Raw genomic sequence first — 57,671 nt, 5'->3', positions numbered from 1 at the left:
CTAAACTTTACGAGAAAGGTTTAGTTTACAAAAAGACTTCTTCTGTTAACTGGTGTCCTAACGACCAAACTGTTCTTGCAAACGAGCAGGTTGAAGACGGTTGTTGCTGGCGTTGTGATACGCCTGTAGAGCAAAAAGAAATCCCTCAATGGTTCATCAAAATCACTGAGTACGCTCAAGAGCTACTAGACGACTTAGACAAGCTTGAAGGTTGGCCTGAAATGGTGAAGACCATGCAGCGCAACTGGATTGGTCGTTCTGAAGGTGTTGAACTGAAGTTTGAAGTTAAGGGTCAACAAGACCTAGAAGTTTACACAACACGTCCAGATACGCTAATGGGTGTGACTTACGTGGGTATCGCAGCCGGCCACCCTCTTGCAGCTCTTGCAGCAGAGAACAATCCAGAGCTTGCAGCGTTTATCGACGAATGTAAGAACAACAAGGTTGCAGAAGCTGAGCTAGCGACAATGGAGAAGAAAGGTATGGCAACTGGCCTTACTGCGATTCATCCATTGAACGGCCGCGAAGTACCAGTATACGTAGCAAACTTTGTACTGATGGACTACGGTACAGGCGCGGTAATGGCAGTACCTGCACACGACCAACGTGACTACGAGTTCGCAACGAAGTACGGTCTAGACATCGTGCCTGTTATCAAGCCTGCTGATGGCAGCGAGCTAGACATTTCTGAAGCGGCATACACAGAGAAAGGCGTACTGTTCGATTCTGGTGAATTCGACGGCCTAGAATTCCAAGCGGCGTTCGATGCAATTGCAGCGAAGCTAGAAGCAGAAGGCAAAGGCACTAAGACTGTAAACTTCCGTCTACGCGACTGGGGTGTATCTCGTCAACGTTACTGGGGCGCACCAATCCCAATGGTAACGACTGAAGACGGTGAAGTTCACCCAGTACCTGCTGACCAACTACCAGTGATTCTTCCAGAAGACGTGGTAATGGACGGCGTAACCAGCCCAATCAAAGCAGACAAAGAGTGGGCGAAGACAACCTTTAACGGCGAACCTGCTCTACGTGAGACAGATACGTTCGATACGTTCATGGAATCTTCTTGGTACTACGCGCGTTACTGTTCACCACAAGCGGACGACATCCTAGACCCAGAAAAAGCAAACTACTGGCTACCAGTAGATCAGTACATCGGTGGTATCGAGCACGCTTGTATGCACCTACTGTACTCACGCTTCTTCCACAAACTACTGCGCGATGCGGGTTACGTAACTTCTGACGAACCGTTCAAGCAACTACTGTGTCAAGGCATGGTACTGGCTGATGCGTTCTACTTCGAGAACGAGAAAGGCGGCAAAGAGTGGGTAGCTCCAACAGACGTAGCCGTTGAACGTGATGGTAAAGGCCGCATTACTTCTGCTAAAGACACTGAAGGTCGTGATGTAACGCACTCAGGCATGATCAAGATGTCTAAGTCTAAGAACAACGGTATCGACCCTCAAGAAATGGTAGACAAGTACGGCGCTGACACAGTACGTCTATTCATGATGTTCGCGTCTCCAGCGGACATGACACTTGAATGGCAAGAGTCTGGCGTAGAAGGTGCGAACCGCTTCCTAAAACGTGTTTGGAAACTAGTTAAAGAGCACACAGCGAAAGGCGCAGCAGAAGCAGTAGATACCTCAGCGCTTTCTGGTGATCAAAAAGCACTTCGCCGCGACGTTCACAAAACTATCGCGAAAGTGACGGACGATATCGCTCGTCGTCAAACATTCAACACCGCGATCGCAGCGATCATGGAGCTGATGAACAAACTAGCGAAAGCGCCTCAAGAATCTGCGCAAGATCGTGCAATCCTTGACGAAGCACTGAAAGCTATTGTTGTCATGCTTTACCCTATCACTCCGCATATCTCATACGAGCTATGGGCAGCACTAGGTGAAACAGACATTGATAACGCGGCATGGCCGACGTTTGACGAAAAAGCGCTAGTTGAAGACGAAAAAACTATCGTTGTTCAAGTTAACGGTAAGCTACGTGCGAAGCTAACAGTCCCAGCGGATATCTCTAAAGACGATATCGAACAGCTTGGTCTAAACGACGAAAACGTGGTTAAGTTCACTGATGGCCTGACTATTCGTAAAGTTATTTACGTTCCAGGTAAACTGCTGAACATCGTTGCAAACTAATCACAGCTTGCAATTTGTCTCTGTTTAGCGAACTTATTTGTTAACCAAGAGTCATTAAACAGGGTAGTTCGCTACCCTGTTTATTTACCTCAAACCATTCACATGAGTGGTTTAAGGTAAATAACCCCTTCAATTTAGGATGAATACAATCAATGCGCTTTTTCTCTTTGATTAAACTACCAGTGGTATTGGTATTAGCGGGGCTTCTTTCTGCCTGTGGTTTTCACCTTCGCGGCGAGTATTCCGTACCGGAAGAGCTGCACACTATGTCTTTCTCCAGCTACGATGAATACAGTGAATTAACTCGCTATGTTCGCTCTCAACTCGAACTGAACAAAGTTGAACTTGTTCAACCCTCATCGACGGTACCCAACCTTCATTTGACGGAAGCGACAATCGATGAGCGTACACTATCGCTTTATCAAAATAGCCGTGCAGCAGAAAAAGAGCTGACATACGTAGTAAAATACCGTGTGACAATTCCTGGCTATGGTTCTAAAAACTTTACGACAACAGTAAACCGCAACTACCTAGACAACCCGTTGACCGCACTTGCAAAATCTGTTGAGCGTGACGTAATTGAAGACGAGATGCGCTTGCAAGCTGCAAAACAGATGATGCGCCAGTTGGGCCGTATTCGTGCCGAATATGAAGCAGGACAAATCTCTGAGCCAGCGAACAAAAACTCTTAGTCACTATGCGAATTTATGCCGATAAGCTAACGGATCATTTAACTAAACAAGTTAAACAGGTTTACTTAATCTTTGGTAATGAGCCGTTACTGATTCAAGAAAGCCGCCAAGCAATCCAAAAGGCAGCGTTTCAGCAAGGTTTTGAGGAAAAACACCGTTTTGCGGTGGATGCTAGCATAGACTGGAACCAAGTTTACGACTGTTTCCAAGCGATGAGCCTGTTTTCAAACCGTCAATTGATTGAGCTTGAAATTCCTGAAAGTGGCGTAACAACCGCCGTCAGCAAAGAGCTGCAAACACTGTGTGATATGCTTCATGATGACATCATGCTCGTCATTGTTGGTAGCAAACTGACCAAAGCCCAAGAAAATGCGAAATGGTTCAAAGCATTAAGCTCAAAAGGCGATTGGGTAAGCTGCTTGTCGCCAGACCTTCAACGCCTACCTATGTTCATTCAGACACGTTGCCGCACGTTGGGACTAAAACCCGATCAGCAATCACTGCAAATGTTGGCTCAATGGCATGAAGGTAACCTATTTGCATTGACACAAAGCTTAGAGAAATTGGCCCTACTCTATCCGGATGGTGAGCTGACCATCATACGTTTAGAGGAAGCCCTAAGTCGCCATAATCACTTCACTACCTTTAACTGGATCGACGCCTTACTGGCAGGTAAAGCAAACCGTGCACAACGCATTCTTCGCCAACTTGAGGCGGAAGGGGTTGAGACCGTGATCTTGATTCGAAGTGTACAAAAAGAGTTGAGCCAACTTTTAAATATGCATCAAGACTTAACTCAAATGGGAATGAACCAGGTATTTGAGAAATATCGAGTTTGGCAAAACAAGCGTCCACTCTATAACGCAGCACTGACCCGCTTATCGGCGAGTCGTATTTGTGCATTGCTCTCCTTGTTGGCTCAAGCAGAGATAAAAGCCAAAACTCAATATGACGAGTCTGTATGGCCAACTATTCATCAGTTGAGCTTAGAAACCTGCTCTCCTGATATTAAGCTGGCAATTTAAAAATCAAAGCGTGATATAGTGCGCGACCTGTTTTGCAAGCAAGAATGTAAAACACTGTAGAGATAAGAGACAAACCGAGGAAAACCGAGTGCTTCGCGAAGAACTGAAAGACTTTTTAGCTGATAAAGCCGACGACATGAAAGCGGAAGACATTATCGTCCTAAATGTGGAAGATAAATCAAGCGTGACAGATTACATGATCATCTGTACTGGTACATCCAAACGCCACGTTTCATCCATCGCTGACCATGTTGCAACAGAAGTGAAAAAAGCCGGTCTTGAGCCACTAGGAATGGAAGGTGAAAACGAAGGTGAATGGGTAGTCCTTGATATGGGCGACGCCATGCTTCACGTGATGCAAGAAGAGCACCGCGAACTCTACCAGCTAGAAAAACTCTGGGGTTAATCTTTTGAAAATTCAACTAATTGCTGTTGGCACAAAAATGCCAAAATGGGTTGAGGAAGGCTTTCAAGAATATCGTCGCCGTTTCCCGCATGATATGCCGTTGGAGTTGATTGAAATCTCTGCTGGCAAGCGTGGTAAGAATGCCGATATCGCTCGCATCCTGCAAAAAGAAGGAGAAGCGATGCTCGCGGCGGTACCAAAAGGCAACCGTATCGTCACGTTAGATATCCCAGGTAAAAAATGGGACACTCCTCAACTCGCTGAGCAGTTAGAAGCTTGGAAATTAGATGGCCGTGATGTATCAATATTAATCGGCGGTCCCGAAGGACTCGCTCCTGCATGCAAAGCTGCAGCAGACCAAAGCTGGTCATTGTCTGCCTTAACGCTACCCCACCCTCTAGTGCGTATCGTAATGGCAGAAAGCTTATACCGAGCGTGGAGCATCACCGCTAACCACCCTTATCATCGCGAATAATCGTTGTTTAACTTTAGAGCCAAGCGTTAATGATTCGTAAACGCCGCAGTCAAATCCGAGATTATCAAGCCGAAGCGCGTCTGTTTGCCAGCCGCGCTATTGTCGCTTTTATCGGCATTGTTGTCTTGATGGGAGCTCTGGTTGCCAACATGTACAACATTCAGGTGAACCAGTTTCAAGACTATCAAACCCGCTCGAACGATAACCGCATCAAAGTAGTGCCTATCGCGCCTAACCGAGGTCTAATTTATGACCGAAATGGCGTTTTACTGGCAGAGAACCGTCCCGTCTTTAACTTAGAACTGACCCCAGAAAAAATTAAAGACATTGATGCAACCATCCAAGAATTACAAACTATTCTGGAAATTACACCAGACCAGATTGAACGCTTCCACCACGAGCGTAAACGGACTCGTCGATTTAAATCGGTCCCACTGCTTACCCAACTGAACGAAAAACAAGTAGCGGTATTCTCCGTCAATCAGTACCGCTTTCCAGGTGTGGAAATAAGTGCGACCTTAAAGCGCTACTACCCTTTCAGCGAAGTCTTAACCCACGTGATTGGGTATGTTTCTCGAATTAATGATCGCGACATGCAACGCCTGATCCGAGAAGAAAAAGACGCAAACTATCAAGCCACTCGCGACATTGGTAAGCTGGGTATTGAAAAATACTACGAAGACCTCTTACACGGTACAGCCGGATATCAAGAAGTCGAGGTAAACAGCCGCGGCCGAGTAATTCGTACCTTAAAGTACGTTCCACCTGTACCCGGAAAAGACATCGTTTTAAACCTTGATATCAACTTGCAGTTGTACGTACACCAATTATTGGACGGCCGCCGAGGCAGTGCTGTAGTAATCGATCCTAGAGACAATGGTGTACTGGCTATGGTTTCGAGCCCTAGCTACGATCCTAACTCGTTCGTGCACGGAATCTCAGGTAAAGACTATCGCGCCCTTTTGAACGATAAAAACCGTCCTTTGGTCAACCGCACTACACTTGGCATTTACCCTCCTGCCTCTACCATCAAACCATTTATGGCGGTAGCCGCGCTGCAAGAAGGTGTCGTCACACCTAACACCACACGAAATGATCCTGGTTATTGGCGCATACCAAACTCTAACACACGTCCGTTCCGGGACTGGTTGCGTTGGGGACACGGACGCGTCGATATCATTAAGTCGATCGAAGAGTCTGTTGATACCTTCTACTATCAAATCGCTTATGACATGGGTATTGACCGTATTTCGAATTGGATGATGATGTTCGGTTTTGGTGATTACACTGGCATTGATATCTACGAAGAAAGTAAGGCGAATATGCCGACTCGTGACTGGAAAATGTCTCGCCATAAAACCCCATGGTATAAAGGTGATACGATCCCTGTGGGTATCGGCCAAGGATATTGGACAGCAACACCAATGCAAATCGCCAAAGCAACCTCCGTATTAGTAAACGAGGGAGAAGTGATCGCACCTCACTTGCTCAAAGCGACGATAGAAAATGGTAACGACTTCGAAGAGCAGCAAACAACAGAATACGTGACTTACCCACCAATCAAGAATGTGCCTAAAAAGTACTGGGATATGGCGAAAGAAGGCATGCGTCGGGTAAACCATGGCACGCGCGGAACAGCTCGACGCTCATTCTACAAAATGAATTATGAAACAGCGGGTAAATCAGGTACTGCACAGGTCTTCGGTCTGGGTGAAAACGAAGAGTACAACGCCGATGAGATCGCCGAGCACTTACGTGACCATGCGTTATTTACTGGCTTTGCACCATTTGATGATCCTAAAGTGGTCGTCACTGTAGTACTAGAAAATGCCGGTGGTGGTTCTAGTAACGGTGCCCCAGTAGTAAGGAAAATTTTTGACCGAGTCGTTCTTGGTCCAGAAGAAATTGAGCCTGAAAACAATGCGAAGAAAGAGGTAAAACAGTAATGAAGATGGATCCCTCTACAGGTAAAAATCGCGCCCTGTTTGAACGCTTCCATATCGACTTACCACTCCTACTTGGCATACTGGCCCTGATGGGGTTTGGCCTGGTGATCATGTACAGCGCCAGTGGCCAAAGTTTACTGATGATGGATCGCCAAGCCATGCGAATGGTGCTTTCACTCGTTGTGATGCTCGTCCTTGCGCAGCTTTCTCCACGAACTTACGAAAGCTTGGCACCTTTGATGTTCGTTGGTGGCGTTATACTGCTTTTCGGCGTGCTGTTTTTCGGTGAAGCATCGAAAGGCGCGCAGCGTTGGCTTAACCTCGGTTTTGTGCGCTTTCAACCGTCAGAGCTATTGAAGCTCGCGGTGCCATTAATGGTGGCTCGCTATGTTGGTAGACAGCCCCTCCCACCAACGCTAAGAACACTCATTGTTGCACTGATTATGGTCTGCTTACCAACCATTCTCATTGCAAAACAGCCTGACTTAGGTACCTCGATCCTGATCGCGGCTTCCGGTATTTTTGTTATCTTCCTCGCCGGCATTAGCTGGAAAATAATTGCTGGTGCTGCGATTGCATTAGGTGGTTTCATTCCAATTCTGTGGTTTTTCTTGATGCGAGAGTATCAAAAAGTGCGAGTTCGTACTCTATTTAACCCGGAATCTGATCCGCTAGGAGCGGGCTACCACATTATTCAGAGTAAAATTGCGATTGGCTCCGGCGGTATTTCCGGCAAAGGTTGGTTGCAAGGTACGCAGTCACAACTAGAATTTCTTCCTGAACGACACACTGACTTTATCTTTGCAGTAATTGCTGAAGAATGGGGTATGATTGGCTTCCTTTGCCTTTTAGCCATCTATCTATTTATTATTGGACGAGGTTTATATCTCGCCAGCCAAGCGCAAACCGCATTTGGACGAATGATGGCAGGCAGTATTGTACTCAGCTTCTTCGTGTATATTTTTGTAAATATTGGCATGGTAAGTGGCATCCTACCTGTAGTAGGTGTACCGTTGCCACTCATCAGTTATGGCGGCACATCAATGGTAACCTTGATGGCTGGTTTTGGTATTCTGATGTCGATTCATACGCACCGAAAAGCATTCTCTAAGGCGACCTAGACATGCAAAAACGCGCTTTATATTCCTTGGTTTTCTCTGCTCTTATTTTGGCAGGCTGTTCATCAACTAGCCAAAAAGAACAAGAAGGCCGTTACGAACTCGAATCCGATGTTGCACCGGATACACCGCTTTCAGTCGAACACATCGAGGATGCGCATCCTAAATATGAACCGTACAGCCTAGGTGGGAACAAAGATTACCACTTGCGTGGCAAAGACTACAAAATAGTTCGCAATGCGAAAGGCTTTAAAGAAAAAGGCCGCGCATCTTGGTATGGGAAAAAATTCCAAGGTCATTTGACTTCTAATGGCGAAATCTATGACATGTATTCAATGACGGCAGCGCATAAAACGCTACCGTTACCAAGTTACGTAAAAGTTACCAATACTGACAACGGAAAAACCACCATAGTACGAGTTAATGACCGAGGTCCTTTTCACGATGGCCGTATCATTGATTTAAGCTATGCCGCCGCGCACAAGTTAGATGTCATAAAAACAGGCACCGCGAACGTGGAAATTGAAGTGATCAGTATCAATCAGCCCACGGACAAAAAGTCATTAGAAGCGCACCCTAGGTACGTTATTCAAGTGGCATCATCAAAAAATGAAGAACGCGCGCGAACTTTAGGTACCGAGCTTGGTCAAAAATTGGATACAGAAACTTTCCTAGAGAGTGCGAAAGAGTCTTATCGCTTGTTGTTAGGGCCATTTACTGACTATTCCCTGACGCAAGCCACATTAGATAAAGTAAAGTTGCTCGGCTATTCGTCTGCATTTATTAAAAAACACAACACTGCCAAATGACCTCGTGTCATGAATTTCTCTTTGATCCCCCTCTTACATAACTAGGGATTCTGATAAGATGTCTGCAGTTAACCCAAAAATTTGAATTACCATGAATAAAAATAAGTTTGTGAAATCTATTCTCGTTTCTTCGGTTGCCCTTTCTGCAACTTTCGCTCAATCTGCTCTTGCATCACCTATCGTTGTTCCAGATGCCCCTCAAATCGCGGCGAAGGGCTACGTGCTGATGGATTACCATTCAGGTAAAGTACTGGCAGAGAAAGAGATGAACACAAAATTGTCTCCAGCTAGTCTGACTAAGATGATGACCAGCTATGTAATCGGCCAAGAGCTAGCCCGTGGTAATATCTCAGAAGATGATGATGTCACCATCAGTAAAAATGCGTGGGCGAAAAACTTCCCTGATTCATCAAAGATGTTCATTGAAGTAGGCACAACAGTTAAAGTACGTGACCTGAACCGAGGTATCATCGTCCAGTCAGGTAACGATGCCTGTGTTGCGATGGCAGAACATATTGCAGGTTCAGAAGATGCATTTGTTGACCTAATGAACGCTTGGGCCAACACATTGGGTATGACTAACTCGCACTTTGCCAACGTTCATGGCTTAGATAACGCAGAATTGTACTCAACACCATACGACATGGCACTGCTAGGTAAAGCACTTATCCGTGACGTACCAAATGAGTACCGAGTGTACTCAGAGAAGAAATTTACTTACAACGGCATCACCCAATACAACCGTAACGGTCTACTTTGGGATAAGAGCATGAACGTTGACGGCATCAAAACGGGTCACACAAGTAATGCGGGTTACAGCCTAGTAAGTTCAGCAACTGAAGGTCAAATGCGCTTGGTTGCGGTCGTTATGGGTACTAAAGATGCCAATGCTCGCAAGTCAGAAAGCAAAAAGCTGCTAAGCTACGGCTTCCGTTTCTTCGAAACAGTGGCACCGCACAAAGCAGGTGAAACGTTCGTAGAAGAAAAAGTGTGGATGGGTAACAAAGATACCGTAGCACTGGGTCTTGACCAAGATACTTACGTAACACTACCGCGTGGTGAAGCGAAAAACCTAAAAGCAAGCTTCGTCCTTGAAAAAGAGCTAGAAGCCCCAATTAATAAAGGTGATGTAGTTGGTAAGCTATACTATCAGATCGATGGTGAAGATATTGCCGAGTACCCACTAATGGCACTAGAAACCGTAGAGCAAGGTAGTCTATTTAGCCGCATGTGGGATTACATCGTATTGTTATTCAAGAGCTTCTTCTAAAAAGAACGTTAGAGTAGCAAACTTATTCGCAAAGCCGCCTGAATGGGCGGCTTTTTAAGTTTGAGCTCCTCGTCTTGAGTTCCCCCTAATTTGACTGTACTATTTCGCACCGCAACGAATATCTACTGGAGTTATCGATATGCTAACCATCAACTCTGATGCAAAATTAAAAGACCTGCTTGAGTTCCCTTGTTCATTTACTTACAAGGTAATGGGTCATGCAAAGCCTGAACTTCCAGAGCTTGTTCTTGAAGTTATTCAGCGCCATGCTCCAGGTGACTACAGCCCGACCGTTAAACCAAGTGCTAAGGGCAACTACCACTCTGTGTCAATCAACATTACTGCAACCTCTATCGAGCAGGTTGAGACACTGTACAAAGAGTTAGGTGAAATTGACATCGTACGCATGGTTCTATAATTTTTTGATATATTAAATTTTTTTTGAAAGCAGCCTTGGCTGCTTTCTTTTTATTTATCAAAGAGATAACGAGGCTTTACATCGCTTTCAGTTAAAAATCTGTTACGCAGCGGTAGAGCATCAGGGTTATCCGGTTTATAATCCAAAAACTTTATATATTAGCAACAGGAATTCCCATGCAACACCAACTTGTTGTAAAACGACTTGGCCGCCAAGACTATGAGCCTGTATGGAAGGCGATGCATGAGTTCACCGACCAACGCACAGAAGAAACCCGTGATGAAGTCTGGTTGGTAGAACATAACCCAGTATTTACGCAAGGACAGGCAGGTAAAGCTGAGCACTTGATTAACACTGGCGATATTCCTGTTGTACAAAGTGATCGCGGAGGCCAGGTTACGTATCATGGCCCTGGTCAGTTGGTCGCCTACTTCTTGATCAACCTACGCCGTAAAAAATTAGGTGTACGAGATCTCGTTACCACAATCGAGAACCTCGTGATCAACACGCTAAAAGCATACAATATTGACTCAGCCGCGCGACCTGACGCACCAGGTGTCTACGTTGCCGGTAAGAAAATATGCTCTCTCGGTTTACGCATTCGTAAAGGATGCTCGTTTCATGGTTTAGCCTTGAACGTAAATATGGATTTAACACCGTTTCTGCGTATTAACCCTTGTGGTTATGAAGGTATGGAAATGGTTCAGGTCAGCCAATTTGGCGGCCCAGACAATGTAGAAGCCGTAGAAAAACAATTAATAGAAGAACTCGTTACTTTGCTCGATTATGAGCAAGTAGAATTCAGCACAGAAGCACCTTCTCAAGGTAATAAAGCATGAGCAAACCAATCCAGATGGAAAAAGGCGTTAAATATCGTGACGCCGATAAAATGGCATTGATTCCCGTAAAGAACATGCCTACAGAGCAGAAAGAAGTGCTACGTAAGCCTGATTGGATGAAGATCAAGCTACCAGCCGACAGCCAACGAATTCAAGACATCAAAGCGGCGATGCGTAAGAATAAACTTCACTCCGTATGTGAAGAAGCATCTTGCCCGAACCTAGCGGAATGTTTTAACCACGGTACAGCAACCTTCATGATCTTAGGTGCTATTTGTACTCGTCGTTGTCCTTTCTGTGACGTTGCTCATGGCCGCCCATTACCACCGGAAGCAGAAGAGCCTCAAAAACTGGCGAAAACCATTGCCGATATGAAGCTGAAATACGTAGTAATCACTTCTGTTGACCGTGACGATCTGCGTGACGGCGGTGCACAACACTTTGCCGATTGTAACCGCGAGATCCGTGCGTTAAACCCGCATATTAAGATTGAAACACTGGTTCCTGACTTCCGTGGTCGCATGGATGTAGCGCTTGATCTAATGAAAGACAATCCGCCAGATGTCTTCAACCACAACTTAGAAACAGCGCCACGTCTTTACCGTAAAGCTCGCCCAGGTGCGAACTATAAATGGTCACTTGAGCTTCTTAAGAAGTTCAAAGAGCAGCATCCCGATGTACCGACCAAGTCTGGTTTGATGATGGGTCTTGGTGAAACCAAAGAAGAAATCATCGAAGTACTGAAAGATCTACGCGCACACGGCGTAACGATGCTGACTCTAGGCCAGTACCTAGCGCCAAGCCGTCACCACTTGCCAGTAGAACGTTACGTTCCACCATCAGAGTTTGACGAGCTAAAAGAAGTTGCACTAGAACTTGGCTTCACGCATGCAGCGTGTGGTCCATTTGTTCGCTCTTCTTACCATGCCGATATGCAAGCTCAAGGTATCGAGATTAAATAAGCTCTCGCTTGTTTTGAAAAGTTTGTTTTGAAGAGAAAAGGTTGGCTCAGTGCCAACCTTTTTTGTATCTGGCAAATGATGATAAAAAGCCATTCTACCACCGTCATTCTGAACAGCGAGGAACGAGCGTGATTCAGAATCTGTTTTCAGAATACTGATGATTTTTAGGGAAACTCTGAGTAAAAGAGTGTGCCTCAACAAGATTCCTGATCTCGCCTAGGCTCGTCGGAATGACGTGGTTTGGATATATTGAAAAGGGACAGTGTTGGTAGCCATCCCCTTATCACACACTCTCGCTATATCTCATTCCAAACGCCAGACAAACAAAAAGGCCCTCAAATGAGGGCCTTTAGTATATCAATGTTCAAAATAGATGAGTCGAGTTCTAGAAGAACACACGGAGTTTGCGCGAGCAAATGAGTATGTTCGACACCGAAATCGACTCACTCTATGAAAAGCAGTTAGGCGTAAACTGGTAGACGCTTACAAATTTCTAGCACTTTCTGTTTTGTCGCTTCGATAACTTCTTCGTTGCCGATGTTATCTAGAACGTCACACATCCAGTTTGCTAGCTCTTTTGCATCTTCTTCAGTGAAGCCACGGCGAGTGATCGCTGGCGTACCTACACGGATACCAGACGTTACGAATGGGCTGCGTGGGTCATTTGGTACTGAGTTCTTGTTTACAGTGATATTTGCTGCACCTAGTGCCGCGTCTGCGTCTTTACCAGTGATATCTTTGTCGATTAGGTCAACAAGGAACAAGTGGTTTTCTGTACCGTTAGATACGATTTTGTAGCCACGCTCTTGGAACTGACCAACCATTGCTTTTGCGTTTTTCACTACGCGAGCTTGATAAGCTTTGAACTCTGGCTCCATCGCTTCTTTGAACGCTACTGCTTTACCAGCGATAACGTGCATTAGAGGGCCACCTTGACCACCAGGGAACACTGCTGAGTTCAATTTCTTGTACATATCTTCGCCAGCATTTGACAAGATAAGACCACCGCGAGGACCTGCTAGTGTTTTGTGCGTCGTTGTTGTTACCACGTGAGCATGCGGTACTGGTGTTGGGTATTCACCGGCAGCGATAAGACCAGCTACGTGCGCCATATCAACAAATAAGTAAGCACCTGCTTTGTCAGCGATTTCACGCATGCGTTTCCAATCAACGATTTGCGAGTAAGCAGAGAAACCACCGATGATCATCTTAGGTTTGTGTTCAAGTGCTAGCTGTTCCATCTCGTCGTAGTTGATTTGACCAGCTTCATCGATACCGTAAGGGATAACGTTGTAGTGCTTACCCGAGAAGTTTACTGGTGAACCGTGAGTTAGGTGACCACCGTGCGCTAGGCTCATGCCTAAAACTGTATCGCCAGGGTTAAGAAGCGCCATGTAAACTGCGCTGTTTGCTTGAGAACCTGAGTGAGGCTGTACGTTAGCGTACTCACAACCAAATAGTTGGCATGCACGCTCAATTGCTAGTGCTTCAGCTTTATCTACGTACTCACAACCGCCGTAGTAACGCTTACCTGGGTAGCCTTCAGCGTATTTGTTCGTTAGCTGAGAACCTTGCGCTTCCATTACACGTGGGCTTGTGTAGTTTTCAGAAGCGATAAGTTCAATGTGTTCTTCCTGGCGAAGAGTTTCTTCCTGGATAGCTGCGAACAGTTCCGCATCGTAATCTGCGATGTTCATATCACGCTTAAGCATCTGTATCTCCTGACTCAGATTAGTACTGAAAGTTGCAAAAAAACTGTTGAATGACCCGAAGCAAACGTTTTCGTCACCCTAATGGCGCGCATTCTACATAATTTGATTTAGGTCATAAAGAGAAATTTACAATTTTTCTCATGCAGTTTTTTCATGATGACAAGCAATGTTTATCATGCCAGCATTGCAATCGCATAACGACAATCTATTGCCTGTCAAATTTGTGCTTTACACCCTGTAAAACAGCAATTACATAGGTTTACCGTAAATTTTACCCTCTAGCTACCGAAAAGATCATCTTTTTACTACTATGCACGCCTTATTTATCACTAATGACTGCAACATTGATGGAAAAACACTCATTAAAAGAAGACTGGATAGCGATTCTCACGGGTACCTTTTTAGTAGCTCAAGGCGTTTTCTTTCTCCAATCCGCGAACCTTCTAACGGGAGGCACGACTGGATTGGCTCTGCTTATTAGCCAATTTACACCTTTTACCTTTGGTGTGCTGTACTTTTTAGCAAACAGTCCTTTTTACTTACTAGCATGGAAACGCTTTGGCCGTCATTTCGCCATTAATAGTGCCATTTCTGGCGCGTTGGTTTCTATCTTTGCCGATCATCTTTATTTGCTAATCTCGCTCGAATCGGTAAATGAAGTTTATTGCGCCGTCGCAGGCGGACTTTTAATGGGGCTCGGTATGCTGATCCTATTCCGACATCGCTCCAGCTTGGGTGGCTTTAACGTGCTGTGTTTGTTTATCCAAGACAAATTTGGCATTTCAGTTGGCAAAAGCCAAATGGCAATCGATGCATGTATCCTGTTTGCTTCATTCTTCTTTGTCACACCAGAAGTGATTGGCCTTTCAATTTTGGGGGCGTTTGCACTCAATCTCGTGTTAGCGATGAACCACAAACCGCACCGCTATTCCGTGACCTACGGTTCATAAATTTTTGATAATGATTGAAGCGCGATTTATAAGATTTCGCGCTCCAATCGCTATATAATACTTCGCGATTTCCAAATAGATCGGTACGGTATGCGCGACTTTCTGCAACAAGCTAAACAGACTCACAGTTGTATTGCGATTGGAGAGCTGATCTATTACCCGAAGACACAGACCCTTCATCAAGATGCTATCGCGATTGATCTTGAACCTCGCACCATTGAATTATTAGAACTGCTGTTAACAAGCGTTGGCCACCCACTCTCTGCTGACACCATTATTGAAACCATTTGGCAGAGCAAGTTCATCTCTAAGAATGTGCTCACGAACCGCATTAGCACCTTACGTGCACTGCTACAGCAGTACTTACCCGAATACGATGCCGCTAAGCTTTTAGTCACTTACCCCCGCAAAGGCTACTTTCTTAACCCTGCCAATATTCGTTTAGTGCCACCAGCGAAAAACCATCGACGCGTTATCCCAACCCAGGTGGCGAGTAATAAGAACTTCAAGCTGATTTTTGCTTACAGCTTATGTGCCATACTTGCGGTATGTAGCATGACACTCGCAAGCTTGTTATGGCAACGCCAAGAAATCTCAACACAACAAACACGTCATCAACTACTGATTCCCAAAGTCGAGCTACTACTCAACCGTGTCGATTCAATCGGCTCCCAGGCGCGAAAATACCGCATACTGGTCAAAGCCATCTTGCTGCAACAACAGGTCGAATATCCATACACCGACATCGCCAACCAAGATGCTCCCAGTTACTTTCTTGATCCTATCGGTCATACGCCATATTTCCCTGGCGCACGAAACATGCAGACCAGCGACTACGAGCTCAATATCGAGTTAAAAGACGGCACAAAACAGGGCATCTTGAAAGCGCAGATGAACCTTATTTATCCTGCGACGGGCAAGCTGGCGTTTCGCAATGAGTACACACTGCGTTTATCTGCCTTACAATCGGATATTTTCCAAATGCACTCGGATGTCGCGCAATACTTCAATCTGCCTGCACCTTCGGCAAGTTCGTGGCAGCTTTCGAATATTCACAAAAAAATGTTATTCGAGAATGCCTTTTCTAGCCAACCTCTCAGACAATCTGATGAGTTTGCGGCTATAACAACGGCAAGACATCTCGCCTTATACGAGCACGAACATCAAAAGCTGGAAGCATATTTAACTCAAGTACAATCGTCGTTTGATGTTTTGCCAGATGAGCTGAGCCTCTGGTTAGGTCTATTGCATTTCAAATTAGGTAACTTAGACAGGGCAAAAGCCCTGTTAACGACACCAGATGGCGACTCACGTATCCAAAACGCACTGATTTATACCTTTGTGTCTCACATTGCTTACAAGCAGAACAAACTTGAACAGTTCCGTCTCAACTACATGGAATCACTGGTGGCGCTGCTGCGCGTTTTACCTTCCGAAACCTTGTTTGAGCGTCTTTCTCAATCTGAATCAAAAGAGACTTGCCTCCAACCGTGGAAAACGTTGCATGTTAGTGTGACCGATCAAGAAATCATAAGCCGATGGAAAGCGCTCATTAACGAGTATTGCACTAATGTGGCCAACGAAATAACCACCAATAAAACAAAGACCTAAATATAAAATTAAGCTTTCGTTAACCCCTGTTAGCTTTTGTTTTTTGCCCTTTTTCTCTCGCTGAACTTAGCATGCTCGCATTCAAGCAACGGCCCAACATGAAGCGGCCTTATCAATCAGGAATGTAAACCATGCTAAACAAAATGACGCTTATCGCGGCAGCAACTCTGGCTCTTTACGGCTGTGGCGGAGGTTCGTCTTCTGGCAGTGCGAATCCAAACAAAGTGCCTCAAGAAAGTTTCGACGTCTCGATTCACAACTCAATCTTCGCTCCCACGCCAAGCACACAGCTAAACTACGCATTTAGCTTGGATGGCCAACCAGAGGGCGACATGAAACTGAGCTTCCAAGCGATGGATAGCGAGCAAATATTGGCAGCATTGGCACAAATCCCAAACAGCGAGGCAATGGTCCAGTTGGTTAATGACTTGATGAACTACGGCGCCGAACAGTTCTACTATTCAGACGAGCAGTACAACGACGACGAAGAGAGCAATACGCTTTACTTTGCAGGATCAGATGGTGCACTCCATGAAATCACTGACGCTTATTTCATTGGTCATCAGTTTATTGCCATGCTTATGCACAGCGGTCCGATTTTCCGCCTAAACGGTGACGACGTAAAAGAGAAAAGCCCGAATATTGACATCGGTGAAGAAACTATGTCTCTGCAAACCACTCTTACAGGCTACTCAGTTCACAACCTACTAGACCGTTTTGAAGAGCATGAGTGGGTACAAAACCTTCCTATGACAGCATCTTGCCAAGTGGTTTGGCAACAGCAAATCCGAGAAACTGGCGTGCGTAAAGCGTTCTCGATCTCAGGCAAGAAAATTGAAGCGGCATACCTGATGGAAGAGAACATCTACAACCTAAACTGTGATGATATGGACTCAATGGAGTTCGCCACTTCGGCAGAACGTTGGTTTAATCCGAGCTTAGGTCTGATAGAACAAATTGAACTGCTGAAAGTACAACAAGTACAAATCAACGAAGAGAAAGTGCAGCTAACAGCGATTGAAACAAAATAAGCTTGCATTTTTTATAGATATCTCAATAAAAGAAGGCTTTGGGGAGCACACCAAAGCCTTCATCTCGAACATCAATCTTAGGGGTGATGACACCCGAGTTTATTCTTCTATCAATAAAATACGAGTTTCGTAAGGTCGTAACACTTGATGGTTTGACGCGACTGCGCTCGCTGAGTTTTGATAGTTAGATAGCAAGTTTTTCGCTTTACTCATATCAAAACGTTCTGGCAGAACGCATTCCACCTCTTCAGCATAGTAGTTATTGATACACAGCAGCGTTTGCTTATCGTTCTGACGAGCGTAAGCGAAAATACGTTTGTGCTCTGGCAGTAAATCTTCATAACGGCCATCGGTGATGACTGGAACCTGTTTACGCAGTTCAATCAGACGCTTGTAAAAGTAGAACACCGAGTTCAAATCGGCAACCGCAGCTTCAGCATTGATTTCAGAGTAATTCTGCGCCACTTCAAGCCACGGCGTTCCCTCAGTAAAGCCCGCGTGTTTTGCACTGTTCCATTGCATTGGTGTACGTGAATTATCACGCGACTTCTGTGCCAAGATCGCCATCATATCGTCATGAGATACACCATCACGGTTGACCATGATGTCGTACATGTTAGTACTTTCAACATCACGATATTGGCTGATTTCGGTATAACCCGGGTTGGTCATGCCGATCTCTTCCCCCTGGTAAACATAAGGTGTGCCTTGCATCATGTGCGCTGATGCCGCAAGCATCTTGGCAGATTCAACACGGTATTGCTCGTCGTTACCTAATCGGCTCACAACGCGTGGCTGGTCGTGGTTACACCAGAACAGCGCCCCCCACCCTTTGCCATTTAAGCCCGTTTGCCAATGATTGAAGATCTGTTTTAACTGAATGAAATCAAACGGCGCTTTGGTCCATTTTTCACCATTTGGATAATCGACTTTCAGATGATGGAAGTTGAACACCATGGATAGCTCTTTGCCGTCTAGCGAAGAATATTGCTGGCAGTGCTCTAGTGTGGTGGAAGACATTTCACCCACCGTCACGCTGCCGTATTTTTGAAACACAGATTCGCTAATCTCTTGAAGGTATTCGTGCACACGTGGACCATCCGTGTAGAAACGACGACCATCACCAATATCGTCACTTGGAAAATCTTGCTGCTTGGAAATCAGGTTGATAACGTCGAGACGGAAACCATCGACACCTTTGCCTGCCCAGAAGCTGATGACTTCTTTCACTTCTTCACGCACTACTGGGTTTTCCCAGTTTAAGTCCGCTTGCTCTTTAGCAAAAAGGTGCAAATAGTACTGGCCTGTTTTTTCATCCAGCGCCCAAGCGTTGCCACCAAACTTTGATTGCCAGTTGTTTGGTTCAGCACCATCTACCGGATCTTTCCAGATGTAGTAATCACGGTATGGGCTGTTTTTATCACCCAGTGCGGATTGGAACCACTTGTGTTCTGTCGACGTGTGGTTCACTACAATGTCCATGATGATACGAATACCCAACTGATGCGCTTCTGCTAGCAAAGTATCGAAATCTTCCATAGTGCCGAACTCAGGGTTGATCGAGTAGTAATCGGAGATGTCATAACCGTTGTCGATCATTGGCGATTGGTAAACCGGCGTCAGCCAAATCGCATCCACACCAAGATGCTTAAGATAATCCAGCTTAGAAATGATCCCTTTGATGTCGCCCGTGCCTTTACTGCCACTGTCACAAAAGCTTTTTGGGTAAATTTGATAGATGGTTGCGGTTTTCCACCAGCTCTCATCATGCTTGGTCATAGCCATTTCTAACACTCACTTACCAGTAATCGGAAACTTAAAATTTGAAAAGAAAAATAGGAGGAGGCAGCCAAGTCACTGCCTCAAATAGAATTACGCGTTTGCAGGCTCAAGCTCACCTTTGGCTTGTGCACGCTTATAAAGAATTAACGTTAATGCAGCAGGTACTAGCATTGCGACTAACATAGCCAAAGCAAAAATGCCCCAGAACTGCGGTTGGATAGACAAGATGCCCGGCAAACCGCCCACACCGATACCGTTCGCCATTACGCCCGCACTACCACAAATAGCAGCAGCACACGCACTACCGATCATCGCGCTCAGCATTGGGAACTTGTATTTCAAGTTGATACCGTACATCGCCGGCTCGGTCACACCAAGGTAAGCAGAGATAGCCGCAGGCACCGAGATATCACGCTCGCCATGTTTTTTACTGATGATAATGATGCCGACGACCGCAGACGCTTGAGCAATATTTGAAAGCGCAATCAGAGGCCAAATTGGCGTGCCGCCTAGCTCTTGCATCAGTTGAAGGTCTACCGCGTTGGTGGTGTGGTGAATACCAGTAATGACCAATGGCGCGTATAGGAAGCCGAAGATGGTTGAGCCAATCATTGCGAAGTCACCTGTCATGGCTGCTTTTGCTGCGAAAGCAACACCATCACCCAACATACGACCGAATGGGCCAATGATAGAGTGCGCAAGAATCACAGACACGATGATAGAGACAAACGGCACAACCACTAGGTAAAGGTAAGACGGAATGATGCGTTTTAAGTTGGTTTCAATAAACGCCAGTGCCATACCAGCGAGCATTGCCGGAATCACTTGCGCTTGGTAGCCCACTTTCTCGATGGCAAATAAGCCAAAGTCCCATACTTCAGGCACTTGCTTACCAATTAGGTAGGCGTTCATTAACTGTGGCGAAACCAATGTTACACCAAGCGTGATACCCAGAATCGGAGTACCGCCGAGCTTTTTCACTGTCGACCAACACACGCCAACCGGTAGGAAGAAGAAGATCGCCTCACCAATCAGCCATAAGAAAGAGTGTACCGTTGCCCAAAACTGGCTGATTTCCGTTAGCGTTTGACCATCAAACATCTTGATGTCGCCAATCACATTACGGAAGCCAAGAATCAGACCACCGGTAATGATCGCAGGTAGCAGTGGTACAAAGATTTCTGCAAGGTGGGAAATACCACGCTCAACGATATTCATGTTTTGACGAGCAGCGTTCTTCGCTTCGTCTTTGCTGGCTTCACTTTTACCCGTCAGTCCGATCAGTACCTTGTAAACTTCATCCACTTCAGTACCGATAACCACTTGGAACTGGCCTGCGTTGGTAAAACAGCCCTTCACCATCGGTAATGCTTCTAACTGTTTCGTATCTGCTTTGTCCGTATCATTTAGAACAAAACGCAAGCGAGTTAAACAGTGACTTACACTGGCAATATTGTCCGGCCCCCCGACCAGCTCAATAAGACGCTCCACGTCTTTACGCGCAATCTTACTCATAACTTTGTCCACCCTGTATTGGATACATTCGATTCATCATTATTTTGTTTTTATAAATGGGAACATTCCCATTTCTTAATTTTAATATTGCCATTCGAAGACAAAAAACAAAATGGGAACAGTCCCATTAATTGAGAGTGATCACAGTATAATTTTAGAGCAGATCGTTTTAGTGTGGGTCAATAAACGATAGGCTGTTGAGTAAAGTGAACCACTTCCTCATCGCCATTTAATTGATTGATCAGCATGTTAGCGGACTTCTCACCTGCAAGGGTATAACCTGGGTCGACACTAAATACTTTAGGGAAAAGGAAAGAGAGCAATTCATTACCTCCAACACCTGTCACAACCACATCTTCACGGCCTAACTCTTGAAGACGCTTAATCACGCCCAACGCGATGGTGTCACTGGCGCACACGATGGCCTGAGTGTCAGATTGAAGGACTTTGTCTACCAACTGATAAGCACTTTCATGGCTCAACTTACCCGTTTGGAAACAAGGTGTAATTTGTTTGCGTTGACACCAAGCTTTATAAGCATTTAGACGAGCTAAGCCAGTGGTTTTGTCTTCAGGATCAACACCAATATAGGCAATGCGAGATAAAGATTGCTGCTCAAGGTGAGACAAAGCCATGTCTATCACACCTTGGTTATCGTAGTTGATCGAGGAAACCATTTGCGTGTCCATCGCGATCACGACGATACGATTCCCCCACTCCGCCAATGCTCGCTCATCACATCCAGTAAAGCCAAACACGATCACCCCATCGACGTTGCGACGTTTAAGCACATCCAAATGTTCATTGGTTTTATCGCGATCGAATTGGCTCTCCATGATCACCGCATCATAACCAGCGGAATACAAAGCATTGAGCATGGTACCAACGGCGCGATTTTCTGATGGTGAATCTAAACGGGAGATGATAACCCCAATAACTTTTTGGCTGCCACCACGCATCGACTGCGCCGACTTTGATGGGACGTAGCCTGATTCACGAATGATTTGCTCTACCTTCTCACGCGTTTGCGGTTTTACCTTGGGATCATTGGTAAGCACACGGCTGACCGTCGATTTGCCCACGCCAGCCAATTTTGCGATATCAAGAATGGTGAGTTTTTTGCTCATAAGTGTTCAGATTAAAAGAAGGAATCAAACAAAAGGGAAGCAGTGGCTTCCCTTATCTCAGTCAGTAATGAATATTACTTGTTTAAGTACGCAGGCACATCTGCAATGCTATCCAATACTACCGTTGCAATGGCTTCGCCCTGTTCCGTTACTGGCTTACCAGTGCGAACCAAAATCTTAGTGCCAACGCCTGCCGCTTCTGCTGCCATCATGTCTTCAGCTTTATCGCCGATCATCACAGATTTCTCCATGTCGATCTTCAAGAAGTCACGCGCAGAAATGAACATACCTGGTTTTGGCTTACGGCACTCACAATCTTGCTTGTACTCGCCAATGCCATGTTCTGGATGATGTGGACAGTAATAGATACCATCGAACTCAACACCATTATCAGCAAAGTTCCAATCCATCCATTGAGTCAGAGACAAGAAACGGTCTTCACTGAATTTACCGCGTGCGATGCCCGATTGATTCGTCACTAACACTAGAAGGTAGCCTTTATCTTTTAGCGCTTTCGTCGCTTCAAATACACCATCAATGTACTCAAAATCATGTTCGTCATGAACGTAGCCGTGGTCAACGTTTATCACGCCATCACGATCGATAAAAACAGCAGGTTTTGCCAAAACGTATTTCTCTATTAACTCGGTTTAATCAGATTATTACATACCTTATAAACTTCAACACTATCTAATTCATTCTAGGCCTCGACAAAACGGTTGATTTGTTGGGCAAGAATCGGTAAATCTGAGGGTGCCCTGCCGTCTACCTCCTCCTTTCTATCTATACATCTCCGTTTCGAAACAGAACATCCATACATTTAGACGTCTAGACGTAAAAATATCTATTGACTTCATTCAGCTTAACCCATAGCATCAACTGAAAATTGAGATAAAGCTCAACATTAAGTTCTGTCAAAGGCCGTTTTTGACAGCGAAGTTCCCCGTATCTTTGGGCAGGTTGAAACATGATAGAAATAAAAAACGTCAATAAAGTGTTCTACCAAGGCAGTAAGGAAATCCTTGCCCTGAAAGACATTAACCTACACATCGACAAAGGCACCATCTTTGGTGTTATCGGTTCATCAGGTGCTGGTAAAAGTACGCTGATTCGCTGCGTAAACATGTTAGAAGCGCCGACCTCTGGTTCCATCATCGTTGATGGTGTGGATCTAACCAAACTCAGCAAAAAACAACTAGTCGAAACACGCCGTAACATTGGCATGATCTTCCAGCACTTTAACCTGCTTTCGTCTCGTACTGTGTTTGATAATGTAGCACTGCCACTAGAACTGGCAGGTAAAGACAAATCGCAAATCACAACAAAAGTAACTGAGTTGCTAAAGCTTGTAGGCTTAGCCGACAAACACGAGAGCTACCCATCTAACTTAAGTGGCGGCCAAAAACAGCGTGTGGCAATTGCTCGTGCATTGGCATCCGATCCTAGCGTGCTGCTTTGTGATGAGGCCACTAGTGCGCTAGACCCGGCAACAACTCAATCTATCCTTGAGTTATTGAAAGAGATCAACCGCAAACTCAACATCACGATTTTACTTATCACTCACGAAATGGAAGTCGTAAAAAGTATCTGTCACGAAGTAGCAATCATCGGTGGTGGTGAGCTGGTGGAAAAAGGCACCGTTGGCGATATTTTTGCGCACCCTAAGACAGAGCTAGCGCACCAATTCATTCGCTCAACGCTGGATCTTTCCATTCCTGAAGATTACCAAGCTCGTCTGCAAGCAGAGCGTGTTGATGGCAGCTACCCGTTGGTTCGCTTAGAGTTTACTGGCGCAACCGTCGATGCACCGTTAATGTCGCAAATTTCTCGTAAATACAATATTGATGTGAGTATTTTGAGTTCCGACCTTGATTACGCTGGTGGCGTGAAATTCGGCATGATGGTCGCAGAGCTATTTGGTAACGAAGAAGATGACAACGCAGCTCTTGAATACCTGCGTAAGCACAACGTAAAAGTAGAGGTACTTGGTTATGTCCTTTAATACGATTTCTGAATGGCTGAGCTTAAACAGCAAACTACTTTTAGGTGCAACGTGGGAAACGCTTTACATGGTTGCGGTTGCCGGATTAGTCGGCTTTGCTGTGGGTATTCCATTAGGCGTAATCCTCCATATTACTAAGAAAGGCGGCCTACTTGAAAACACCAAACTAAATAGCGGCTTAGGCGCTATCGTTAACATTGGTCGTTCTGTGCCATTCCTCGTACTGATGGTTGCGATTATTCCAGTGACAAAAATGCTAGTTGGAACCTTTATCGGTACAACCGCAGCAATCGTCCCACTGACTATTGGCGCCATTCCTTTTGTCGCTCGTCTTATTGAAGGTGCTTTATTAGAAGTACCGACAGGCTTGGTGGAAGCAGCGCAGTCAATGGGGGCGACACCAACACAGATCATCACAAAAGTTCTACTACCAGAAGCAATGCCGACTATTGTTAACTCAGTAACGATTACCTTGGTCACTCTCGTTAGCTACTCAGCTATGGCGGGTACGGTAGGCGGCGGCGGCCTAGGTGACGTAGCCATTCGTTACGGTTTCCACCGCTACGATGTAACTATCATGGCCGTGACTGTCGTGATGTTGATTGTTCTAGTACAGATTATTCAGTCTATCGGTGACGCAGTGGTGCGCCGTGTAGACCACAGATAAGTATCAAAAATACAAATTATAAGGAGATAAAGATGAAATTTAGCCTTAAAGGTCTTTTGACTGTAGCAACGGCTGCCTCTGCTCTTGCTCTAGCGGGTTGTGGCGACAAAGAAGTAGACGTAAACAAAGTAAAAGTTGGCGTTATTGCTGGTGCTGAAGCACAAGTAGCCGAAGTTGCCGCTAAAGTAGCAAAAGAGAAATACAACCTAGACGTTGAGCTAGTAACATTTACCGATTACGTAACACCAAACGCCGCTCTGGATGATGGTTCAGTAGACGCGAATGCGTTCCAACACAAACCATACCTAGATCAACAAGTGAAAGACCGCGGCTACAAACTGGCTATCGCGGGTAACTCATTCGTTTACCCTATTGCTGGTTACTCAAAGCAAGTAAAATCAATTGATGAAATTCAAGATGGCGCACGCATCGCAGTACCAAACGACCCAACTAACCTAGGTCGCTCACTACTGCTTCTTGAGCAACAAGGTTTGATTACGCTACGTGATGGCGTTGGTCTACTCGCTACAGTACGTGACATCGTAGGCAACCCTAAAAATATCGAAATCATTGAACTAGAAGCCCCACAGCTTCCGCGTTCACTGGATGACGTAACGCTATCTATCATCAACACCACTTACGCAAGCTCTATCGACCTATCGCCAGAGCGTGACGGCGTGTTCGTTGAAGATAAAGACTCACCATACGTAAACCTAATTGTCGCTCGCGAAGAAAATGTTAATGCGCAAAACGTACAAAACTTCGTAAAAGCTTACCAAACGGAAGAAGTTTACGAAGCGGCAAAAGAGCTGTTCAAAGGTGGTGTTGTGAAAGGTTGGTAATCCCACTTTTCAAAACATGACCGAAAACAACGTTCCAAACGTAAACGTTCTAAACCTAAAAGGGCTGATGTAAAAACATCAGCCCTTTCTATTTGTCTATCTACCCATTTAAGTAGCTTCAATTCGCTACTTAAGGTGATCCCAAGAGATATTCGACACGATTCGGCAGTCATCACACTTAAAATGAAATATGTCATGTAGTGGCTCATCGAGTAGCCACTCGCCATCGCATTTTGGACACTTGCGCGCTTTCTCGCTCTCCAGCGACTGACCACCGACACGATACTGGTAATAGTACGTAGGGATCTTCGTGATGTATTCGATACGGCCACGTAAGTCCCAACCTCGGCGAAACAGCACACTATCCACATCGCAAATTTCGTGCAGCGCCGCATGTTCCGCTCGGCAGCCCCCTGCCATTTGGATTTCATCACACGCTTGCCACTCAGTCTGCCACTTAATGACGGCTTTATGGTCTCCATTAAGTGTTGGCTCATTACGATACAAAGGAATTGGCAACAGGGTTTCACCACTTCGCAAAGGCGAACACGTATGAACATAAGTCGTGTACAACACTTGCCAGCTAGGTGTCTCTTCTTCGGCTGCTTGTTCTGAATTCAAATCACGCCCCAGCATACGCATTTTCGGAGCAAGCAAAGACGCATCCGACAAACGGTTCATGCACACTTTGACGAAATCTGAGTGATAACGTGGATGTAAGCTGTCTTGTTCTGGGCAAACAACACGAACGAAAAATTCACCTTCTCCCATCACTATCGGGAATTCACGACCTAATACTTGGCCGTTGTAACGCAGAGCATCCATCAAGCCATTAATGGCTTTGTCTACCGCGCTGACGGTGGTGTTATCAAAACACTCAAACTGCAACTCAACAACATACATACTTAGACGGCAGCCTCTAACTTATTCAAGAACTCAACCAATGAATCTGCCAATACATCACGTTTAGAGGTGCCCAAACGCTCTAGAATCACATTGCCAGTTAGGTTACAAATAGAAATCACATCCATTTCCTCATCTGTCGCTGCGATAAATACCGTTGGTTTAAGTTTCAAGCGGCGCTGCGTCACCAAATGACCAAGAATATTTTCTTGTAGGCGCACGAAATCGTCATCGCTCCACACTTGCAGCAGCGTCAACGAATTACCTTGCCAAGTTGCCTCCATATCGGCGCAGTATTGAGAACCATAAAAGGCTTTAACATCATCTTGCAGTGACAACTCAATCGCATTTTCCACATTGGTGAAATCGGCCATTTCATCACGTGCGACCGCTTTCCAAAGCACCTTTCCATCACGCTTCTCTTCGACACAAGGAGAAACAAGCTCTGCAAGCTCTTCACTGCTTGGCAACTCATTGTGCTTAGCTTGCCAAGCTTGTTGGTAGCGCAGGCTGAACTCTTGTAGCGCCTGAGTAACGTTTTGGGTCATGAAGATCTCCTCATTCCTTATTTATCAGATAGCCGTACTTGCCGGATGGCAATTGACCAGCGGATTCAGTAAAATTCTCGCCATTCTAATCGAAAACGACCACAAAGTATGAGCAAATATTCTGACGCTAAAGAGCTTGCTGGCCTAACACTAGGTAAAACGACCGAGTATGCGAACCAGTATGACCCAAGCTTGCTGCAACCAGTCCCTCGCAGCCTGAACCGAGATGACCTTCAGTTAGGCGATACTCTGCCTTTCATGGGGCACGACATTTGGACGCTGTATGAACTGTCTTGGTTAAATAGTAAAGGTTTACCACAAGTGGCCGTTGGCGAAGTATACATTCCAGCCACCAGCGCAAACTTGATTGAATCGAAGTCTTTCAAACTGTACTTAAACAGCTATAACCAAACCCGCTTTGCAAGCTGGGAAGAAGTGACTGAGCGTTTAACACAAGACCTGTCTGAATGCGCAGGTGAAAAGGTGCTGGTTGAGGTGAATCCAGTGACCCACTATACCAATCAACCTATCGTAACAATGGACGGTGAATGTATAGATGACCAAGACATTGACATCACCAGTTACGATTTTGATGCCGATTTGCTTGGAGGTGCGGCAGGTGAAGCACAAGTTGAAGAGGTGCTACATAGCCACCTATTGAAATCAAACTGTTTGATCACTAACCAACCCGACTGGGGCAGTGTAGAAATTCGCTACCAAGGCGCAAAAATAGATCGTGAGAAGCTGTTACGTTACTTAGTGTCTTTCCGCGAGCACAATGAGTTCCACGAGCAGTGTGTAGAGCGTATTTTTACGGATCTAATGAAATACTGCCAACCAAGCAAACTGACCGTATTTGCCCGCTATACGCGCCGTGGAGGCTTGGATATCAACCCTTACCGCTCAACGGAACAAGATAAGCCAGCTCACAATCACCGTATGGCTCGTCAGTAAACGCATAGGCAACAGAAATAAGTTCGGCAATCTAAAGGGTTGCCGGACGTTTTTATTGTCCAAGCATGTTACTATATCAAATGGCTTCAACCCGCATTTAAACGGCTAACTGAGGCTTTTCGCCGTTATCGCCATATCTAAAAACAGTTCGAGGGAACGAAAGGATGTTTTGGGACAGTTCGCGTCTATTCAAATTGATTGGCTTTCTTTGCTTGCTGTTTGTACAGCCACTTCATGCAACCATTTTATCGTCCGCGTTACTCAACGAAGCACAACAATTGGCGGAAATAGAGCCATCACAAGCAAAACAAGCGGCAACCAACTATTTGTCACAGCGTGAACTAACAGAACGCAAAGAAAGTGACAGCCCTTCAGCCATGTCTCGCGACGAAACAGATCGTAGCGTTCGCACACCAAGCAGCACCATCGAAGCGCACAAGATTATCGCTCAGGCAGATTACGCCATGGGTAATGTTCGTTCGGCTATCGAGCACCTAAATAAAGCGGAACGCTTAGCGCAAGAATATCAATTGCCGTACATGGACTTAGATCTCCAGCTGATGCGCAACCAAATGATTTGGATGTACGACGAAAACTACTCAAAAGCGGAAGATACGCTTAACCAAATTGAACAACAGCTCGATGAAGCCGATGCCGTATTACAACGCACCGACAGTGTTCGCTACCGACTAGTGATGCAAAGAGCACTCCTCGCTTCACATAGTGGCGATATCATTAAAGCGGAAAACTTGTACTCTGAAGCAAAGACCATGCTTGACGATAGCCGCTCTGAGTTAGCCTTGATCGACTACTACACAGCCGTCGGCGAGTTTTACCTCAATAGCAAGAAATACAATTTGGCTTTGTCAGAACTGCTATACGGTTATTGGCAATCTATTGAAAGTAACAGTGGTGCAAGATTAGCAAAAGTGAATCGCCTTTTGGCTAGGCTCTTCCAGGAGCGACGAGTGTACGACAAAGCGATCGAATACTTATCTCAAGCCGCAGATTTTTATGACTCTTACCCTAGCTCTCCGATCCTAGCGGACGTCCTAGAGCAAATGGGCGACATCTACTTTTATCAGGGTAAGTTTAACCTTGCATTAGTGCATTACTTCAACGTACTTGACCATGAAAGTACCAGTAAGAACATCAATAGAATCATTAAAATTCGCTTAAGCTTGGCGGCTACCTACCTACAACTCTATAACTACGCGCTAGCAGAGCAGTACTTAGACCGCTCTAAAGAGCTTTTAGAATACACTAATATTCCTAAGCTTGAAGCAAAGGCTGCCCTGCTTCAGTCAGGTCTGGCTTATCATCAAAATGACAGTAAAGACGTCATTACTAATGCAAAGCTGGCGTTAGCGCTTGCTGAAAAGTCACCTGAAAATAACAACTTCATTAAGCAGCAATCATACCGTTTACTTGGGTTAGGTTACGAGCAGGCAGGCGAATACAAACTTTCTCTGCAAGCTTATAAAAAATACACCAACCTCGTTCGTCTAGAACAAAAGCAGCTTAACCAAATCAGTGAAGATGCGTTCCGTCAGCAAAAAGAATTTGCCGAACAAACCATCCATTACATCGGTCAATCAGAACGCTTAGAGCAAGTGGAAAGAGAGCATCGTAAATTCCAAAAAATCTCATTTGCATTGTTTATTACTGTATTGGTCATGTTTTTGTTCATTATGCGCCGCGGTGTCATTATGCAGCGCCAAGCAAGTGAAATCGAAAAACTGCGTAACGACCTCTTCACCCACTCTCGCTCTCGTTTACGTAACTTGCGTATGCTGAACGTTAAGCTGTCTCGCTCATTGAAAAAGTCGAGCGAAACTTTCGAGCAATGGCAAATGGGTGAATTGATCCACGAACCACTTAATGATCGCCTACGCTTTGTTATGATCGATTTGCCATTCTTACGAAGCATGTACGTCCATAACGGCTATAAGGCAGGTCTAGAACTAGAACGTGCATTTGGCGACTTCCTTGCGGAAAAAATAGAAAAACCGTCGCGTCTTTATCATTTCTCAGATGCGAACTTACTCTACATAGAACCGAACGCTGACCGTGATGCTTCTGCCGAAGTCATGTTCGAAAAATTCCAGACTTGGGTGGATGAGTTCGCACAGCAGCACAACGTCAATCGTATTATTCGTATGGGCATCAGCGATTATCCGTTCTTACCCCGAGCCTACACTGCAATTAACGATGAGGAATTACTCGATCTGTTATTGCTTGCTACTCACATCGCACGAGAAGTCAGCTTGAAGGATAAGCAAAGCCACTGGGTGTTCTTAAAAGCCATCGATAATGCGCCTGCTGCTAGCTTTGCAACAGGTAACATAAGAACTGCTTGTCAACATGCCATTAGCCAAGGCCTGATCAAGATCCATTCGTCCTACAAGAATGAGGACGACATCAAGAAAATATTAAAAAATGGATAATTAAACGCCTGTTGAACGTAATAACTAATGACGCTATAAAGTTTTTTGTTATTATCAGATAATTGTCAGTAGTACATGGACTTAACCGTAGTCACTTCATGGGAATCTTGGAATCCGATATTCAGTCGCAGCTGCATCAGCTGAGTTGTCAACTTGACCAACTCAGACTGACTCATCGTGATACTTCACTCAAATTCAAACGTGAACAACAAGTTCTTAAACGCGTTGTGGCATCATTGTCTTCAGCTTGCCAGGGTTCGAATACTCAGGTATCCAACTACCTATTTGAAATCCAACAAGAGCTGCAACATCAAAAAGATATCAGCACTCTTATCCCGCGTTTAGCGGTATTAGAGAGGATGCTCAAACAGCAGTCGAAGACGATGGATAAACAGAACGGTTACCTTAACGAACAAATCAAGCACAGTGGTGAAACACTGCAACGTGTCACGGGCTTACCTGCGCAGTTAAAACGTGAACTACGGAACCTGATGAGTTTCTCTGAAGTTCACGCCAGCAATAAAGCTGATCAAGCCACTAAGCTACTGAGTATTTACGAACGCGCTCTGAAAATCATCACGTCTAATTCACGTCTACATCTTAGTGAATTTGAAAACAATCCCGACAGATCTCAGCTTGAGTGCTTAGCCAGCGACCTCCAACATACTATTACAGAGCTGGATTTCGAGGGAGAATCAGGCGATAGATTGCTGGATATTCGCGCTAAGTTGCTCCTTGGCGTGAGTGCCGAGTCTCTCATTGAGCTTACGCTCTCAACGCTGAAATTGGTTGTCGAAGCAACAAAGTTCGAGCGCGAGGCGTCTAGCCAATTCCTTGATCAGCTGAACACTTCTCTCGCAAGTAACCTAAAAACCGTTCATCAGAACGTCGACCAGCATCATACCTACTTTGAACACCGCCAAGAGCTCAACACAGAAATGAACAGCTTGGTTGAATTAAGCCAAAAGTCACTTAATCAAGCTCAAGATATCGCGGTTGTGAAAAAAGAAATCACGCCTCTTCTCGAAAAAATGGCGTCGCTGACAGAGCGACTGAAAATGACGGAAGAGCGAGAGCAAGCGCTGCAAGAACGGTTAAGTTACAGTAAGAACCAACTCGAAGCGGTATTTGAAACTACGCAAGATTATCGTCGACGCTTAGATGACCAAGCTCAGCGTATGTTGCTCGACCCGCTGACTAAAGTTTATAACCGCACTGCATTTAACGATCGACTAGAGCTAGAGTATCGCCGTTGGATTCGCTCTCAGCAAAACCTTCGTGTTGTGCTGTTTGATGTAGACAATTTCAAAGCGGTGAATGATAGCTATGGTTATACGGCTGGCGATAAAGCGCTGAAGATTATCGCTCGTACTATTAACAAGCGCGTATCAGAAACGGAAACAGTGGCTCGCTTTGGTGGCGAGGAGTTCATTCTACTCGTCCCGGAACAATCTGAAGAATACACACTGGATCTGATTAAGCATATCCAGCGTGATATTAGCCAATTACCCTTTAAGTTCCGTGAGCAAAATATCATGATTACCTTAGCTGCTGTATCGACGTCTTTCAAAGAGTCCGATACGCCAGAGTATGTGCTCGATCGTCTTGGCAAGATGCTTGCGGACGCTAAAAAACGTGGAACAAACCAGCTTAACTGGAGCTAAGATTCGTACAAAAAGCGAGCAAACAAACCAAGTTTGGTGCAATCTGCGCTTTATAACCACCCATTTTCAACGAGTTATCACATTTCTTCCCTTTTAGTCTGCTAAGCTGTAAAAACCCAAGTCACTTCAAGATGATGTATTTATAAAAGGCAAATGTATCATCTTGAGGTTGCTTGGGAGTTGATAACCATAAAACCAAATCGGCCAACTACCTTTCATCAAACCATACGTATAACACCAAAAAGGTAAGTTGGTACTTTCCCTCAAATTAATGCAACACAAGGAGGCGTTATGATTACCCATATAAGCCCCGCTGGTAGCATGGACTTGCTATCTCAACTAGAAGTAGAGCGCTTAAAGAACACAGCCTCGAGTGAACTTTATCAGCTGTACCGTAATTGCACATTAGCGGTGTTGAACTCCGGTAGCCATACCGATAACTCGAAAGAACTGCTCGATAAATACCAATCGTTTGATGTCAACGTCGTGCGTCGTGAGCGTGGTATTAAGCTTGAGCTGACTAATCCGCCAGAGCACGCTTTTGTTGACGGCGAAATAATTAAAGGTATCCAAGAGCATCTGTTCTCCGTATTGCGTGATATCGTTTACGTAAACATGCATTTGGCAGACGCCCAACGGCTCAACCTTACTAACCCAATTCACATTACGAACCTCGTGTTCGGCATTCTTCGTAATGCCAGAGCATTAACTCCAGGTATCGCACCGAATCTTGTCGTATGTTGGGGTGGTCACTCTATCAATGGAGTGGAGTATCAGTACACACGTGAAGTGGGTAACGAACTGGGCCTGCGTGAACTTAACATCTGTACAGGTTGCGGCCCTGGCGCAATGGAAGGGCCGATGAAAGGTGCAGCAATTGGGCACGCAAAGCAACGTTATACTCAGCAACGTTATCTTGGTTTAACCGAACCCTCGATTATTGCGGCCGAGCCACCAAACCCAATAGTAAATGAACTGGTCATCATGCCCGACATCGAAAAGCGCTTGGAAGCTTTCGTCCGTATGGCTCATGGTATCGTTATTTTCCCAGGAGGCCCGGGCACAGCGGAAGAGCTACTGTACATTCTTGGCATCATGATGCACCCGGATAACGCCGATCAACCAATGCCTATCGTATTAACAGGACCAAAAGAGAGTGAAGAGTACTTCCGCTCTATTGATGAGTTCATTCGCGACACACTTGGTGAGGAAGGGCAAAAGCACTACGAGATCATCATTGACGACCCGGCAGAAGTCGCTCGTATTATGAAACGCTCCATGGACTCGGTACGCCTTCACCGAAAAGAGAAAGGCGATGCGTACAGCTTTAACTGGTCATTGAAAATTGAGCCAAACTTCCAACTGCCATTCGAGCCTACTCATGAGTCGATGGAACAATTGGATTTAAGCCTAGATCAAGAACCGCAAGTTTTAGCGGCCAACTTGCGTCAAGCCTTCTCTGGCATAGTGGCAGGTAACGTAAAGGCTGAAGGCATTCGAGAAATAGAACGTAGAGGGCCTTTCACCATTCATGGCGACGCAGTCCTCATGAAAAAACTCGATAAGTTGCTAAAAGACTTTGTCGAACAGCACCGAATGAAATTACCTGGCGGTTCAGACTACGAACCGTGTTATCGAATCGCTCACCCGGAAATTGGTGGTCGATAGTCAGGCTAGCATTCGTTACACTAGGGGCATTACGCCCCTTTTTTATTGCTAAGTCATTATGTCTATTCATCTTGTTATCATTGATGCCCTAAACCTGATCCGCCGAGTGCACTCAGCACAACCAGATCCAACCGACATAGCAAGAACCATAACCACAACGCAAAGAACCCTCACTCGCATTCTGTCAGAGGCCAACCCGACACACATCATCGCAGTTTTTGATCACCACGAACAAGATAGAGGTTGGCGCGCTGAAATTCTCCCTGACTATAAGCAAAACCGAAAACCAATGCCTCTGCCACTACTGCAAGGGTTAGATGCGATTCAACAAGCGTGGTGGGAGCAAGGTATTGATTCATTGCTGTCTGAAGGCGATGAAGCAGATGATTTGGTTGCTACACTCGCAACGAAAGTGGCCAGCCATGGTGAAAAAGTCACCATCGTTTCGACTGACAAAGGTTACTGCCAGCTACTTTCCCCTACCCTACAAATCCGTGATTATTTCCAACATCGTTGGTTAGATGAACCATTTATCGAAAAAGAGTTCGGCGTAAAACCAAGTCAACTAGCGGATTACTGGGGATTGACAGGGATAAGCTCTAGCCAGGTTCCGGGCGTACCTGGAATTGGCCCGAAAGCAGCGAAAGAGATTCTCACTCAGTTTGAGAGTATTGAAGCTGCCTACGCTAGTGAAGATCTCGTACCGAAATACCGTAAAAAATTGGATGAGCACATTGAGTCTGCTCGTTTATGTAAACGCGTCGCCGCTTTAAAGTGCGATATAGAACTAGGCTTTAACTTGCAAGATATTCGCTTTTTAGGGCCAAACAAAGCGGAGTAGTGCCCGATGGTAGTTTCACACCATGAAACCCTCAGATATTAAAAAAGCGCCATTTGAAGGCGCTTTTTCTATTCTAATCACTATCCCTAAAAGACTCAGGGAATAAAGTTAGTAAGGTGAAATATTCGACAGACATTGGATATGAATCGTGATCTCTTCACGATCATGATACAAATGTTTAGCTTGTAGCTTGAACTTTACCTTATTATCAATGAGGAACTGCTTCAGATTTTCAAGGTCTTGCAGCACTTCGTCATAACGCCCTTTCATTGGCAGCTTAAGGTTAAAGATGGCCTCTTTTGCCCAACCTTTTAACAGCCACTGTCCCATCAGGTGAGCAACACGAGCTGGCTTTTCCACCATGTCACAAACAATCCATGTTACGTTCTTGCGGTCTGGTTCGAACTTAAAGCCATCCACCATATGGTGTTTGATCTGGCCAGTTTCCATCAAACTGTCTGCCATCATGCCGTTATCAACGCAGTGAACGAACATTGAGCGCTTCACTAATTGGTACGTCCAACCGCCTGGACATGCACCTAAATCCACACCCCACATACCTGGTGCCAAACGCTCATCCCACTCTTCACGTGGAATAAAGACATGAAATGCTTCTTCCAGTTTAAGTGTTGAACGACTTGGAGCGTCTGCTGGGAATTTAAGGCGAGGGATACCCATGAAGAACTGTGAGTTGTTGTCAGTGTAAGAGTAACCAACGTAACAGTGGCCAGGCTCAACAAAGCAAATGTGCAGTACTGGTTTTTTCGCGTTATCTTTGTTCAGCATTAAGCCTTTGCCGCGCAACGCTTGACGCATTGGGACGGTAAACTTACGGCAGAATTTCAGTAGCTCTTTCGCTTCATTTGTATCTGGCGTTTCAATTCTCAAATCACCACAACGAGGGAATGCTTCAATGTCTGCTAGTTCATTCAAAATTGGACTAATGCGGTCATCACTTGGCAACGATTGAAACTCAGCTGCTACCGCAAACATTTGTCGAGCAAAAATTAAAGACTTAAAGTCTAAACCTCTCGCAAGTTTGTCGGCATCTCCATCTTGGTAACACTCGAAGACAACATAACCTGAGTTTCTCTTCACACGAGGGAAGCCATACACTTCCAACTGTGTCGCTTTGTCCTGAATTTCACCAGCACACTCTTTCTCAAAGCCAGAACGGCAATAGAGCATTAGTTGTTTCACTTGGAGACCTCTTTGATATTGAACGCAGCAAAAAAGAACAGACACCAACCAATCATGAACAGTAATCCTCCCACAGGAGTAATTGGCCCAAACCACTTAATGCCCGTCAGCGCCAGCGCGTAAAGACTGCCGCTAAAACAAAAGATGCCGATAATAAAGCAAATCGCCGCAATGAAAAAATATTTTTGTGCTTTTTGTCCCAAATGGAGCAGAAGCAGAATGGCACAAAACACAATCGCCAACGTGTGAATAAATTGATACAGAACTCCGGTCTCAAATACACCGAGCAAATAAGGGGCCAGTGTCGCTTTTAGCCCATGAGCAGCAAATGCTCCAAGAGCGACCGAAATCAGCCCAGACAGAGCAGAGAATGAGAGTAACCACTTACTTTTCACTGTACACCTCTTTTATAAACGCCGCTAACTGCTCTATCGCGAGTGCAATGTTACCCACTTCAGTATGACCTGAGATCTTGCGCGGTTTGAAGCTGTGGTCACCATCAGGTAAAAAGCTCACCGTTACTTGTGACGAAAGGACGAAATCATCGAATTCCTCACGCTTACCAAAGGTGTCTCGTTCCCCTTGCAGAATCAGCGTAGGTTTCTCAATGGTTGCTAAGTGCTCGCCTTTGTATTTCTCTGGCTTTCCTGGCGGGTGAAATGGAAACCCTAAACAGGCAATGCCCGCCACCAGCTCATTTTCAGCCAACAAGCTCGACATACGACCGCCCATTGACTTACCACCAATAACCACGGGAGAAGAAGTAAAGTGAGCGATCACTTCGCTGTATGCTTCGAGCAACTTTGGCGCGCGATCGGGCGGACGCTTTTTGCCATCTTCCGAACGTTTCACCATGTAAGGGAAATTAAAACGCACTACACGAATACCTTGCTCCACTAATCCTTTGGCGACAGCTGTCATGAAGTCATGCTCCATCCCCGCACCTGCGCCGTGAGCAAAAATAAACAGCGGTCCGTTTTCAGACCCCTCAGCTATCCAGTGATTCATCCAATACTTCCTCTTGTTCTTTTCTCGCGGTTGCTAACATCCAGTCTCTAAACGTTGCGATTCGGCCCATATCTGCCTGCTGTTCATGACACACCACATAGAATGCATTCTTAGATATCAACACCTCGTCGAATGGTGCAATGAGTCGTCCGGCTTCCATTTCAGGTTTGGCGAGTACGTTGTTACCGAGCGCGACCCCCTGACCGTGCGCAGCAGCCTGTAGCACCATCGTTGAGTGACTAAAAATAGGACCGTGGTTTACGTTGATGCCTTCAATGTTGTAATGACGAGCAAACTGCTTCCAGTCTTTACGCGAAGTATCGTGTAACAAAGTATGTAATTTGAGGTCACTTAAAGATTCTAATGGTTTGTTACCCAAAAGTAATGAAGGTGAACAAAGTGGGATCAAAAACTCTTGGTACAATTTATCTGCTCGCAAACCTGGCCAGTTCCCACGGCCATAGTAGATCGCCACATCAACATCATCAGTCAGTGAGCCTTCATCCATATCTACGGCTTTAATACGTACATCGATATCGGGCTCTTGAGCATTAAAATCGGCCAAACGAGGTACAAGCCATTGGATAGCAAAACTCGGCGGTAGGCTAATCGTCAATGCCCCTTTTTCGCTACGTTCCAACACCTTATCTGTCGCTTCCGCAATCGAGGTGAAAATATCTTTGATATCGAGAAAGTAACTTTGGCCTTCTTCTGTTAACAACAAAGAACGATTACGTCGACGGAAGAGCTTCAATGATAAGAACTCTTCAAGCGCTTTAATCTGGTGACTGACCGCGGCTTGAGTAACAAATAACTCTTCTGCTGCTCGTGTAAAACTGAGATGACGAGCAGCCGCTTCGAAGACTCGAAGCGAATTTAATGGAGGCAATCTGCGAGACATATGGGACCTCTAATAGGATTAGTTTTTTTAATCTGAAACATTATAAAATGTCCGTTGTCGAACAGCCAGATAAATTCTATATTTCACCCCGCAACACGGGCCTGAACGGCTTGATTTCTTTGGAAATCAATTGGCTTCGTTGTTGCGATGTTGTGTTTGCAAACTCGTATTTCGAGTTAGGTAGATTTCTACCATAATGTTTTGTCCACACTCCCTGTGACAAAACATATACTTCCTGTATTTATTTTTGACCTGTCTGTCAAATTTGTTACACCGCCTAAATTAGGCGGTGTTTTTTTATCTATCAAAAATCTCATCCGCATATCTGGCAGCAATATCACTTTATTACTCTTCTTTCGGATTAATTATCGTTATATCAACACAAAGTGTATGGCTTTGCGATGAGCCTCAACATTATGCTAAGTAATGGTTGTCTGTAACGCGATCAAAAACAAAAAAGGCGCAAATTGATGTCTCAATTTGCGCCTTTTAACGTATTTTAACAGTCAGCTATGGACGGTAAACTTTTACGTTGCTGAAGCCTTGCTCTTGCAAGTAAAGCGCTTGCAGACGGCTCATCACACCGCGGTCACAGTAAAGTAGGTATGTCTTAGACTGGTCTAAGTCACCAAACTGTGTACCCAGCTTGTAGAAAGGGATATGTTTCACATCCACACCTTCGATTTCAAGTGGGTTATCGTCTTCCTCTTCAGGACTACGAATATCTAGCACAACCGCGTGCTCTTCTACCGCTTGAACTTGCTCTACTTCTGGTGCGGCTTGCTCAGACTCTTTCGCGATATCACGAATGTCCATCATGCGAGCTTCTTGAACCACTTGCTCAAGGATACTAAAGTCGAATTTCTCTTCTTCAGCTTCTAGCTTGCCTTTCACCGCTTTCACGGTTGGCTTCTTAGAGATAACACCACAGTATTCTGGCATTGTCTTTGCGAAATCTTCTGTGCCGATTTCACGTGCTAGATTGATGATGTCTTCTTTATCCCAGTTGATAAGCGGACGCAGAATCAGCGTGTCTGTTACGTTATCGATGTGGCGTAGATTGGTTAGCGTTTGGCTCGATACTTGACCTAGCGCTTCACCTGTTACCAATGCTTCGATCTTCATCTTCTGGGCGATCATGCCTGCTGCACGCATAAACATACGCTTCAAGATCACGCCCATTTGGCCGTCATCGACTTTCTCTAGGATTTCCGCAACCACAGGCTCGAAATCAACTGAGATAAAACGTACTTTTGCTGAAGAACCGTATTTGTTCCATAGGTAGTGAGAAACCTGCTTAACGCCGATTTCGTGTGCTGGACCACCTAAGTTAAAGAAGCAGTAATGTACTTTTGAACCACGCTTGATATGAAGATAGCTTGAAACACCAGAATCGAAACCACCCGAGATCAGGCTTAACACGTCTTCTTGCGTACCCAGTGGGAAACCACCTAGGCCTTTATGACGAGACAATACTTGGTTTAGCTTGTCGTTCGAGACTTCTACCTTGATCGTCACGTCTGGGTTTCGTAGCTTAACACTAGCGCTTTCAATCGCTTGATTTAAACCACCGCCTACATAACGCTCTAGTTCAATAGAGGTAAAGTCATGCTTGCCACGACGCTTCGCACGTACAACAAAGGTTTTATTTTCGAGTGCAGCACGGTTGAGTTCTAGCACTTGCTCGAAGATATCGTGCAAGTCTTTAAATTCAGTTTGCTTCACTTCCAGTACGTGGTGAATGCCTGGTGTATGAGTCAAAACCTCAAGAACTTCAGCGTGGAATTCGTTACTCTCAGAGGTCACTTCAATGTGATCACGACGGTTAAATACCGCGACAGACTCCGTGCGGCTCTTAATGATGTTACGAATGTTGCACTCTAAAATCTTTGTGAAGCGCTTACGCACAGATTCACTTTTTACAAAAATTTCTGGATGGGGCTTTACAATAAATTTCATAGTCTAATTCGCAGGTTAGTTTCGCAATCAACAAAGAGTGACACTCAACTTCAATACTTCATACGCAGTAAAACCGCGTTTCAGTCACAAAAAGTAGTCTGAGCTCACTTTTAAGGCGCAAGATTATACACCCAAGCGGATTGGAAAAACAAAAAAAGCGAGCAATCTGCTCGCTTTCTTACCTCTTTACTGACTTAAAACTAAAGCCTAGTTATTGAATTACTGGCACTTCTTCACTGTAGAGAGGCTCGCCTTGCATAATGCTGATTTCAACCCGTCGGTTAAGCGCACGATTTTCATCAGAATCATTCGGTAACAAGGGCTCCGTATCCGCCATACCCCGCACTCTCAAACGTTGATGAGAGAAGCCTCTCACTTTCTCCATCTCTTGCGCGACTGATACTGCACGCTGAGAAGAGAGATCCCAGTTAGAACGATAAAGTTCCGAGTCTAGCGGTCGATTGTCTGTATGGCCAGATACTCGAACAATGCCTGGCACGTCTTTTACTAGCTCTGCAATCTGACGAACTAAAGGACGAAACTTAGGCTGCAAGAAAGCCGAACCTTCTGGGAATGCACCTTTTTCACGCATACGTATAACAATCTGCTGACCGAGATTTTCAACTTCAATGGCGCCTTGTTCAATCTCTCGTTCTAAGGCTTTCTTGATGCTTTCCATCAAGGTTTCCATCTCTTGCGACATCTCTTTAGATTGCTGTTGTTGCATGTCCGCTTCGGCAGACTCATTGTTTTGAGTTGACGTTTCTGCCGATTGCCCACCCGTTAACTTGCCTTCATCACGTTTTGTGCCACCAGCTCGATCAGACTCCCCTTCATGAAATTCGAGCGTCTGCTGAGTGATGTCCATGGTTTGCTGCATGATGACATCAATCGGAGTTGGTTCCGGCCGACCCGGTCGAAACTCTTGGGCAATAATGCTAGTACCTTTGGGAATGTCTTTCACTTCAAGCTGATTTTGCACACCGAAAGCAAATTTCATTGATCCTGCAATTTGTTTGAACTTCAGTACATCCATCTCAGAAAACGAGAGCAGAAGAACAAAGAAACACATCAGTAGCGACATCAAATCTGCGAATGTCCCCATCCATAACGGGAGGCCAGGTGGCGGACAATCGCATTTGTTATCTTCATCATCCATCACGACTCTCCAAGTTACTCGTCAATCTCAAGGGCACGTTTACCTTCATTGAGGTAGTTCTTCAAGTAACTATCGATCACTCGCGGGTTTTGGCCATCTTGAATCGCTAATACGCCATCCATGATCAAACGGCGATTTAGCGTTTCTTGGTCACGACGAAGAGAAAGCTTATCCGCAATAGGGAAAAACACCATATTGGACAGGATCGCGCCATACAATGTGGTCAAGAGTGCAACGGCCATTGCTGGTCCAATCGCTTTTGGATCATCCATGTTTGAAAGCATCGCAACAAGACCAACCAAGGTGCCAATCATTCCCATCGCAGGAGCAACGTCGCCAAAGGCGCGAAATACACCAGTACCTTGCGTATGTCGTTCATCCGTAAGCGCGATGTCTTTTTTGAGTGCCGCTCTCACAACGTCGGCATCATGGCCATCAACCAGTAGATCAATGCCTTTCTGCATGAATGTGTTGTTTATTTCCATCTCTTCAAGAGCAAGAAAACCACCTTTACGCGCCGCATCGGCCATTTCCACAATTTTTGCGATCAGGTCTTCGGGTTCATCCGCTTTAAACATGAAGGCTTTGCCAGCAATCTTTGTCGCACCAAAAAACTGTCCCATTGTGAACTTCATCAACACGACGAATATTGAGCCACCAACGACAATAAGGATCGACGTGACATCGACAAACATGCCGATGCTGCCACCAAGCACCATCGCCATAATGACGAATGCAAAACCACCAATCAAACCTAATAGGGTTGCTAAATCCACAAAGCACTCCTCACGCTATACTCAAATACTGCCATTGGGCGGATTATTACCTGTATCGACAACTCGCGCAGAATTTTTAGAAAAATCTTAGCTAATGGATCACAAATTACACTTAACAACCTCAACCAAAATATGGGGTTTCACCGCTTAGACTCGTTGAACGCTAATTTTGTGACAATTATATAAGGTTAAATTTGACCAAGTTACTAGGCTAAGGTAACTTTCGTGCATCTTACCCGAGGCTTGATTAAGGCAGAAAAAAGATGGCGGTCAAGAAACCAGAAAACATGACCTTTGAAGCAACCATTGAAGAGCTTGATAGCTTGGTTGATCAATTAGAAAATGGCGATCTTGCTCTAGATGATGCCCTGCGTAAGTTTGAACGAGGCATTGCCTTAGCTCGTGCAGGCCAAACTAAATTAAGCGACGCCGAACAGCGCGTGAGCATTCTTCTTAGTGAAGATGATGAAGCACCACTGAGTGACTTCAAACCAGATTCAGAATAACAATCAGTAGTGAGCAATGTGATGCAACAGACATTGACGTCTTTTCAACAAAGAAACAATCAGCAATTGAATTTGTGGCTCGATCAGCTTCCATATCAAGAGCAGCCATTGATTCAAGCAATGAAATACGGCCTTTTGCTAGGTGGGAAACGCGTTCGCCCTTTTCTTGTTTACATCACAGGTCAAATGCTCGGCTGTAAACCTGAAGACTTAGACACCCCCGCCGCTGCTATCGAATGTATACATGCCTACTCACTCATTCATGATGATCTGCCAGCCATGGACGATGATGAACTGCGTCGAGGTCAACCAACTTGTCATATTAAGTTTGATGAAGCAACCGCAATACTGACAGGTGATGCACTACAAACCCTTGCCTTCACTATTATTGCTGATGGTCAATTAAGCCCGGCGGCAGAAGCTCAACGCATCAGCATGATCAAAGCCTTAGCGCATTCCTCTGGTGCCAGCGGCATGTGTGTAGGGCAAGCCTTAGATTTAGGCGCGGAAAATCGCCAAGTTTCTCTTGAAGAAATGGAAGAGATACACCGTAAAAAAACCGGAGCTCTGATTGATTGTGCGGTAAAATTAGGTGCATTAGCTGCTGGTGAGAAAGGTATCGAGGTTCTACCTCACTTGGAGCGCTACTCAAAAGCAATTGGTTTGGCGTTTCAGGTTCAAGACGATATTCTTGATATCATCAGTGACACAGAAACACTGGGTAAGCCTCAAGGTTCCGACCAAGGTCTGAATAAGAGCACTTATCCTTCCCTGCTGGGTTTAGAGGGAGCCATAGAGAAAGCTCACACTCTGTTACAGGAAGCACTTCAAGCATTGGAAGCTATCCCATACAATACTCAGTTACTCGAAGAGTTCGCCCGATATGTCATCGAGCGCAAAAATTAACACTATAAGCGCGCATTTATATGACTCTTGATATTTCAAAGTACCCAACACTGGCGTTAGCAAATACACCGGAAGAATTACGTCTTCTTCCGAAAGAAACATTACCAAATCTGTGTGATGAACTGCGAACGTATCTGCTAAATTCAGTGAGCCAATCTAGCGGACACTTAGCGTCTGGCTTAGGCACCGTAGAGCTAACTGTCGCTCTGCATTATGTTTACAACACCCCTATCGACAAATTGATCTGGGATGTTGGTCATCAGGCTTACCCGCACAAAATCCTCACCGGACGTCGCGATAAAATGCCAACAATTCGCCAAAAGGATGGTCTACACCCTTTCCCTTGGCGTGAAGAAAGTGAATATGACACCTTATCTGTCGGCCACTCTTCGACATCGATTAGTGCAGGTCTTGGCATGGCCATCAGCGCACAAAAAGAAGGTAAAGGTCGCAAAATCGTCAGTGTGATTGGTGATGGCGCAATTACAGCAGGCATGGCATTCGAAGCCATGAACCACGCTGGCGACGTTCATCCTGATATGTTGGTGATTTTGAACGACAACGAAATGTCTATTTCAGAAAACGTCGGCGCCCTGAATAACCACCTTGCAAAAGTACTTTCTGGTAGCTTGTACACTTCTATCCGTGAAGGCGGTAAAAAAGTGTTGTCTGGTGTTCCACCTATTAAAGAGTTAGTTCGCCGTACGGAAGAACACCTAAAAGGCATGGTGGTGCCTGGTACTCTGTTCGAAGAGTTCGGCTTTAATTACATTGGCCCGGTTGATGGGCACGACGTCAATGAACTCGTCAAAACGCTGAAAAATATGCGTGAGCTCAAAGGTCCTCAATTCCTACACATCATGACCAAGAAAGGCAAAGGTTATGAGCCTGCCGAGAAAGATCCTATCGGCTACCATGCAGTGCCGAAGTTCGCACCGGCAAACAATAGCTTACCGAAGAGCAGTGGCGGTAAGCCAACTTACTCAAAGATCTTCGGTGACTTTTTATGTGACATGGCGGCCCAAGATCCTAAGCTAAGGGCAATTACGCCAGCAATGCGCGAAGGATCAGGTATGGTGCGTTTCTCAAAAGAGTACCCAGACCAATACTTTGATGTGGCGATTGCTGAGCAGCACGCAGTGACACTGGCAACAGGCATGGCAATTGCGGGCGATCATCCAATCGTTGCTATCTATTCGACTTTCTTGCAACGTGGTTATGACCAATTGATCCACGACATCGCGATCATGGACTTACCAGTGATGTTTGCGATCGACCGCGCAGGTCTCGTTGGCGCAGATGGTCAAACTCACCAAGGTGCGTTCGATCTAAGCTTTATGCGCTGTATTCCGAACATGGTGATCATGGCGCCAAGCGACGAAAACGAGTGCCGACAAATGCTTTACACTGGCCATAAGCATTCTGGCCCGAGTGCGGTTCGATACCCTCGTGGTAGCGGCATGGGCGTAGAAATCGAAACTGAGTTTACGGCGTTAGAAATCGGTAAAGGGCGCATGGTTCGCCAAGGTGAAAAAGTTGCTATTCTGAACTTTGGTACTTTCTTGGGTAACGCGCTAGAAGCGGCAGAATACCTTAACGCCACTGTTGCTGATATGCGCTTTGTGAAGCCGCTCGATGAAGCATTAATTCGTCAATTAGCCACAGATCATGACGTGCTCGTGACGTTAGAAGAAAATGTTATCGCGGGTGGTGCTGGTGCTGGTGTCGTTGAGTTCATGATGAAAGATAAAATCATTAAACCTGTGTTGAACCTAGGTTTACCAGATGAGTTTATTCATCAGGGAACACAAGATGAACTGCATGAAGAGCTTGGTCTCGATGCAAAAGGAATTGAAAAATCCATCTTGGATTATTTAGCAAAATAGAATGTAAAAAGGGATGCTCATAGCATCCCTTTTTTTACGGTCAACGTTTAATTCATCCAGCCCGCATATTTTGCGACTAGAAACAGGGCAACACCGGCCATAACTCCCGCCACGATATCATCAACCATAATACCCAGCCCACCGTGAACTCGCTTATCTAGCCACCCAATTGGCCAAGGTTTTACCATATCGAAAAAACGAAATAAGATGAAGCCAGTGATCAACCACTTCCATTCAGTGAGTGGAATATTCAGTGCAGGTACAATGCTCATCGTAATCCAAAAGCCTGCAAACTCATCCCATACGATTGAACCATGATCATGTACTTTCATGTCTGCAGAGGTCACTTGGCATATTTGAATGCCGATCACACACGAAATCAGAACAACAATGACATACGCCGTAAATGGTAATTGTGCCAACAACAAAAAGAAAGGCACGGCCGCCAGTGTGCCCATTGTTCCAGGGATAAACGGGGATAATCCACTGCCAAAACCCGTCGCCAATAGATGCCACGGGTTCTTTAATGAAATAAGAGAAAGAGGGTTGGTCATATCCTTAAACCTATACTGCTAGTTTGGTTTCAATCGTCATGCCTGTGAGTTGCTCAATAGTAACAGGCTCTTGGCTAGAGCTTAGCTCAGATCATTTAAAGTGGTCGAAGCCACTTAAGTCCCAATCAAGTGGTTGATTGTTATCATGCAGCTCGAAGGTTCCATTTGGTCGGATTTGACCAATACATGTGACCTTACAGCCAGTATGAGATAAAGCGCTTTGTAACGAGCCTCGATTTTGCTCCGGCACGGTAAAACACAACTCGTATTCTTCGCCACTTGCTAAAGCATACTGCTGCGCGCTGATCTTATCATCTAAAAACTGGACTAATTCTGAAGAGATCGGTAGCTGAGAGACATCAATACTCACCCCAACCTGAGATCGCTGTAAAATGTGCTTAATATCAGAGATTAAACCATCTGAAATATCTATCGCAGAAGAGGCTAAGCCAACAAGAGCTTGTCCAGCAAGCACACGCGGAGAACTAAGGTAATGAGCTCGCTCTAGTGCTTCCGCGCCGGCTCTGCTGCGCAGAGAGTCATCTAGAATCACATCCAAGCCAGCTTTTGCATCGCCAAGGTTTCCCGTTACATATACCCAATCCCCAGGCCTTGCGCCGGATCGCGTGAGCGCTTTGTCTTCAGGTACAAAACCTTGCACCGTGAGTGTCAGACACAATGGACCTTTGGTGGTATCACCGCCTATTAACTGAATACCATAGTAATCAGCCAGTTCGAAAAATGCATCACAGAAAGGAGCAAGCCATTCTTCATCTGGCTCAGGCATCGTTAATGCAAAGCTCACCCATGCAGGCGTTGCGCCCATCGCCGCCAAATCACTGATGTTAGAAGCCAATGCTTTGTGTGCGACCCATGCTGGGTTCGCGTCGGCTAAGAAATGCGTTCCAGCTACCAATGTATCCGTGCTAATCGCAATCTGAACATTAGCTGGCGCTTTGACCAAAGCACAATCATCACCAGCGGCTAGATGGACATCTTTACGTTGGCTCTGACGACCGACGAAGTACTTGTCTATCAGATTAAATTCACCAGACATAATTCACTTACTTTTTGATGTAAAAGCTTTTGATACAAAAAAGGTCAGCATGTGCTGACCTTTTCATTGAAGAAATCGTTATTTCTTACGAATGTGAGGTGCTGCTTTATCAAGTACACCATTCACAAACTTGTGGCTATCTTCTGCTGCGAAAACTTTTGCAAGTTCAATCGCTTCATTGATAACAACTTTGTAAGGAACATCTTCGCGACGAGTCATCTCGTACATAGCAAGGCGAAGAAGAGCAAGTTCCATCATATCTAAATCCTGCATAGGACGAGAGATGTATGGACGAATTTTGCTATCTAGCTCAGCGTGGCTAAGTACAACACCGCTTAATAGTTCACGGAAGTAAGCTACGTCTGTCTCTGGAGCAGCAAGCGCTGGCTCAGATGCATGAAGTTCTTCTTCATCGTATTTGTCGCCAGACAAAAACTGTTCTTCAATCTTGGCAACATTCTCTTTAGTAATTTGCCATGAGTAGATCGCCTGTAGAGCGAATTGACGTGCGTTACGACGTGCGGCTGGTTTCACACTGGCCCCCATTAGGAATCAATTTCAGATAGTACATTAATCATTTCAAGTGCGCTTAGTGCAGCCTCTGCACCTTTATTACCAGCCTTGGTTCCTGCGCGTTCAATCGCTTGATCGATCGTATCAACAGTCAAAACACCAAATGCTACTGGAATGCTGAATTCCATAGACACTTGTGCTAGACCTTTGTTCATCTCACTACAAACATAGTCAAAGTGAGGCGTTCCACCGCGAATAACAGACCCTAGAGAAACAATAGCGTCGAATTTGCCAGTTTTAGCAACACGCTGAGCTACTAGAGGTAGTTCTACGGCACCTGGACAACGCACAACCGTGATGTTGTCTTCGCTTACTTGTCCGTGACGCTTTAGTGTATCGATCGCACCAGAAAGTAGGCTTTCGTTAATAAAACTGTTGAAACGAGAAATAACGATAGCAATTTTTGCATTTGGCGCTGGGAAGCCACCCTCGATCACTTTCATAAGCTTTCCTTTAACTCTATTTATAAGTGAAATATGTTCATCAAGTGAGAATCGCCGGATTCTAGCACAAATTTGTGAGCAATATCTAATGGAAATTGGAGGCAAATCACCGGTTCCTAGCCATTGACGAGTTAAGCACGTCAAAGACTAGGAACTTATTGTTCGGTTGTTACTCGCAGACGTACTCAACAACATTCAGACCAAAACCACCTAACGCGTGGTACTTTTTGTTGGTCGATGACAGAAGGCGCATATCATGTACACCGAGATCCGCAAGAATCTGTGAACCAACGCCAACACGGCGAGACGTGCCTTGTTTTTTAGCAAGCGTTGGGGCTTCACCTTTGTCTTGCGCTTCGAACATCTTCACGCGATGAATAAGTAGATCAGTCGATTCTTCATGGCCAAGAACAACCAACACACCGCCCTCTTCACCAATGCGTTTCATTGCCTTATCTAGTGTCCAACTGCGCTCTGCATTACGATCGCTACGTAGTAAGTCGGTAAAAACGTCTTGAAGATGTACGCGAACCAGTGGCGCTTTTTCTTTCAAATCGCCCTTGCACATTGCGTAGTGCACTTGGTTATCAATGGTGTCTTTGTACGTGACTAACGTGAACTCGCCAAACTCTGTCGGTAACTTGCACTCAGCCACACGTTCAATCGTTGTCTCAGTGTTATTGCGGTACTCAATTAGGTCGGCAATAGTGCCCAATTTAATACCGTGCTTCTCTGCAAAGATCTCTAGATCTGGGCGACGAGCCATCGTGCCGTCGTCATTTAAGATCTCAACAATCACCGATGCTGGCTCTAAACCAGCAAGACGAGCCAAATCACAGCCAGCTTCAGTGTGACCTGCGCGAGTCAGTACACCGCCGTCTTGAGCTGCGAGAGGGAAGATGTGACCAGGCTGCACCAAATCCGCAGCTTTAGCGTTTGGCGCGACTGCTGCTTGAACGGTACGTGCGCGATCTGCGGCTGAAATACCCGTCGTTACCCCTTCTGCTGCCTCAATCGAAACAGTAAAGTTGGTGGTGTATTGCGCATTATTGTCTTGCACCATTGGTGGCAGACCTAGACTTTCGCAACGATCTTTGGTCATGGTTAAACAAATCAGGCCACGGCCATAGGTTGCCATAAAGTTGATGGCTTCCGGCGTAATATGCTCGGCAGCCATGATCAAGTCACCTTCATTCTCGCGGTCTTCATCATCCATTAGGATGACCATTTTGCCTGCGCGAATATCATCAATAATTTCTTGTGGCGTACTGATTGGCATAGTCTGTTATCCCGTTATTCTAAATTTGTTATTGCGACAGCAATGAAAAATTACGTTGCAGTGAATGCTAGTTAGGTCAATAGTTTGAGCTTTGCATTAAGCAAGTCAATGAATCTCGCGGTGTTCTGTGAGTCTGCTCTTTATCGCATGCCTCACGCAGCCACTCCCAAGACTTATGCAAAACCGTTTTGCTGTAAAAAGTCCATCGTGATACGAGACTCGGCCTTATCTTCTTGTTGTCCTTGCAGTAAACGCTCCATATAACGCGCAAGTACATCAACTTCTAAGTTGACTTTGCGCCCCACTTGAAACTGGTCAATCGTAGTTTCTTCACTCGTATGAGGAACGATCGTCAGCTTAAAAGCATTTTTACGTAAGTCGTTGACGGTTAGGCTAATACCATCAACAGTAATCGAGCCTTTCTCTGCAACGTACTTGCTAATTTCCGCAGGCATTGCAACCCAAAACTCTATCGCACGGCCAACTGAATTGCGTTCGACAATTTCACCAACCCCATCGACATGGCCAGAAACGATATGTCCACCCAATCGCGTTGTTGGCAACATGGCTTTTTCTAGATTCACCTTATCGCCTACTTGGTAATCAGCAAACCCAGTTTTCTTCAAGGTTTCTAATGACAGATCAGCACTGTAATAGTGGCTTCCGAAGTCAACTACCGTTAAGCAAACACCATTGGTCGCAATGCTATCGCCTAACTTAACGTCTGACATATCAAGCGTACCCGTTTCAACCGTGACGGTGATGTCTTCGCCCTTCGGCGTAATCGCAGCTAACTTGCCAACTGCTTCTACTATTCCTGTAAACATACTATTTCTTATCTAATTTCATTACGTTTTATGGTGGCGGTGATGCGAATGTCTACCCCAACCATACGAACGTCTGTAATGTTTAAATCTATGACGTCAGCCATAGCGCTTAACCCTAAAGCACCGATAAGCCCCCGACCATCGCTGCCCATGAGTTTTGGCGCAAGGTAAACAATGAGCTCATCTACAAGATTAGCCTTTATCATCGCACTCGCTAGCGTAGCTCCAGCTTCAACCCATAAGTGATTGATGTGGTGCTCATCCGAGATACGTTTTAATGTCGTTGATAAGTCAATTTGGTCAGCGCTGTCCAATAGAGGGATACAGTCTCCATCAGAGCGAATAATAACTCGCTCTCCATCGGTGTGGAACAGCTTGAGCGCACCCGTTAAATGGTTCTGACGGTCTAAGATTACACGTACTGGTTGACGAAGTTCTTCTCGTAAATACTGCGCTTGAACACTGGTAGGTAAGTCATCCCAACGCACATTGAGTGACGCATTATCATCAATCACCGTTTTGCTAGTAGAAAGAATGCCACCACTCATTGCTCGATAACGCTGCACATCTTGGCGGGCCGCTGGGGAGGTGATCCATTGGCTCTGACCATTATTGAGTGCGCTTTGCCCATCCAAACTGGCTGCCATTTTTAATTGAACAAACGGCATGCCTGTACGCATGTACTTTATAAAACCAGGGTTAAGGGCAAGGGCATCTTGCTCTAACAAGCCGATTTGTACTTCAATTCCTGCATCACGTAACATCTGGATGCCGCGACCTGCAACTTTCGGGTTTGGGTCTACCATGGCGCAAACCACACGTGCCACTTTGGCTTTAATCAGCCCTTCGGCACATGGCGGTGTACGGCCGTAATGAGAGCAAGGTTCTAGCGTCACATAAGCGGTTGCACCAACTGCTTTTTCACCCGCCATGCGCATCGCGTGCACTTCGGCATGCGGCTCACCAGCACGATGGTGATAGCCTTCACCGACAATTTCTTCATCATGAACGATGACACACCCTACATTTGGATTAGGGGCGGTGGTATAAATGCCACGTTTCGCTAACTTAATAGCTCGTGACATCATGGCGAAATCTAAATCAGAAAACGCTCTTTCAAGAGTGTGTTGAGTCATGAGCTACTCAGTCTTCTAGGCGGGCAATCTCTTCGCCAAACTCGCGAATATCTTCAAAGCTGCGGTAAACGGAAGCGAAACGAATGTAAGCCACCTTATCGAGCTCTTTGAGCTGGTCCATGACTAAATTACCAATCATTTCACTCGGAACCTCTCGCTCACCCGTCGCACGCAGTTGTGATTTGATCATACTGATCGCTAACTCTATAGAATCGGCACTCACTGGGCGTTTCTCTAAAGCGCGTTGAATACCGCCAACCATTTTATCTTCATCAAATGGTTCACGGTTGCCATTCGATTTGATCACTTTAGGCATCACTAACTCTGCGCTTTCAAACGTAGTGAAACGCTCGCTACACGCCAAGCACTGACGGCGACGTCGAACTTGATGGCCATCAGCCACTAAGCGGGAATCAATAACTTTGGTATCGTTCTCGGAACAAAAAGGACAATGCATATCACCTCCATATCTATACCAAAATAACCTCATGAGCAATCACGGATAACCACGCGTTCATGGTTATACGGACTCTATTAAAGCTATTTGGGTATAACGCTTTCAAACCGAAATAAAAGCTCATGTAGTGTAGCGGAATTGGTATGTTAGACAAAACAAAAAGGGGCGCAAAGGCCCCTTTTTCACTCAAGATCTCGTCGAATGTGTTAACTGCGTGCTAAGTAGTTCGCTTTACCAACCCACTTGTAGCTAGTTAGCTCTTCTAAGCCCATCGGACCGCGTGCATGTAGCTTTTGCGTAGATACTGCGACTTCTGCGCCAAGGCCAAATTGCGCACCGTCTGTAAAGCGCGTTGAAGCATTCACATAAACCGCCGCCGAACCGACAGAATTGATGAACAGTTCTGAGTTTTCCAAACTATTGGTCATGATCGCATCTGAGTGGCTCGCGTTATGGACACGCATATGATCAATGGCATCTTTCACATCAGACACAACTTTTACACCAAGAGTGTAGCTCAACCATTCCGTATCAAAGTCACCTTCAACAGCATCGCGAATTTGTGTTGCTTGAGCCATCAGTGCTTTTGCCTTAGGCTCTGTCACGAAGGTCACTTTATCGTTCATGCGCTCTACGATCATTGGTAGGAATTGCGCTGCAATTTTTTCATGCACGAGCAGCGTATCTAATGAGTTACACGCAGATGGACGTTGAACTTTAGAGTTCTCAACCACATTCAGGGATTTCTCTAGATCAGCGGATTCGTCGACAAAGATATGGCTGATACCAAAGCCACCAATAATCACCGGAATCGTGCTGTTTTCTTTACACATTTTGTGTAGGCCAGCACCACCGCGTGGAATGATCATGTCGACGTAATCGTCCAACTTAAGCAATTGAGAAACAAGCTCACGATCTGGTTTTTCAATGTACTGCACAGAAGCGGCTGGAAGGTTCGCCTTTGCGAGCGCAGACTGAATAACCTTCACTAATTCCATATTCGAGAAAAAGGTCTCTTTGCCACCACGTAAAATACTTGCGTTGCCGGTTTTCAAGCACAACGCTGCAATATCAATGGTTACGTTTGGACGCGCTTCATAAATTACGCCCACGACACCAAGCGGCACACGACGACGAGACAGTGACATCCCATTTTCCAGTACCTTACTGTCTATTTCGCTGCCTACAGGATCGTTCAAGCTAATGACGTTGCGAACATCATTCGCAATTGCAGTCAATCGTTCTTCATTAAGCAAAAGGCGATCGAGCAGCGCATCGGTTAAACCCGCTTCACGGCCAAGTTCGATGTCTTTAGCGTTTGCCGCCAAAATAGCAGCAGAGCTTGCTTCTAGCTCATCAGCAATGATGGCTAATGCTTGGTTCTTTTGCGCAGTTGACGCTGTCGCTAATTCGAAAGCTGCATCTTTAGCAGCTTTACCCATATTCGTTAAATCCACTTTGCTTCCCTCTAATTCTATTCCTGAATGACGACCAAATCATCGCGGTGAATCACCTCAGAGCCATAATCATGACCCAAAATAGAGATGATATCTTTACTGTGCTTACCCGTAATTTTAGTTAGGTCATCACTTGAGTAGGCGCTGATGCCACGAGCCACCAACTTACCGTGAGTGTTTGTTACACGCGCCACTTCGCCTCGTGCGAAGTCACCACTAACTTTGATGACCCCTTTAGCAAGTAGGCTACTGCCCTTGCCAACCACAGCATTGACTGCACCATCATCAATAACGATGTCGCCCGATGCCGCAGGTCCCGCTAGAATCCAGCGTTTACGGTTCTCTAAGGCTTCAGAGCAAGGTAGGAAGCGCGTGCCCTGAGGTTCAGCACTTAAAGAGTCAAAGATAACATTCGGCGCACTACCAGCAGCAATAATAACCTCGATACCTGCGCGGCGAGCGATGTCTGCGGCTTGCAGCTTCGTTGCCATACCACCAGTACCCAATGTTGTACCGCTTCCACCTGCGATTTTACGCAGCGTGTCGTCGATGGTTTTTACTTCCTTGATAAGCTCTGCGTTCGGATCTTTACGAGGGTCAGCAGTAAACAGACCTTTTTGGTCCGTTAAAAGCAAGAGCTTATCTGCACCACATAAAATGCCTACCAAAGCGGAAAGGTTGTCGTTATCGCCAACTTTAATCTCGCTAGTCGCAACGGCATCATTTTCGTTTACGATAGGAACAATATCGTTCGCGACGAGCGCATTAATAGTGTCACGCGCGTTAAGGAATCGCTCACGATCTTCTAAATCGGCACGGGTTAGTAACATTTGGCCGATCTTGATACCATAAATACCAAACAAAGACTCCCATGTTTGAATCAAGCGGCTCTGCCCCACCGCGGCAAGTAACTGCTTACTCGCCATCTCGTTGGGCAATGCGGGGTAACCAAGATGCTCACGGCCTGCTGCAATCGCACCAGACGAAACCATTACGATTGAATGGCCTTGTTTTTTAAGCTCAGCACACTGGCGTGCTAACTCAACCATGTGTGCACGGTCGAGTGCCAGAGTGCCGCCTGTCAGCACACTTGTACCCAGTTTCACAACGACAGTTTGTGGTTGTGAAACAACTGCATTTTGTTGATTCGTTGTCATGATGTCTTCTGAAGTGAAAAACAAATAAAGAGAGGATGTTTTAACAATCAAATAGGGAATTAACAAGAGAAAAGGTGCGTTTTCGCACCTTTTTGTTTGGTATTAAATGAAAACAACCAAATTAAGCGAAATCGAAAGACTCCGTGTGATATTCGACTTCTAATTTGAAGTGTTCTTCTAAAGTATCAACCAGCTTTTGATGGAATGTGCTCTGCGTGAGATACACTTCCTCTACCACTTTTTTGGGAAGGGCTTCAGATACCCATTGCCCTTCTTTGTTGTACTTGCCAATATGATATTTAGCAGTAAAGCCTCCCTCGATGGATTCCAAATCCATCCACCAGCCCCAAAATTCACGCTTCTCAGGCGATTTTTTGTCGTCTACACATACAGATAAACAATCAAAATAATAGCGCCCTTCTTGCGATTGTGGTTCGCGCAGGTAAGGCCCTATCGCCTTCAACTTTGACATCAAGCGAAAGTGAGTCGGGCCCTGAGTCGTCTCTGACATATGAATCTCCGTTTTCATAGTTAAAAGTAAACACCCAAGAATGATTATTATTTTTAATTATCATGAGCTTATTTTTTGCTCAGATATATCACTCTTAACTAATTTAGGAGAATTGTCACCCTAATAATTCATCTTCTAGCCACTTTATGGCTAAATCGAGGGATTGCTCATATCCTTTTGTAATTGTTTTGGAACTGATTTTTTTCGCTCTACCATACTGGCTAAATAGAGCAACAAGTTGATTATCACTGTGTGGCGACACTGGATCGCCCTCAAGACTCAAAGCCAAAATAGGCACTTTGGTTTTTCGACTGCTCAGGAAGCCCTGAACCTTCAATGACCACGCCATCATCTGACCAGCCATGCTATTAATATCAACCGCATTTTTCCCCAAACGGGAAGCCAAAAGATCTAGGTACATCTTCGGCATTTTTTGTAACTTCTGAGGGGAAGTAAAAATATCATGTACGGGTGCGCCTAGAGCGACACAAGCTTTGATCTTTTCTTGCTCAACAAAAGAGAGTCTGATCATGGCATTACCACCAAAACGAAACCCAACTAACCCCACTTTGTGATGATCAACCCAAGGTAGCGAGTAAAGCTCATTCAATACCGCTTGATGTAGGCAACTTGAATTCTCGGTCAAGGGCCAATGAGAGCTATGCCCTACTGAAGGCATGTCTACGGTTAACATCGCAATATCTCGCGGTGCAAGACGATTACGGAACAAACGCCACATGTCGGTTTGTAGAGTATCCAAACCAGCGCTCACCATGACCACAGGCAACTGTTTATCCGTTCTTGGTAAATGGAGGTTCGCGATGATTTTGCGATTTTGGTAAGGCACTTCAATTTGCTTGATGGTGTACTTAGTTTTTTCTGCGCCGTCAGAATACGCTTTGTTTGCCAGTACTTGAGCCTGCGATGCCAAGTTGTCATTTTTTAAATGTGGGTAGCCTGCAATACTAAAACACAAAGAAGCAGTGAAGAGTTCATCCGCTGCCTCTTCTCCTTGCATTTCATTTGCTCGCTTCTGATGAGCCATACCAAGCTTGATCCACTCAAATGTCCAGTTACCACTGTGATAACCCATTACAGTGTCCAACCAATCATCATTGGTTCGCGAGTGAGAAGATGAAGCAATTTTGGACAGTACGCCTTCCATTTCGATCGGAGACAATCCTTGCCAAGCCCATTGCAAGCGACGCAAATGACGATACCAAGCACGATCACCCTGCGCTTCTCGTTCATCAAGTATTTTTTTACTGGTCGGCATGTACTGGGTAAGCGCGGAGGTTTCTTTTGCTTGCTTATGTTTCACGAACAAAGTTTCGGAAAGATTTTTACTGACGTCTTCAGACATAGGAAGAACCCTAGGCTATTAGCATGATTTAATATCATAATAAAAAAAATGCCCCTATAAAGGGGCATTTCTCAATATTCTTTAACCGCGTTTATTTTTGCTTGCGGTTTACTGGCTCAGCATACTGGATTGACATATCCCAAGGCTGCTCGATCCAAGTGTCTTGAGCAATATCTACAACGTAATCATCCAGCAGCTCTTTGCCTGATGGTTTCGCACACACAGCGATCATTTTCGCTTTTGGATACATCTCACGTAGTTTGCGCGCTGTATCACCACTGTCTACTAGGTCTTCAACGATTAGGTAACCTTCGCCATCACCTTCAGGTGCTTTTAGTACCGTCATGTCGCGCTGATGATCATGGTCGTAGCTTGAAATACAGATTGTATCAACGTAACGAATACCCAGTTCACGAGCCAAAATAGCGCCAGGAACCAAACCGCCGCGGCTTACCGCCCAAATTCCTTTCCATTGCTCAGCTGGCATTTGTTTTTCAGCCAGTTCACGGCAGTAAGTCTGCATTGCATCCCAAGTGATAATGAATTTTTTACTCATTGTAATAACCTAATAATTTGAAAATATGCATCCTCAAAATCTAGCGAAGTCACTCAAAAGCGGAATGCTCACTAACTTCTCCAAAATGTTTGGAGACGAGGATTTCAAGCTGCGCAAACGATTATTCTACCGAAACACACCGCTAATACCAACGGTGATATCAAAATTCTCTGCCTATTCCGCAGAAAAACCGTCTTCTGTGAACAACGTAAAAAAAGAAAAAGCCAGCGTGAATAAATCCACACTGGCTTTTTGCTCGAGAAATTAACCGACGAGGTATTTAACGATGAAGATGGCTGACATCACCCATACACTCATCGACACTTCACGGCCCTTACCGCTGAATAACTTGATCGCCGCGTATGCGATAAAGCCTAACGTGATACCTTCTGCAATCGAGAATGTTAGCGGCATAACTAAACAAGTCACAACAACTGGGGACGCTTCAGTTAGGTCACGCCAATCAATGCTTACTAGCCCAGACAGCATCAAGATCGCCACATAGAATAGCGCACCTGACGTTGCATAAGCAGGGATCATACCCGCAAGTGGTGAGAACAATAGAGCAAGTAGGAAGAGTACACCAACAACCACGGCTGTTAGACCAGTACGCCCACCCGCAGCTACACCAGAAACGCTTTCAATATAAGATGTCGTGTTGGAGGTACCAAGTAATGCACCTACTGACGTTGCTGTTGAGTCTGCAAGTAACGCTTTGTTTAAACGAGGGATGTTGCCATTCTCGTCAGTTAGACCAGCTTTTTGAGAAACGCCAACGAGCGTACCTGCGGTGTCAAATAAATCGACAAATAGGAAAGCAAATACGACGGAAATCATGCCTACTTCAAACAAACCAGAGAAATCCAGTTGCATGAAAGTTGGCGCAATGCTTGGTGGCGTTGACATAATACCGCCCCACTGCACATCACCAAATAGAAGACCAAGCGCTGTAACGCCAAGAATGGCGATCATCACCGCACCTTTCACACCACGGTGAACCAGTGCAATCGTAAGAAAGAAGCCAATCGCGGCCAATACAGATGGCAATGATGTGATCTCTCCCATAGAAACTAATGTCGCTGGGTTATCAACGACGATACCTGCATTTTTTAATGCGATAAACGCTAAGAAAAGACCAATACCAGCTGAAATACCTGTTCGTAGAGAATGCGGGATCGAGTTAATAATCCACTCACGGATCTTAAATACGCTTAAAAGAATGAACAGAAGGCCAGAAACAAATACAGCCGCCAACGCAACTTGCCACGTATAACCCATTCCCAATACAACAGAGTAAGTAAAAAATGCGTTCAGGCCCATTCCTGGTGCCTGTGCGATTGGGTAATTGGCAACAAATCCCATGATAAAACAGCCGATTGCGGCAGCAAGACAAGTTGCGACAAAAATGGCGCCACGGTCCATACCGGTATCCGACAGGATCGCTGGGTTTACAAAAATAATGTAAGCCATAGTTAGGAAGGTCGTAACACCTGCAATGATCTCAGTGCGCACATTTGTGCCATTTTCACTGAGTTTAAAAAGCCTCTCGAGCATGATCGAATCCTGTAAAGGTAAAAAGTAAACGGTTGCGTAATCGATTGGCGGGAATTATAAAGTTATCAA

Annotated in this window: 54 protein-coding genes (1 of these 54 running past the window's edge); 26 read left to right on the top strand and 28 right to left on the bottom strand. The window is 45.4% G+C overall.

What is annotated here, in order from left to right; all coding sequences use genetic code 11:
- The 12 genes from leuS to lipA all read left to right on the top strand — a co-directional run.
- A protein-coding gene (gene leuS / locus R8O11_RS18705; RefSeq protein ID WP_005384121.1) for a leucine--tRNA ligase crosses the window boundary here: on the top strand, positions 1 to 2,153 show its 3' portion. Its footprint begins 421 nt before the window's first position; only the last 2,153 of its 2,574 coding nucleotides appear in the window; the start codon falls outside the window, past its left edge; its stop codon occupies positions 2,151 to 2,153.
- A 152-nt stretch (positions 2,154 to 2,305) separates the two neighbouring features.
- The gene (gene lptE / locus R8O11_RS18700; protein WP_005384122.1) at positions 2,306 to 2,845 is read left to right on the top strand and encodes an LPS assembly lipoprotein LptE; all 540 of its coding nucleotides are present in this window, start codon (positions 2,306 to 2,308) and stop codon (positions 2,843 to 2,845) included.
- 5 nt (positions 2,846 to 2,850) lie between these two features.
- A complete protein-coding gene (gene holA, locus R8O11_RS18695; RefSeq protein ID WP_005384123.1) occupies positions 2,851 to 3,870 on the top strand; it encodes a DNA polymerase III subunit delta in 1,020 nt (339 codons plus the stop codon).
- 88 nt (positions 3,871 to 3,958) lie between these two features.
- Positions 3,959 to 4,276 carry a ribosome silencing factor gene (gene rsfS / locus R8O11_RS18690; RefSeq protein WP_005373015.1) on the top strand — a complete coding sequence of 106 codons (318 nt, stop codon included), beginning with the start codon at positions 3,959 to 3,961 and terminating at the stop codon, positions 4,274 to 4,276.
- A 4-nt stretch (positions 4,277 to 4,280) separates the two neighbouring features.
- On the top strand, positions 4,281 to 4,751 hold the full coding sequence (gene rlmH / locus R8O11_RS18685) for a 23S rRNA (pseudouridine(1915)-N(3))-methyltransferase RlmH (protein WP_017821762.1): 471 nt from the start codon (positions 4,281 to 4,283) through the stop codon (positions 4,749 to 4,751).
- Between the two features lie 29 nt (positions 4,752 to 4,780).
- Positions 4,781 to 6,697, top strand: a complete 1,917-nt coding sequence (gene mrdA, locus R8O11_RS18680) for a penicillin-binding protein 2 (RefSeq protein ID WP_005384126.1) — start codon at positions 4,781 to 4,783, stop codon at positions 6,695 to 6,697.
- Positions 6,697 to 7,818 (top strand): rod shape-determining protein RodA, encoded by a 1,122-nt coding sequence (gene rodA, locus R8O11_RS18675; protein ID WP_005384128.1) that lies wholly within the window; start codon positions 6,697 to 6,699, stop codon positions 7,816 to 7,818. Before mrdA ends, rodA begins: the two co-directional genes overlap by 1 nt.
- Before the next feature lie 2 nt (positions 7,819 to 7,820).
- Positions 7,821 to 8,624, top strand: coding sequence for a septal ring lytic transglycosylase RlpA family protein (locus R8O11_RS18670; protein ID WP_017635670.1), 804 nt, complete (start codon positions 7,821 to 7,823; stop codon positions 8,622 to 8,624).
- Between the two features lie 91 nt (positions 8,625 to 8,715).
- The gene (locus R8O11_RS18665; protein ID WP_005384132.1) at positions 8,716 to 9,894 is read left to right on the top strand and encodes a serine hydrolase; all 1,179 of its coding nucleotides are present in this window, start codon (positions 8,716 to 8,718) and stop codon (positions 9,892 to 9,894) included.
- 139 nt (positions 9,895 to 10,033) lie between these two features.
- On the top strand, positions 10,034 to 10,312 hold the full coding sequence (ybeD, locus tag R8O11_RS18660) for a DUF493 family protein YbeD (protein WP_005384135.1): 279 nt from the start codon (positions 10,034 to 10,036) through the stop codon (positions 10,310 to 10,312).
- A 176-nt stretch (positions 10,313 to 10,488) separates the two neighbouring features.
- Complete coding sequence (gene lipB / locus R8O11_RS18655) at positions 10,489 to 11,151, top strand: lipoyl(octanoyl) transferase LipB (protein ID WP_005384137.1); 663 nt, start codon at positions 10,489 to 10,491, stop codon at positions 11,149 to 11,151.
- Positions 11,148 to 12,113 carry a lipoyl synthase gene (lipA, locus tag R8O11_RS18650; protein WP_005391329.1) on the top strand — a complete coding sequence of 322 codons (966 nt, stop codon included), beginning with the start codon at positions 11,148 to 11,150 and terminating at the stop codon, positions 12,111 to 12,113. The genes lipB and lipA overlap by 4 nt, the downstream gene beginning before the upstream one ends.
- A gap of 461 nt (positions 12,114 to 12,574) precedes the next feature.
- On the opposite strand, the gene glyA is transcribed toward lipA, so the two are convergent.
- Positions 12,575 to 13,825: a serine hydroxymethyltransferase gene (gene glyA, locus R8O11_RS18645; protein ID WP_005381985.1), complete on the bottom strand. Its 1,251-nt coding sequence runs from the start codon at positions 13,823 to 13,825 to the stop codon at positions 12,575 to 12,577.
- Between the two features lie 347 nt (positions 13,826 to 14,172).
- On the opposite strand from glyA, the gene R8O11_RS18640 reads away from it, so the two are divergent.
- From R8O11_RS18640 to R8O11_RS18630, 3 genes are all read left to right on the top strand, one after another.
- Complete coding sequence (locus R8O11_RS18640; protein WP_017635671.1) at positions 14,173 to 14,775, top strand: YitT family protein; 603 nt, start codon at positions 14,173 to 14,175, stop codon at positions 14,773 to 14,775.
- A 90-nt stretch (positions 14,776 to 14,865) separates the two neighbouring features.
- Positions 14,866 to 16,386: a winged helix-turn-helix domain-containing protein gene (locus R8O11_RS18635; RefSeq protein ID WP_318194344.1), complete on the top strand. Its 1,521-nt coding sequence runs from the start codon at positions 14,866 to 14,868 to the stop codon at positions 16,384 to 16,386.
- 131 nt (positions 16,387 to 16,517) lie between these two features.
- Positions 16,518 to 17,417, top strand: a complete 900-nt coding sequence (locus tag R8O11_RS18630) for a hypothetical protein (protein WP_318194343.1) — start codon at positions 16,518 to 16,520, stop codon at positions 17,415 to 17,417.
- Between the two features lie 99 nt (positions 17,418 to 17,516).
- Here R8O11_RS18630 and treC read toward each other — a convergent pair whose 3' ends face one another.
- The 4 genes from treC to gmhB form a co-directional block, all read right to left on the bottom strand.
- Positions 17,517 to 19,202, bottom strand: coding sequence for an alpha,alpha-phosphotrehalase (gene treC, locus R8O11_RS18625; protein ID WP_318194342.1), 1,686 nt, complete (start codon positions 19,200 to 19,202; stop codon positions 17,517 to 17,519).
- An 87-nt stretch (positions 19,203 to 19,289) separates the two neighbouring features.
- The gene (treB, locus tag R8O11_RS18620; protein ID WP_005381959.1) at positions 19,290 to 20,714 is read right to left on the bottom strand and encodes a PTS trehalose transporter subunit IIBC; all 1,425 of its coding nucleotides are present in this window, start codon (positions 20,712 to 20,714) and stop codon (positions 19,290 to 19,292) included.
- A 179-nt stretch (positions 20,715 to 20,893) separates the two neighbouring features.
- Positions 20,894 to 21,841, bottom strand: coding sequence for a trehalose operon repressor TreR (gene treR / locus R8O11_RS18615; protein ID WP_033905853.1), 948 nt, complete (start codon positions 21,839 to 21,841; stop codon positions 20,894 to 20,896).
- A 74-nt stretch (positions 21,842 to 21,915) separates the two neighbouring features.
- Positions 21,916 to 22,467: a D-glycero-beta-D-manno-heptose 1,7-bisphosphate 7-phosphatase gene (gene gmhB / locus R8O11_RS18610; RefSeq protein ID WP_005381961.1), complete on the bottom strand. Its 552-nt coding sequence runs from the start codon at positions 22,465 to 22,467 to the stop codon at positions 21,916 to 21,918.
- Between the two features lie 341 nt (positions 22,468 to 22,808).
- Here gmhB and metN point away from each other — a divergent pair, with 341 nt between their 5' ends.
- The 3 genes from metN to R8O11_RS18595 are packed head-to-tail and all read left to right on the top strand — an operon-like array spanning position 22,809 to position 25,352.
- Positions 22,809 to 23,843: a methionine ABC transporter ATP-binding protein MetN gene (gene metN / locus R8O11_RS18605; RefSeq protein WP_005381962.1), complete on the top strand. Its 1,035-nt coding sequence runs from the start codon at positions 22,809 to 22,811 to the stop codon at positions 23,841 to 23,843.
- Positions 23,833 to 24,510 (top strand): methionine ABC transporter permease, encoded by a 678-nt coding sequence (locus R8O11_RS18600; protein WP_005383604.1) that lies wholly within the window; start codon positions 23,833 to 23,835, stop codon positions 24,508 to 24,510. The genes metN and R8O11_RS18600 overlap by 11 nt, the downstream gene beginning before the upstream one ends.
- Before the next feature lie 32 nt (positions 24,511 to 24,542).
- A complete protein-coding gene (locus R8O11_RS18595) occupies positions 24,543 to 25,352 on the top strand; it encodes a MetQ/NlpA family lipoprotein (RefSeq protein WP_005381966.1) in 810 nt (269 codons plus the stop codon).
- Between the two features lie 126 nt (positions 25,353 to 25,478).
- On the opposite strand, the gene R8O11_RS18590 is transcribed toward R8O11_RS18595, so the two are convergent.
- Positions 25,479 to 26,255 (bottom strand): Zn-ribbon-containing protein, encoded by a 777-nt coding sequence (locus tag R8O11_RS18590; RefSeq protein ID WP_005383605.1) that lies wholly within the window; start codon positions 26,253 to 26,255, stop codon positions 25,479 to 25,481.
- Between the two features lie 2 nt (positions 26,256 to 26,257).
- On the bottom strand, positions 26,258 to 26,803 hold the full coding sequence (syd, locus tag R8O11_RS18585; protein WP_005381970.1) for a SecY-interacting protein: 546 nt from the start codon (positions 26,801 to 26,803) through the stop codon (positions 26,258 to 26,260).
- Between the two features lie 108 nt (positions 26,804 to 26,911).
- On the opposite strand from syd, the gene queF reads away from it, so the two are divergent.
- From queF to xni, 5 genes are all read left to right on the top strand, one after another.
- A complete protein-coding gene (gene queF, locus R8O11_RS18580; protein ID WP_017821755.1) occupies positions 26,912 to 27,757 on the top strand; it encodes an NADPH-dependent 7-cyano-7-deazaguanine reductase QueF in 846 nt (281 codons plus the stop codon).
- 164 nt (positions 27,758 to 27,921) lie between these two features.
- Entirely contained in the window at positions 27,922 to 30,204 is a 2,283-nt protein-coding gene (locus tag R8O11_RS18575; protein ID WP_017635678.1) for a tetratricopeptide repeat protein, read from the top strand.
- A 98-nt stretch (positions 30,205 to 30,302) separates the two neighbouring features.
- Positions 30,303 to 31,868: a sensor domain-containing diguanylate cyclase gene (locus R8O11_RS18570; RefSeq protein ID WP_033905849.1), complete on the top strand. Its 1,566-nt coding sequence runs from the start codon at positions 30,303 to 30,305 to the stop codon at positions 31,866 to 31,868.
- A gap of 291 nt (positions 31,869 to 32,159) precedes the next feature.
- Positions 32,160 to 33,536, top strand: coding sequence for a nucleotide 5'-monophosphate nucleosidase PpnN (ppnN, locus tag R8O11_RS18565; RefSeq protein WP_005383611.1), 1,377 nt, complete (start codon positions 32,160 to 32,162; stop codon positions 33,534 to 33,536).
- Positions 33,537 to 33,594: 58 nt separating this feature from the next.
- Positions 33,595 to 34,377, top strand: a complete 783-nt coding sequence (gene xni / locus R8O11_RS18560; protein WP_005381982.1) for a flap endonuclease Xni — start codon at positions 33,595 to 33,597, stop codon at positions 34,375 to 34,377.
- 108 nt (positions 34,378 to 34,485) lie between these two features.
- On the opposite strand, the gene rlmM is transcribed toward xni, so the two are convergent.
- The 7 genes from rlmM to pomA all read right to left on the bottom strand — a co-directional run bounded on the left by rlmM (position 34,486) and on the right by pomA (position 41,380).
- A complete protein-coding gene (rlmM, locus tag R8O11_RS18555; RefSeq protein ID WP_017820611.1) occupies positions 34,486 to 35,577 on the bottom strand; it encodes a 23S rRNA (cytidine(2498)-2'-O)-methyltransferase RlmM in 1,092 nt (363 codons plus the stop codon).
- Positions 35,574 to 35,972 (bottom strand): DUF423 domain-containing protein, encoded by a 399-nt coding sequence (locus R8O11_RS18550; RefSeq protein ID WP_033905848.1) that lies wholly within the window; start codon positions 35,970 to 35,972, stop codon positions 35,574 to 35,576. The genes rlmM and R8O11_RS18550 overlap by 4 nt, the downstream gene beginning before the upstream one ends.
- Positions 35,962 to 36,585, bottom strand: coding sequence for an alpha/beta fold hydrolase (locus tag R8O11_RS18545; RefSeq protein ID WP_033905847.1), 624 nt, complete (start codon positions 36,583 to 36,585; stop codon positions 35,962 to 35,964). The genes R8O11_RS18550 and R8O11_RS18545 overlap by 11 nt, the downstream gene beginning before the upstream one ends.
- Entirely contained in the window at positions 36,566 to 37,486 is a 921-nt protein-coding gene (locus R8O11_RS18540) for a transcriptional regulator GcvA (RefSeq protein WP_005383616.1), read from the bottom strand. The genes R8O11_RS18545 and R8O11_RS18540 overlap by 20 nt, the downstream gene beginning before the upstream one ends.
- 510 nt (positions 37,487 to 37,996) lie before the next feature.
- Positions 37,997 to 39,445, bottom strand: coding sequence for a tRNA uracil 4-sulfurtransferase ThiI (thiI, locus tag R8O11_RS18535; RefSeq protein ID WP_005383617.1), 1,449 nt, complete (start codon positions 39,443 to 39,445; stop codon positions 37,997 to 37,999).
- A gap of 211 nt (positions 39,446 to 39,656) precedes the next feature.
- Positions 39,657 to 40,604 (bottom strand): flagellar motor protein MotB, encoded by a 948-nt coding sequence (locus R8O11_RS18530; protein ID WP_033905844.1) that lies wholly within the window; start codon positions 40,602 to 40,604, stop codon positions 39,657 to 39,659.
- Positions 40,605 to 40,618: 14 nt separating this feature from the next.
- Positions 40,619 to 41,380, bottom strand: a complete 762-nt coding sequence (gene pomA / locus R8O11_RS18525) for a flagellar motor protein PomA (protein WP_005381564.1) — start codon at positions 41,378 to 41,380, stop codon at positions 40,619 to 40,621.
- A 263-nt stretch (positions 41,381 to 41,643) separates the two neighbouring features.
- Here pomA and xseB point away from each other — a divergent pair, with 263 nt between their 5' ends.
- The 3 genes from xseB to dxs are packed head-to-tail and all read left to right on the top strand — an operon-like array spanning position 41,644 to position 44,678.
- The gene (gene xseB / locus R8O11_RS18520; RefSeq protein ID WP_005381566.1) at positions 41,644 to 41,886 is read left to right on the top strand and encodes an exodeoxyribonuclease VII small subunit; all 243 of its coding nucleotides are present in this window, start codon (positions 41,644 to 41,646) and stop codon (positions 41,884 to 41,886) included.
- A gap of 21 nt (positions 41,887 to 41,907) precedes the next feature.
- Positions 41,908 to 42,792: a (2E,6E)-farnesyl diphosphate synthase gene (ispA, locus tag R8O11_RS18515; protein ID WP_033905843.1), complete on the top strand. Its 885-nt coding sequence runs from the start codon at positions 41,908 to 41,910 to the stop codon at positions 42,790 to 42,792.
- Between the two features lie 20 nt (positions 42,793 to 42,812).
- Positions 42,813 to 44,678: a 1-deoxy-D-xylulose-5-phosphate synthase gene (gene dxs, locus R8O11_RS18510; RefSeq protein WP_318194341.1), complete on the top strand. Its 1,866-nt coding sequence runs from the start codon at positions 42,813 to 42,815 to the stop codon at positions 44,676 to 44,678.
- 47 nt (positions 44,679 to 44,725) lie between these two features.
- Here the strand turns inward: dxs and pgpA are convergent, their stop codons facing one another.
- The 14 genes from pgpA to R8O11_RS18440 form a co-directional block, all read right to left on the bottom strand.
- Positions 44,726 to 45,232: a phosphatidylglycerophosphatase A gene (pgpA, locus tag R8O11_RS18505; protein WP_031780838.1), complete on the bottom strand. Its 507-nt coding sequence runs from the start codon at positions 45,230 to 45,232 to the stop codon at positions 44,726 to 44,728.
- 91 nt (positions 45,233 to 45,323) lie between these two features.
- Complete coding sequence (gene thiL / locus R8O11_RS18500) at positions 45,324 to 46,289, bottom strand: thiamine-phosphate kinase (RefSeq protein ID WP_033905841.1); 966 nt, start codon at positions 46,287 to 46,289, stop codon at positions 45,324 to 45,326.
- A 78-nt stretch (positions 46,290 to 46,367) separates the two neighbouring features.
- Positions 46,368 to 46,835 carry a transcription antitermination factor NusB gene (nusB, locus tag R8O11_RS18495; protein ID WP_005381571.1) on the bottom strand — a complete coding sequence of 156 codons (468 nt, stop codon included), beginning with the start codon at positions 46,833 to 46,835 and terminating at the stop codon, positions 46,368 to 46,370.
- Positions 46,835 to 47,305: a 6,7-dimethyl-8-ribityllumazine synthase gene (gene ribE / locus R8O11_RS18490; protein ID WP_005381572.1), complete on the bottom strand. Its 471-nt coding sequence runs from the start codon at positions 47,303 to 47,305 to the stop codon at positions 46,835 to 46,837. The genes nusB and ribE overlap by 1 nt, the downstream gene beginning before the upstream one ends.
- A gap of 169 nt (positions 47,306 to 47,474) precedes the next feature.
- The gene (gene ribBA / locus R8O11_RS18485; protein WP_005381573.1) at positions 47,475 to 48,584 is read right to left on the bottom strand and encodes a bifunctional 3,4-dihydroxy-2-butanone-4-phosphate synthase/GTP cyclohydrolase II; all 1,110 of its coding nucleotides are present in this window, start codon (positions 48,582 to 48,584) and stop codon (positions 47,475 to 47,477) included.
- 173 nt (positions 48,585 to 48,757) lie between these two features.
- A complete protein-coding gene (locus R8O11_RS18480; protein WP_005383626.1) occupies positions 48,758 to 49,411 on the bottom strand; it encodes a riboflavin synthase in 654 nt (217 codons plus the stop codon).
- An 8-nt stretch (positions 49,412 to 49,419) separates the two neighbouring features.
- Positions 49,420 to 50,547, bottom strand: a complete 1,128-nt coding sequence (gene ribD, locus R8O11_RS18475) for a bifunctional diaminohydroxyphosphoribosylaminopyrimidine deaminase/5-amino-6-(5-phosphoribosylamino)uracil reductase RibD (RefSeq protein WP_318194340.1) — start codon at positions 50,545 to 50,547, stop codon at positions 49,420 to 49,422.
- 7 nt (positions 50,548 to 50,554) lie between these two features.
- Complete coding sequence (gene nrdR / locus R8O11_RS18470; RefSeq protein ID WP_005381578.1) at positions 50,555 to 51,004, bottom strand: transcriptional regulator NrdR; 450 nt, start codon at positions 51,002 to 51,004, stop codon at positions 50,555 to 50,557.
- A 206-nt stretch (positions 51,005 to 51,210) separates the two neighbouring features.
- Positions 51,211 to 52,461: a glutamate-5-semialdehyde dehydrogenase gene (locus R8O11_RS18465; RefSeq protein WP_033905839.1), complete on the bottom strand. Its 1,251-nt coding sequence runs from the start codon at positions 52,459 to 52,461 to the stop codon at positions 51,211 to 51,213.
- Between the two features lie 17 nt (positions 52,462 to 52,478).
- On the bottom strand, positions 52,479 to 53,618 hold the full coding sequence (proB, locus tag R8O11_RS18460) for a glutamate 5-kinase (RefSeq protein WP_033905836.1): 1,140 nt from the start codon (positions 53,616 to 53,618) through the stop codon (positions 52,479 to 52,481).
- Between the two features lie 121 nt (positions 53,619 to 53,739).
- Complete coding sequence (gene crl, locus R8O11_RS18455; protein ID WP_005381584.1) at positions 53,740 to 54,129, bottom strand: sigma factor-binding protein Crl; 390 nt, start codon at positions 54,127 to 54,129, stop codon at positions 53,740 to 53,742.
- A gap of 115 nt (positions 54,130 to 54,244) precedes the next feature.
- Positions 54,245 to 55,492 (bottom strand): esterase FrsA, encoded by a 1,248-nt coding sequence (gene frsA, locus R8O11_RS18450; RefSeq protein WP_033905834.1) that lies wholly within the window; start codon positions 55,490 to 55,492, stop codon positions 54,245 to 54,247.
- Between the two features lie 91 nt (positions 55,493 to 55,583).
- On the bottom strand, positions 55,584 to 56,048 hold the full coding sequence (tet(34), locus tag R8O11_RS18445; protein ID WP_005381590.1) for an oxytetracycline resistance phosphoribosyltransferase domain-containing protein Tet(34): 465 nt from the start codon (positions 56,046 to 56,048) through the stop codon (positions 55,584 to 55,586).
- 264 nt (positions 56,049 to 56,312) lie between these two features.
- Positions 56,313 to 57,602 (bottom strand): NCS2 family permease, encoded by a 1,290-nt coding sequence (locus R8O11_RS18440; protein ID WP_005381592.1) that lies wholly within the window; start codon positions 57,600 to 57,602, stop codon positions 56,313 to 56,315.
- Positions 57,603 to 57,671 lie beyond the last annotated feature (69 nt).

This window comes from Vibrio sp. 1288 (genome assembly GCF_033344475.1).
Note: the sequence above shows the minus strand (reverse complement) of the source record. Positions and strands in the feature narration are given on the sequence as shown.

What these genes read in the sequence shown, in the direction of transcription:
- lptE (WP_005384122.1), top strand. Translation starts at nt 2,306, where the DNA reads ATGCGCTTTTTCTCTTTGATTAAACTACCAGTGGTATTGGTATTAGCG.
- holA (WP_005384123.1), top strand. Translation starts at nt 2,851, where the DNA reads ATGCGAATTTATGCCGATAAGCTAACGGATCATTTAACTAAACAAGTT.
- mrdA (WP_005384126.1), top strand. Translation starts at nt 4,781, where the DNA reads ATGATTCGTAAACGCCGCAGTCAAATCCGAGATTATCAAGCCGAAGCG.
- rodA (WP_005384128.1), top strand. Translation starts at nt 6,697, where the DNA reads ATGAAGATGGATCCCTCTACAGGTAAAAATCGCGCCCTGTTTGAACGC.
- R8O11_RS18670 (WP_017635670.1), top strand. Translation starts at nt 7,821, where the DNA reads ATGCAAAAACGCGCTTTATATTCCTTGGTTTTCTCTGCTCTTATTTTG.
- R8O11_RS18665 (WP_005384132.1), top strand. Translation starts at nt 8,716, where the DNA reads ATGAATAAAAATAAGTTTGTGAAATCTATTCTCGTTTCTTCGGTTGCC.
- ybeD (WP_005384135.1), top strand. Translation starts at nt 10,034, where the DNA reads ATGCTAACCATCAACTCTGATGCAAAATTAAAAGACCTGCTTGAGTTC.
- lipB (WP_005384137.1), top strand. Translation starts at nt 10,489, where the DNA reads ATGCAACACCAACTTGTTGTAAAACGACTTGGCCGCCAAGACTATGAG.
- lipA (WP_005391329.1), top strand. Translation starts at nt 11,148, where the DNA reads ATGAGCAAACCAATCCAGATGGAAAAAGGCGTTAAATATCGTGACGCC.
- glyA (WP_005381985.1), bottom strand. Translation starts at nt 13,825, where the DNA reads ATGCTTAAGCGTGATATGAACATCGCAGATTACGATGCGGAACTGTTC.
- R8O11_RS18640 (WP_017635671.1), top strand. Translation starts at nt 14,173, where the DNA reads ATGGAAAAACACTCATTAAAAGAAGACTGGATAGCGATTCTCACGGGT.
- R8O11_RS18635 (WP_318194344.1), top strand. Translation starts at nt 14,866, where the DNA reads ATGCGCGACTTTCTGCAACAAGCTAAACAGACTCACAGTTGTATTGCG.
- R8O11_RS18630 (WP_318194343.1), top strand. Translation starts at nt 16,518, where the DNA reads ATGCTAAACAAAATGACGCTTATCGCGGCAGCAACTCTGGCTCTTTAC.
- treC (WP_318194342.1), bottom strand. Translation starts at nt 19,202, where the DNA reads ATGGCTATGACCAAGCATGATGAGAGCTGGTGGAAAACCGCAACCATC.
- treB (WP_005381959.1), bottom strand. Translation starts at nt 20,714, where the DNA reads ATGAGTAAGATTGCGCGTAAAGACGTGGAGCGTCTTATTGAGCTGGTC.
- treR (WP_033905853.1), bottom strand. Translation starts at nt 21,841, where the DNA reads ATGAGCAAAAAACTCACCATTCTTGATATCGCAAAATTGGCTGGCGTG.
- metN (WP_005381962.1), top strand. Translation starts at nt 22,809, where the DNA reads ATGATAGAAATAAAAAACGTCAATAAAGTGTTCTACCAAGGCAGTAAG.
- R8O11_RS18600 (WP_005383604.1), top strand. Translation starts at nt 23,833, where the DNA reads ATGTCCTTTAATACGATTTCTGAATGGCTGAGCTTAAACAGCAAACTA.
- R8O11_RS18595 (WP_005381966.1), top strand. Translation starts at nt 24,543, where the DNA reads ATGAAATTTAGCCTTAAAGGTCTTTTGACTGTAGCAACGGCTGCCTCT.
- R8O11_RS18590 (WP_005383605.1), bottom strand. Translation starts at nt 26,255, where the DNA reads ATGTATGTTGTTGAGTTGCAGTTTGAGTGTTTTGATAACACCACCGTC.
- syd (WP_005381970.1), bottom strand. Translation starts at nt 26,803, where the DNA reads ATGACCCAAAACGTTACTCAGGCGCTACAAGAGTTCAGCCTGCGCTAC.
- queF (WP_017821755.1), top strand. Translation starts at nt 26,912, where the DNA reads ATGAGCAAATATTCTGACGCTAAAGAGCTTGCTGGCCTAACACTAGGT.
- R8O11_RS18575 (WP_017635678.1), top strand. Translation starts at nt 27,922, where the DNA reads ATGTTTTGGGACAGTTCGCGTCTATTCAAATTGATTGGCTTTCTTTGC.
- R8O11_RS18570 (WP_033905849.1), top strand. Translation starts at nt 30,303, where the DNA reads ATGGGAATCTTGGAATCCGATATTCAGTCGCAGCTGCATCAGCTGAGT.
- ppnN (WP_005383611.1), top strand. Translation starts at nt 32,160, where the DNA reads ATGATTACCCATATAAGCCCCGCTGGTAGCATGGACTTGCTATCTCAA.
- xni (WP_005381982.1), top strand. Translation starts at nt 33,595, where the DNA reads ATGTCTATTCATCTTGTTATCATTGATGCCCTAAACCTGATCCGCCGA.
- R8O11_RS18545 (WP_033905847.1), bottom strand. Translation starts at nt 36,585, where the DNA reads ATGAATCACTGGATAGCTGAGGGGTCTGAAAACGGACCGCTGTTTATT.
- R8O11_RS18540 (WP_005383616.1), bottom strand. Translation starts at nt 37,486, where the DNA reads ATGTCTCGCAGATTGCCTCCATTAAATTCGCTTCGAGTCTTCGAAGCG.
- thiI (WP_005383617.1), bottom strand. Translation starts at nt 39,445, where the DNA reads ATGAAATTTATTGTAAAGCCCCATCCAGAAATTTTTGTAAAAAGTGAA.
- R8O11_RS18530 (WP_033905844.1), bottom strand. Translation starts at nt 40,604, where the DNA reads ATGGATGATGAAGATAACAAATGCGATTGTCCGCCACCTGGCCTCCCG.
- xseB (WP_005381566.1), top strand. Translation starts at nt 41,644, where the DNA reads ATGGCGGTCAAGAAACCAGAAAACATGACCTTTGAAGCAACCATTGAA.
- ispA (WP_033905843.1), top strand. Translation starts at nt 41,908, where the DNA reads ATGCAACAGACATTGACGTCTTTTCAACAAAGAAACAATCAGCAATTG.
- dxs (WP_318194341.1), top strand. Translation starts at nt 42,813, where the DNA reads ATGACTCTTGATATTTCAAAGTACCCAACACTGGCGTTAGCAAATACA.
- pgpA (WP_031780838.1), bottom strand. Translation starts at nt 45,232, where the DNA reads ATGACCAACCCTCTTTCTCTTATTTCATTAAAGAACCCGTGGCATCTA.
- thiL (WP_033905841.1), bottom strand. Translation starts at nt 46,289, where the DNA reads ATGTCTGGTGAATTTAATCTGATAGACAAGTACTTCGTCGGTCGTCAG.
- nusB (WP_005381571.1), bottom strand. Translation starts at nt 46,835, where the DNA reads ATGGGGGCCAGTGTGAAACCAGCCGCACGTCGTAACGCACGTCAATTC.
- ribE (WP_005381572.1), bottom strand. Translation starts at nt 47,305, where the DNA reads ATGAAAGTGATCGAGGGTGGCTTCCCAGCGCCAAATGCAAAAATTGCT.
- ribBA (WP_005381573.1), bottom strand. Translation starts at nt 48,584, where the DNA reads ATGCCAATCAGTACGCCACAAGAAATTATTGATGATATTCGCGCAGGC.
- R8O11_RS18480 (WP_005383626.1), bottom strand. Translation starts at nt 49,411, where the DNA reads ATGTTTACAGGAATAGTAGAAGCAGTTGGCAAGTTAGCTGCGATTACG.
- ribD (WP_318194340.1), bottom strand. Translation starts at nt 50,547, where the DNA reads ATGACTCAACACACTCTTGAAAGAGCGTTTTCTGATTTAGATTTCGCC.
- nrdR (WP_005381578.1), bottom strand. Translation starts at nt 51,004, where the DNA reads ATGCATTGTCCTTTTTGTTCCGAGAACGATACCAAAGTTATTGATTCC.
- proB (WP_033905836.1), bottom strand. Translation starts at nt 53,618, where the DNA reads ATGACAACGAATCAACAAAATGCAGTTGTTTCACAACCACAAACTGTC.
- crl (WP_005381584.1), bottom strand. Translation starts at nt 54,129, where the DNA reads ATGTCAGAGACGACTCAGGGCCCGACTCACTTTCGCTTGATGTCAAAG.
- frsA (WP_033905834.1), bottom strand. Translation starts at nt 55,492, where the DNA reads ATGTCTGAAGACGTCAGTAAAAATCTTTCCGAAACTTTGTTCGTGAAA.
- R8O11_RS18440 (WP_005381592.1), bottom strand. Translation starts at nt 57,602, where the DNA reads ATGCTCGAGAGGCTTTTTAAACTCAGTGAAAATGGCACAAATGTGCGC.